This window comes from Brachybacterium sp. SYSU DS0246 (genome assembly GCF_059391765.1).
In genome coordinates, this window is sequence record NZ_JBZXYT010000015.1 from 1 (window position 1) to 56,446 (window position 56,446).

The window sequence follows — 56,446 nt, forward strand, 5'->3', positions numbered from 1 at the left end:
CTCCCTTGACGATGCGGGTCTTGACCTCTTCGATGAGCGCTGCACCGTGGTGCGGGTATACGACAGTTTCGCCAACGGCAAAATTCATGTGGTGGGCCCCTTTCCGCGCATCAGTCTATCACCGGTGTCTCATGCTAAAATTCGCGCCCCCGCGCGAAGGTGCTGTTCAGAGGTGCGACTCAGGGGTGCGACGCGGCAGGGACGCAGCGCGACGGCGAAGGCGGTCCACGGTGGGGGAGCGCGTCATCGGGCACGCCGATCCGGGGGTCGCGGTGGGGTATCGTGGCACTGCTGTCCCCGGAACATCCCGCCGTCCTCCGCGGCACCGAACAGGAGTCCTCCGTGCGCCGTCCCCGCCGTCTCGTGCTCTCCGCAGCCGCCCTGGGCCTCGCCCTCGCCGCCACCGGTTGCACGTACTTCAATCCGGTGCAGACGCACGACTTCTACCAGGCCGGCGACGGCACCAACGCGAACATCGAGCAGTCCGGTCAGCTGGCCGCCGGGATCCGCAACGCGATCGTCGTGGTCGCCGAGGACGGCAGTGCGGCGTTCTCCGCCACCGCTGTGAACTACACCGACCAGGAGCTCGCCGTCGAGCTCGAGGGCATCGGGGACGATGGCAGCACCGTCTTCTCCTCGCAGGTGACCGTGCCCGCCCAGCAGACTCTCGAGCTCGGGCCGGAGGAGGGCCAGCAGCTGGTCGAGATCGGTGACCTGGGCGCACAGCCCGGCAGCGTCATCGATCTGAACATCACCGTCGGCGAGCAGAGCACCGTGATCACGTTGCCCATCATCAGCACGGAGCTCGGCCACTACGGGCTCGAGTCGGCCCCTGCCGAGGGCTGAGACCGCACGATCCCCGGCGCGGCATCCGCGCCTCCGTGACGGCCGGCCGGGTGGATCACCGGCCGGATCTCAGCCGACGGATGACTGCCCGGCGGACTCGAACTTGTAGCCCAGCCCGCGCACCGTCACGAGGTGGACCGGGTTCTTCGGGTCATCCTCGATCTTCGCGCGCAGACGCTTGACGTGGACGTCGAGGGTCTTGGTGTCCCCGACGTAGTTGGCGCCCCACACGCGGTCGATGAGCTGACCCCGGGTCAGCACGCGATCGACATTGCGCAGCAGCATCTCCAGCAGCTCGAACTCCTTGAGGGGGAGCGAGACCTCCTCGCCGTGGACCTGGACCACGTGGCGCTCCACGTCCATCAGGATGTTGCCGGCGCTCAGCGCCGTGTCCTCCTCGGTCTCGGCCGAGTCCTGGCCGCGCCGCAGAACGGCCTTGATGCGGGCCAGCAGCTCTCGCGAGGAGTACGGCTTGGTGACGTAGTCGTCGGCGCCGAGCTCGAGGCCCAGGACCTTGTCGAACTCGTCGTCCTTGGCCGTGAGCATGACGACCGGCACGCTCGAGGTGCGCCGGATCTCGCGGCACACCTCGGTGCCGCTCATCCCCGGCAGCATCAGGTCCAGCAGCACCAGGTCGGCGCCGTGGGCGGAGAAGATCCGCAGCCCGTCGGTGCCGTTGTCGGCGACCGCGACCTCGTACCCCTCCTTGCGCAGCGAGTACGACAGGGGATCGGAGAACGATTCCTCGTCCTCCACGATCAGGATGCGCGTCATGTCAACTTCCCTTTCCCGGCGTGTGGTCCGGTGCAACGGTACGCGAGTCCTCGCCGGAGCCGGATCGCCCCGTGCTGCCCGGGCCCGGTGATGCCTTCTGAGGCGCCGCGTCGTCCTGCGCCGCCTCGTCCTGTGCGGCCGCGCTCTGCGCCGCCTCGTCCGATGTCGTGCTCGGACCCCGCGCCGGGGAGGCACCCTCGACCGGGTTCTCCTCCGGGGAGGCGTCGTCCGACGGCGTCCCGGCTCCGGAGGCCGAGCGCTGGGGGTCCTCCGCGGGCCTCGCGCCGCCGACGGTGATCGTCTCGGTGCGGCCCATCTCCGGGAGGCGGAGCGTGAACGTCGATCCCTGCCCGGGCATCGACCACGCGGTCACCTCGCCGCCGTGATCGGTCGCGATGTGCTTGACGATCGCGAGCCCCAGTCCGGAGCCCCCGGTGTCCCGGGAGCGGGCCTTGTCCACCCGGAAGAACCGCTCGAAGACCCGCTCGAGGTTCTCCTTGGAGATCCCGATGCCCTGATCCTTGACCGACAGCTCGATCATCCCGCCGTCGCGACGCACCGAGACCCCGACCCGCGTATGCGGCTCCGAGTAGGTGATCGCGTTGGAGATCAGGTTGGACAGGGCGGTGGTCAGCATCGAGGCAGATCCGTAGACCCGCAGACCGTTCGTCCCCCCGACGGCCACCTCGATCTTCGACCCCAGCGCGAAGTTGCGGTTCAGGCCGACGGCCTGCTCGACGACCTCGTCGATCTCGACCGGTTCCGCGTTCAGGAGTGCGGAGCTGCCCTGGACCCGCGAGAGCTCGATGATCTCCTGGACCAGGTGCGAGAGGCGGCGCGTCTCGGTCTGCATGTGCTCCGCGAACCGGCGCACCGCGTCGGGATCCTCGGCGGCGTCCTCCATCGTCTCGGCCAGCAGCGTGATCGCGCCGACCGGCGTCTTCAGCTCGTGGGACACGTTGGCCACGAAGTCGCGTCGAGTCTCCTCCACGCGGACCGCACGGGTGAGATCGTCGGCCAGCAGCAGCGCGCCGTGCTCTCCGAGGGCGCCGATGCGCACATCGATGACCGCGTCGGAGTCGCCGCGGCTGGAGCGCCGAAGGGTCAGGCGCTCGTCGCGGAAGCCGCCGTTGCGGCCGACATCGGACGCCAGTTCCATCAGCTCGGCGTTGGCCAGTCGCGGGTAATCACCCTCGGCGGCACGGACGATGCCGTACGAGTAGGCGAGCGGGGAGGCGCGCAGCACATCGCCGCTGGCATCGAGCACGACGTACGCCGAGGACAGGATCGCGAGCACTTCCGCGGCGGAATCCGGCACGACCGGCTGCGGCGCTGACGGGGCCGCCGAGGGCCGACGGTCCGATCGCTTCAGCGCCAGGGTCGCCGCGCAGCCGATCACGAGACCTATCGCTCCGGCGAGCAGGAGAAGGGCTGTCAAGGGCACCCGTACAGCCTAGGCCCGTCGCGGCGTCCGCCTGGCCTTCCGCGGCCGGACGCGAGAGACTGAGGGTCAGGAGTTCACGGGGGAGACGCTCGGAGTTCACTTATCGCCGGTGCGCGTTCATCCGGGGTTGCGACAATCCGTGGCGAAGCCCCCATCAGACAGAGGAGTATTGACCATGCGCGAGGCGTACCAGAGCGACCTTCGGCATATCGTCGACGACCTGCTCGACATGGCCGAACTCGTCGGGACGGCCCTCGAGAGCGCGACGACGGCCCTGCTCGAGGGTGACCTCGGCCTGGCGGAACGCGTGATCGCCGCCGATGCCCATCTCGACGAGCGTCAGGTGGAGCTGGACGGGAAGGCCGTGGAACTGCTCGCCCGGCAGGCCCCGGTCGCCACCGACCTGCGGCTGCTGGTCGCCACCCTGCGCATGAGCTCCTCGCTCGAGCGCATGGGCGACCTCGCTGCGCACGTCGCGCTGGTGGCGCGCCGCACCCACCCGACGCCCGCAGTTCCCGAGCAGCACCGCGACCAGATCGCCCGGATGTCCGAGCTGGCCCTGGCCGCCCTTCAGCGTGCCGCGCAGGTCATCGCCGAGCGGGACCTCGCCCTCGCGGCGCAGGCCGAGAAGGCCGATGACGAGCTCGACGAGCTCATGCTGCAGATCTCCCGCGAGATCTCGCGGGGGGAGGGGTACACGAACTCCGAGATCGTCGATCTCACCCTGCTGATCCGGTTCTACGAGCGCATCGGCGACCACGCGGTCTCGCTCGTGCGCCGCATCGGGTTCCTGGTCACCGGCGACTCGCTGGATACGCTGCACGAGGGCTTCGACGTCAGCGAGTTCTGAGTCCGCGAGTCCGGACAGTCCGCGAGTTCTCAGCGCCGCCCCCGCGTCGCAGCGGCACGGCGCCGCGCTCGTGCCGGAGCGAGTCGTCGGAACGGCCCGCGCTGCACGCGCAGCAGCCCGTCCCGGCACGTAGACGACAGCAGAACCACGCACCGCAGTGATCACGCACTGCGGTGCGTGGTTCTTCTGTCTACGGACGAGGTCTGTTCCCATGTCGGCTGCCCGGCATCGGGACGTTTGTCGTCTCGGCTGTCCAGCAACGGGACGCTCATCGAGGACGTCCTGCGATAGGCCGGGCACACTCGCGTGACGTCCCATCGGTGGTCGGTGGAGCAGCGCGTGCGCGGTGGAGTGGTGCGCCGGACCGTGGCGCGGGGCGCCGGGTAGTGGCGCGTGACCGGCGACGCAGCACGCCCGCCCGCAGGACTCGGTGCGCCCGGCTGCAGGAGACGTAGCGGGCCCGGACTCAGCCTCGGTTCGCGCGCGGCCGGCGCGCCGTGAGTCGCTCCGCGCCGCTCTTGGCACCCCGCTTGGCAGCGATCCGCAGGCCTTGCAGGATGACGCCGGAGACGAGTGCCCACAGCATCACCTTCCAGACCGGCTGGTCCTCCATCGGGTCTTTGATCTGCGAGATCTCAGCCTTCGGGCGACCTTCCTTCTTGGCCTGCTTGCGGCGCTTCTGCGTCTCCTTCTGGGAGTTCTTGGCAGCCTTGACGGTGGGGGCGTCCTCACCGAAGACGGCGCCCCAGCCGGCAGCGGCGGCCTTGTTGCCCACGGCGGCGGCGACGATTCCGGCCACGGGCACGGCGATCTTGACGAGCGGATTGGCCACGGGATTCCTCCAAGCGGTGGGGCGGCTGGGACGTCGGGACCGGCGGGTCAGGTGCCGGCGTTCTGAGCGTAGTAGGTCCCCATGTCGTCGGAGCGCAGAGCCTCCCGCAGGACGTCCATCGACTCCTCGTCGGTGCCGACGACGCTCGCGCCGCCACTGGTCGTCTCCGGGCCGCTGTGGGGGACCGAGAGGAAGTAGAGGTCATCGGTGCGCACGGAGCGCAGCGAGAGCCCGAGCTCGACCATCTTGCCGGAGCTGAGCCCCTCGTCGGTGGTCAGATACGGCGCGATCGCGCCGACGGTGTCCGAGAGCTTGCCGGGACCGCTGAGCGTGTCGGTGCTGATGAGCTTGCTCGCGATCCCCTTGAGGACGGCCTGCTGGTTGCGATTGCGCTGGAAGTCGCCCTCAGCGAACTGCTTGCGCTCTCGCACGAAGACCAGCGCCTCCTCGCCGTCGAGGGTCTGGGTGCCCTCGGTGAACTGGTGGCCGCCGGCCTCGAAGCTCTCGGGGATCTGCACATCGACCCCGCCGAGCGTGTCCACGAGACCTTCGATGCCGTCGAAGTCGATCAGCGCGACATGATCGATGGGCACCCCGGTGTAGTTCTCGACCGTGGTCACCGCCAGGCCCGGCCCGCCGAACGCCAGTGCCGCGTTGATGCGGTTCTTGCCGTGGCCGGGGATGTCGACGTACAGGTCGCGCGGGAACGAGGTGATGTAGACCTGCTGGTTGTCGTCGGTGACGTGCACCAGCATCACCACATCCGACCGCTGGCCGCTGACACCTTCGGAGGCGGCGTCCTCCTCGGAGCGTTTGTCCGAGCCCAGCAGCAGGAAGTTGCGGCCGCTCCCCTCGACCGCCTCGGGGCGCTCGCCGTCGGAGGCGCCGCGGGTGATCTGCACGACCGTGCGCTTCTCGTACTGGTTGCTGAGCCCGTTGAGGTAGTTGGCCACTACCAGTCCCACGCCGAGCACGAGCACGGCGACCAGGCCCAGGGAGATCAGGGCGATACGACGACCGCGACCGCGACGCGGCTCGGACTGGTCGTCGTCCTCCCAGTCGGCGGGCAGTTCGACGTCGTCGGGGACGTTCATTCGGGCTCGCTCTCACGCAGTGTCGCCGGCGGCGACGGAGGGTCCTCGGGGAGTGTCAGGCGTCGGTCGTCCGGTGCCGGGACACACGGACGTACGCAAGATCCCATACTAAGCGGCCCGCGCGCTGTCCTTTGCTCTCGAAGCTCGTCTTCACACGACCCTCGAATCGTGGCGCCCAGCCCGTCGCGGGAAGATCCTCGGGGACGGTGTCGCTGGTCTGCTGACCTGGGGCGGGTCCGTCGGGATACAGGAGTTCGAGCTCGGGGCGCGCATCCAGCAGGCTGCGCATGTGGTGTGCGTACTGTGCCCAGTCCGTGGCGAGACGGAACGTGGCGCCGTCGGCGAGCAGCGGCAGCACCGCGTCCAGGAACGGGGGATTGATCAGGCGTCGCTTGTGGTGGCGGGACTTGGGCCAGGGATCGGGGAAGTAGACCCACAGCTGCGAGATCGCGCCCTCGGGCAGGAGCGCGGGCAGCGCCCTCTGGGCATCGAGCGGCAGCAGCCGGACGTTGCCGGGCTCGCCGGCGCGTTCGATGCGGCGCAGGGTCTGCGCCAGGCCGGGGCGGTACACCTCGACACCCAGGTGGTCGCGTTCGGGATGCTCGGCCGCGGCGGCGGCGAGGTTCTCGCCCAATCCGCTGCCCACCTCGACGACGAGCTCACTGCGGCGCCCGAAGACCTGCTCGAGGTCGAGGTGCGCGTCCGGGCCGGGCAGGGTGTCGCGCTCACCCCGCGGCGGGTCGAGCACGTAGGTCGCGGCCAAGCGGTCCCACGCGTCCTGCCGGCCGGGTGAGAGCCGTTCGCCGCGACGGACGAAGGAGACGACCTCGCGTGGGGCGCGGTCCTCAGCCGGCACGGCGGACGAGACCGTCCTGGACGACCACGGACACTTCCGGCAGGTGCGTGGTGGCCGGTCCCAGCAGGACGTCGCCGGTCTCGGCGTCGAAGCGGGAGCCGTGGCACGGGCAGTCCAGCTCGCCCTCGGTCTCCTGGCGCAGGGCGCATCCGTTGTGGGTGCAGTAGCCGGAGTAGGCGGCCAGGTCGTCGCCGCTGCCGCGCACGAGCAGCACGAAGGGCCGCTGCCCTCCGAAGTTGACCAGGGTGCTGGCGTTCTCCGGGACGTCCTCCAGCGGGACCGCGCCGTCCTCGGCCCGGACCGGCTCCGCGGTCCCGAATCCCTCGTCCTCCGGGGCGCAGGAGGCGAGACCGCCGACGGCCGCGGCGGAGGCGGGCAGCAGGAGGGCACGGCGGCGGGAGAGGCACGGACGTTCCATCCCGCCAGGATAGCCAGTCCGCTGGTCCGAGCGAGAAGCACGGGTCGGCACTGTGACCGTCCAGACGATCCGGGCGGGGCCGACGGGCGACGCGGGCCCTCAGACGTCGGCGGCCTCCAGCTCGCGCGGGTCCCAGGTGAGGATCGACCGTGCCCGCCAGCCGCGATCGCTGATCGCATCGAGTGCCTGCCGACGCCGCGCCGGCGTGAGGCGATCGAGGTACAGGGACCCCTCCAGGTGGTCGACCTCGTGCTGGAGCGCGCGAGCGAGCACCCCGCCCTCGTCCTCGACGACCACGTCGTGGCCCTCGAGGTCGGTGCCGGTGACCCGGGCGCCCCGGTGCCGCGCGGTGGGAAAGCCCTCGCCGGGCACCGAGAGGCAGCCCTCGATGGTCTCCTCGTCGAGCTCGATGCCGCCGAAGCGTTCCAGTCGCGGATTGATCACCACTCCGCGCTGCTCCGTCCCGCCGGCGTCGGCGCAGGAGTAGACGAACAGGCGCCAGCGGGATCCCACCTGAGGGGCGGCCAGGCCGGCCCCGTCGGCGGCGTCGTTGGTCTCGAACATGTCCGCCACCAGTGCACGGATGTCGTCGGTGATCTCCCGGACCCGGCGGGTGCGCTGTTCGAGTGCACGGTGACCGACGATCGTGATCGGGCGGATCGTCATGGGGAATGATCTCCTGTTCTCGGTGTATCGCTGGATCCGGTGGCCCCGGTGGCCCCGGTGGCCCCGGTGGACCCCGGTGGGCTCGTGACGCGGTGACGCTTGGGCGGATTAACGGCCAGCGGGTTGCGGGCGTCGACGACCCAGGGTCCGCGCTCGCGACGCAGCGGCTCGCCGTCGCGGGCGGCCCCCGCGACCGCGCGGCCGATCTGCTCCGCCTCGGCGGCATCGGCGGCCAGGAAGTCCATCGTGTGGGTGGCATGGGAGTCCAGCACGATGTGGTCCCAGGCGTCGAGCCCGCTGGCGATCTGCCGTGCCCGCAGGAACTCCGCGTCCAGCGCCGCGCCGGCCACGATCACGATCGTCGCCACCCACAGCAGCAGGAGGATGGCGATCAGGCCGTTGAGGACGGTCAGCACCTCGGCGATGCGGGTCGCATAGTTCATCAGGCGCCCGGCCAGCAGCGCGGAGCCGAACAGCGTGAGCACCGACAGCACGGAGCCCAGGGTCATCAGCCGGTACCGCGGCAGCCGCACGTTGGGGAAGAGGTAATAGGCCAGGGAGACCCCGATGATCAGGATGACCAGCAGGATCGGCCACTTCACCAGGTTCCAGGCGAGGAAGGCGAAGCGCGGGATCCCGATGAGCTCGCCGATGCGCTGCGAGGCCTCATTGCCCACGATCAGCATGCCGATGGCCAGCAGCACCACGGAGACGATGACCAGGGTCTCCCCGAAGACGATGGTCCGGAACCACAGGAAGGGGCGCCCCTCCCGGGTGTCATAGACCCGGTGCAGCACGCGATGGAAGGCGGCGACGCCGTTGGAGGCGGACAGGACCGAGCCGAAGGTGCCCAGCGCCAGTCCCAGGATGCCGCCACCGGTATCGGAGGCAGCCTGGATGGCCGCCAGGTACGGCTCCGGATCCAGGGTCGGGAACAGCTCGGTGCTCATCCGCCCCAGCGCATCGAGGGTCTCGGAGCCGATCCCGATCAGCGACATCAGCGAGACCACGGCGACCGCCCCCGGGAACAGGGAGAGGACGGCGTAGAACGTCATGGTCCCGGCCACGTCCCAGACCTGGATCTCCAGCAGTCGCATCCGTACCCGGTTCAGGACGTGCAGGACGCTGAGCCGGGGTCGGGGGTATTCGACGGTCGGCTTGGGGCGACGTGGGCGCGTGGCGGTCACCGGTGCACACCAGCGGACGTCGCGCGGAGGATGGCGGTCGCCGCCGCATGGCCGCCGCGGCACGGGGCGGTGGCGATGCTCATGGTGCTCGATGCTCCTCGGGGCAGACAGGTCACGTCGGGGAATGACGCTGGTGGAGCCTATGCCACCGAGAGGTCACATGCCCCGCTCAGCCGGTCTCGATGATGTCGTCGGGATCGGTCGCGACGGGATAATGCCATGGATCCTCGGGGTCCTGCGGCACGTAGGAGGTCACGATGGACCCGTCGGCGCGCTGGTCCCCGAGGCCGACGGGCGTGGCCAGGACCGCGTCGTCGAGCACCGGACCCTGGTCCGCGAGCGGCGCGGCGACCCCCTCGGCGGTGACCGTGACGTCCTGCTCACGCACCGAGACCTCGATCTCGGGGCCCTCCTCGAGCGTGAAGGAGATCTCGTCCCGCACCAGCCGCACCCGGAAGCGCGAGCCTCGCACCGTCAGGGGGAAGCGCAGCTCCGGCCACTCGGCGGGAAGACGGGGATCGAAGCAGATCCGGCCCTCCACCTGCCGCATACCGCCGAACCCGTGGACCAGCGCGTTCCACACGCCCCCGGCCGAGGCGATGTGCACCCCCTGGGAGGTGTTGTGATGCAGATCGGCGATGTCGACGAACAGTCCGGCCCGGAAGTAGTCCAGGGCGGCCTTCTGGTGGCCCACCTCGGCGGCCATGATCGACTGCACCACCGCCGAGAGCGAGGAGTCGCCCGTGGTGATCGGGTCGTAGTACTCGAAATCGGCCCGCTTCTCCTCCGGCGTGAACTCGGCGCCGCGCAGGAACAGCGCGAGCACCACGTCGGCCTGTTTGAGCACCTGGAACCGGTAGATGACCAGCGGGTGGTAGTGCAGCAGCAGCGGGAACGAGTCGGCCGGAGTGTTGGCGATGTCCCACACCTCGCGCTCGAGGAACCGGTCCTCCTGGAGGTGGATCCCGAAAGTCTCGTCCTTGGGGACGTGCATGCCGTCCGCGCAGGCATCCCACTGCTCGAGCTCCATCTCGTCGAACTCGGTCTCGGCGGCCAGGACCTGATAGGCCTCCGGGTCGGCGGCGCGCAGCTCGCGCACCGCCCGTGCGGCCCGGCGCAGGTTGTGGCGGGCCATGACGTTGGTGAACATGTTGTTGTTGACCACGGTGGTGTACTCGTCCGGACCGGTGACGCCGTTGATGTGGAAGCTGGAGCGGCCATTGCCGCTGAACCGCCAGAAGCCGAGGTCGGCCCAGAGGCGGGCGGTCTCGGCCAGCACCCGCACCCCGTCGCGGCGCTGGAAGTCGAGGTCGCCGGTGACGTCCACGTACTGGGAGAACGCAAAAGCGACGTCGGCATTGATGTGGTACTGGGCGGTGCCGGCGGCGTAGTAGGCCGAGGCCTCGTCCCCGTTGATGGTGCGCCAGGGGAACATCGCTCCGCGCTGGTTCAGCTCGCGTGCGCGCTCGCGAGCCTTGGGCAGCAGATTGGCGCGGAACCTCAGCGCGTTGCGCGCCCACGACGGCTCCGTGAAGGTCAGGAACGGGACGACGTAGATCTCGGTGTCCCAGAAGTAGTGGCCCTCGTACCCGGAGCCGGTCAGGCCCTTGGCGGGGATGCCCCACTGGTCGGAACGGGCGGAGGCCTGGGCGAGCTGGAACAGGCACCAGCGTGCGGCCTGCTGCTCGGCGGGCTGTCCGGGCATCTCGACGTCCGAGCGCTCCCAGAAGTCGGCGAGGTAGTCACGCTGATCCTGGTAATGCTTCTGGAACCCCTCGGCGCGGACCCGGTCCAGGGTGCGACGGCACCGATCGAACAGTTCGCGGTGGGGGACCGAGCGCGAACTGTGGTAGGCGACGGCCTTGCGCACGGTCAGGGTGTCACCGGGTCCCAGCTCGGCCCGGCTGACGTGCCGGCCGAGGTCCGGCATGGTGTCGATGAGTTCCTCGACCTCGACGTCGGATTCGACGGTGTGGTCGGCGCCGACGGCGAGCGTCATGCCGGAATCGGCGACCTTGTACCCCAGCAGCATCCGGCGCTGGCTGTGCCAGTCCTGCTGGGGCTCGAGCACGCGGTGCTCGAAGGACGTGGTCTGGCGGGGATCGTCCTTGGTGGCGATCGGCCCGCCGTCGATGCCCTTGCCGTAGTCGTCGGCGATGTCCTGACGGTTGATCAGCTGTGAGGAGATCGCGACCGGGGCGGAGCCGTCGAGCATGGTGACCTGCATGCTCAGCAGGGCCAGATGTCGCTGGGTGAAGGACACCATGCGGTCGGTCGTGACCTTGACCCGCTTGCCGGCCGGGGTGCGCCAGATCAGCTCGCGCCGCATCACGCCCTCGCGGAAGTCGATCCAGCGCTCGTAGGTGTCCAGGTCGGCCATCGACAGCAGCAGCGGCTCGTCGTCGACATACAGCTTCAGCACCGAGCAGTCGGGCACGGAGATCATGGTCTGGCCCGACTTCGCGAAGCCGTACGCGGCCTCGGCGTGGTGGATGCGCCAGGTCTCGTGGAACCCGTTGAGGAAGGTGCCGTGGCTGTGCACGTCACGGCCCTCCGAGGGCGTCCCGCGCATCCCCAGGTACCCGTTGGCGGTGGCGAACAGGGTCTCCATGAGCCCGAGGTCGCCGTTGGGGCGGGACTCGACCAGTCGCCACTCGTCGACGGGGAGGTGGACGCGGTCGACGGGGTCGGTGGGTACGTTGCGCTGACGGTTCATGCGATCTCCTCGAGGTCGGTCACGACGAGGGTGGCGCCGGCGGCGGAGAGGTCATCGAGGCCCGCCCCGCGATCGACCCCGATGACGGCCCCGAAGTCCCCGTCGGCCCCTGCCTTCACGCCGGAGACGGCGTCCTCGTAGACGACGGCGTCTGCCGGGGCCACGCCCAGCAGCCCGGCGGCGTGGACGAAGGTATCGGGCCGCGGCTTGCCGGGCAGCCCCTCCCGCGCGGAGACGTTGCCGTCCACGACGTGCTCGAAGCGCTCGAGCAGTCCGGCGGCGCGCAGGACCTCCTCGGCGTTGCGGGAGGAGGAGACGATCGCCAGCCGTGCGCTCCGGGGCAGGGAGTCGAGATAGGTGACGGTGCCGGGGTAGGGCTTCACGCCCTCGGCGCGCAGCAGCTCCAGCACGAGATCGTTCTTGCGGTTGCCGAGGCCGCGCACGGTCTCCTGGCCGGACGGCTGGTCGGCGGGGTCGTCGTCGGCCCCCTCGGGCAGTTCGATGCCGCGGGAGGCGAGGAAGGTCCGCACCCCGTCGTAGCGGGGCCGGCCGTCGACGTGGGTGAAGTAGTCCAGATCGGTGTAGGGCTCCTCGACGCCGCGGGCGGCGAGGAACCCGTCGAACATGCGGGCCCAGGCGCGCATGTGCACCTCGGCCGTGGGCGTGATGACGCCGTCGAGGTCGAAGAGGTGGGCGGTGAAGTCGGACGGTCTGAAGTCTGCCTCGTAATCCACGGCCGCCATGCTACGGGCCGGGCGCTCGCAGGCGCCGGGGAAGGGGACCGGTGGCCATCTTGTGACCGGTGGCCGTCCTGTGGCCCCGGGCCGTCCAGTGGCCCCGGGCCGTCCTGTGCTCGCCCGCGGGAGCCGCCCGTGGGCGACCCCGCCGGTGCCCCGTTCGCTCACAGCGCGCTGCGCACCCATGGCACGGTGCGCTCCCGTGGGCTAATCTTCGATCGTCCGTGCCCGCGCACAGTCGCCGGTGCGGAGCGGTTCGACCCTCCGAGGAGAAGATGACTGTCACGGAGTCGCTGCCCGTGATCGATGCGGTGCGACGCGAACTCGAGATCGATGAGCAGCTGCATGAGGGGCGTGCCCTGGTGCGCACCGTGCTCAGCCTGACCACCAATATCACCCGGGCCCCAGCGCAGCTGTGGCCGCTGCTGACACGCCCGGATCAGCTCGCCCGCTGGTTCGGCCCGGTGGCCGGGGACCTGCGCGAGGGCGGTCGGTTCGAGGCGCCGGAAGGTGCGGTCGGCCGGATCCTCCATGTGGAGGCGCCGCACAAGATCTCCTTGACCTGGGACCGCGGCGGCGCGGAGGACCCGCTGCTGATCCGGCTGGACCCGGAGGACGACGGCACCACAGAGCTGCGCGTGCGCCATACGACCCTGATCGAGCGCGATGAGTTCGACCGCGTCGGCCCCGGACTGGCCGCGGTCGACTGGGAGATCGCGCTGCTCGCGCTCGCCGCCCTGACCGACGGCTGGCGCGCGAGCTGCCTGCTCGATGTGCCGACGCCGACGCCCGCCTGGCTGGACAGCGCCGAGGGCGCCGAGCACGTGCGCGCCTGGTCCGTGCGCTGGGCGGCAGAGGCGATCGCAGCCGGCGTCGACGAGACCACCGCCCGGCGTGGGGAGGCGGCGACGGCCAGCGCCTACGGCGCCTGACGGCTCGCGCCGAGAAGGACGACCGCGGAGTGCGCGGCTCCGGACCTGCCGTGCGTCCGCGTCGTGGAAGTATTTGCCCAGGCTCAGTACCCGGTGGCAGAATCTGCCCGTGACACCGCCCGCGCAGATCTCCCCGACGGGGCGGTCGCACAGCCCGCGCCAGGTGATGTGGGCGCTGACCCCGTCGGTGTACGCGCCGAGCCTGCTGGAGTTCTCCGGTCTGGCCGCCCTGATGCCGGTGGTCCCGCTGCTCGCGCTCGACCTCGGTTTCAGCGTGCCGCAGTCGGCGGCGCTGACCACCATCTTCGGGCTCGCCTCGTTCCTGGGCCCGATCCCCGCCGGGCGGCTGATCTCGCGGTTCGGGGCGAGAGGCTCGCTCGTGGCCACCGGGTGCCTGCTGGTGGTCGCCAACCTCATCGCGTTCTTCGTGATCACCCCGGCCCTGTCCGGTGCGCCCCGTCTCGCCCACCAGGTCACGCTCGTGGTGCTGCTGACGGTGATGGCGACCAGTACGCAGGTGTGGCAGCTGGGCCGGCAGGCCTATCTGGGGACCGTGCTGCCCCCGTCGATGCGGGCCCGCGGGATGACGCTGTTCGGCGGCGTGATCCGTATCGGCCAGGTGATCGGGCCGCTGCTCGGGGCGATCGTGATGGCGCTCGGCCCCGACACCGGCGTCTTCGTGCTGTTCGCGGTCACCTCGGCGGCGGCGACGACGATGGTCGCGGTGTTCCTGCCGCCGGGGGAGAGGCCGGATGTCACGCCCCGGCCGCGACGCGGGAGGGGCTCGCGCACCGAGGCTCGTACTCGGCTGAACCGTGCCGTGGTGGCCCGCATGGTCGTGGTGGGGCTGGGGATCGCACCGGTGATGATGGCCCGAGTGAACCGTCCCGTGATCATCCCGCTGCTGGGAGCGGCACTCGGCCTGGGCTCGGTGTGGGTCTCCATCGTCTTCGGCGTCAGCGCCGTGATCGAGATCCTGCTGGTGATCCCCGCCGGGACGATCATGGACCGCTACGGCCGCGTCGCGGTCGCCGTCCCGTGCGCGGTGATGATGGGGGCCGGGTTCGTGCTGCTCGCCGTGCTGGGCGAGGCGCTGGCCGGACGCGGCGTCGCGGCCGCGCTGGTCGCTCTGCTGGTCCCGACCCTCCTGATCGCGCTCGGCAACGGGCTGGGCTCGGGCATCGTCATGACCCTGGGGATCGACGTGTCCCCGGTGCACGGCCGCACCGGATACCTGGCGTGGTGGAACACCATGCTGGGCGCGGGGCGGCTGGCGGCACCGCTGATCGTCACCGGCATCACCCTGATCGCCCCGGTCGCGGCGGCCGGGGCCGCCACCGGCGGACTGTGCATCGCGGGCGGACTCTGGCTGATGCGGGTGCTTCCTCGCCTCACGCCGTCGGGCAGCACCCGGGTGCGCTGAACGGGAGCGTCGGTCGAGGAGCGTCGGCCGAACCGGGCCGCGCGATGAGCCGGACCGGCGCAGCGGCCCGGCTCGTGCAGCCCCTCAGGCCGCCGAGTCCCCGTGGCCGGCGGCTCCGCCGGCCTGAACGGCCTGCTCAGCGGTATCGACCAGCAGCTGATGGGCGTCATCACGCGGGATGTCGCGGGCGATGGCGATCTCGGTGGCCAGCGGCGCGATCGCCTGCTTCAGCAGTGTGCGCTCGGCGAGGCTCGACGGTGTGCCTCCCGAGTCACCCAGGATGCCGCGGATGACCTCGATGCGGTCCGTGAGCCGACCGGTCTGCAGCTGCATGGTCAGCGCCTTGATCCGGTGCGCCCAGGACGCCTTCTTCTCCGGAGGCTCGATCGGTTCGCCGAGCTGCTCGATCAGCTCGGAGATCTCCTTCTCCTCGAGCAGCGGGCGCAGCCCGATGACGTCATTGCTGTCGGCCGGGACGGAGATCCGCATCTCGTCCCCGACGACTTCGAGGTCGACGTAGTCCCGGTCGGTCCCGCGGACGGAGCGGGTGCAGGTGGCCAGGATGCGAACCGGGCCGTGGACCGGGTGGGTCAGCAGATCGCCGGGTTTCGGCGGGGTGGTGCTGACGGGTGCGGTGGCAGCGGACAAGGGGGACCTCCTCGTTGGACCTGTGCGTCGCCGGTACCGGGAACCGGAACGGTTCACGGCGGCCGTGCGCGACGTCTCGCGACGACCCGGGCGGGGAACGGGGACGGCGAGTGCGCGCACAGCAGCTCGGGTGCCGTCCGACCTGCAGAAACAGGGTGCCGGCACCTACGGCGGCGCCCCACCAGGATCTCACGGGGCGGAGACGATATCCAGTGGCGGACCGCCCGGGATCTCTCACACCCGATCGCGCGGCCCCGGCCGGGCGGCCTCCGGGGTGGGCGCCGCTGGCAGTGCCGGCTCGACCCTCGTCATCGCGACCACGACCGATGGCGGATGCCCGACCGCTCCGCGATGAGGTCTCATGGGGCCATGAGTCGCACTCCCCGGCGCAGCGCCGCGAGCCCGTCGCCCGTTCCGGTCCGGTTCGAGGGCGTCGGCGTCGTCGCCGACGAGAACGTGCTGCTGGCCGAGGCCACCGGGAGGGTCCGGTCGGGGGAGATCCTCGCTGTCACCGGTGCCAACGGGTCCGGGAAGACGACGCTGCTGCGCGTGCTGGCGGGCGTCATGGCACCCACGGCGGGCAGTGTCCGCATCGCCGGTCGCGTGCCCGACGATCGGGACCGCACCTTCCGTGCCGCGCTCGCCGCGCTCATCGGGCCGCCGCAGACGGCGCGGGACCTCACGATCGCCGAGCACCTGCAGTTCATCGGGGCCACCTGGGGAACGGCCACCGGAGCAGCGCGCAGGCGCGCCGACGAACTTCTGGAGGAGCTGGCGATCGCCCCACTGGGACGACGCTTCCCGCACGAGCTCTCCAGCGGGCAGTCGCAGCTGGTCGCGCTCGCCCTGACCTTCGCCCGTCCGTGCAGCGTGCTCGTGCTCGACGAGCCCGAGCAGCGGCTGGATGCCGAGCGCCTCGGCCTGGTGATCGACGCCATCCGGGCCCGGGCCGAGGCCGGCGCGGCCGTCGTGCTGGCCAGCCATAGCCCGCGTCTGCTGGACGAGCTCGCCGGCGCGCGCCTGGGCCTGGAGGAGCAGGCGTGAGCAACCAGCTGGCCGCGGTCCGGGAGGTCTGGGCCCAGCGCGACCAGGCCCGAACCCGCGGCGATGTCCTCTATCTCGTCTACGTCGCGGCCCTCAGCGTGCTCGTGTTCGGCTCGTCGGCACTGCAGGCGGCCGGCAGCGCCCTGGCCCGGCCGGACGTGCTTCCCGTCCTGACCACGACGGCCGCCCCGCAGGTCAGCACCGCGGTGACGCTCGCCGCGGGCGCTGCGCTGGTCCTGCTCGGTGCGGTGCGCGGTCCCGCACTGCTCGCCCCGTTCTTCATCGAGACGCTCGCCTGGAGCGGGATCCGCCGCCGCGCGGTGCTGTGGCGTCCTTTCCTCCGCGCCCTGATGGTGCCGCTGTTCGCCGCGGTCGTCCTCGCGGCGCTGATCGCGGTCACGCTGCTGACGGCCGGGCACACCACGGCGGCGGGGCCGATGTGGTTCGTCGTGGCCGCGGTGGGCACCGGACTGCTCCTGGCCGCCTCGTGGCTGGCGGGCCAGCTGCTGGACCCGGCGGGGCGACGTCTGCTGGCCGGGGCGCTCGCGGTGGGCGCGGTGCTGACCGCCTTCGCGCCGTTGACCGTGGGCCTCGGCGGTGCCTACCCGGTCGGTGCCGGGGCGGCCGGCGCCTGGGCGCTCGGCCTGCTCGTGACGGGGATCCTGCTGACCGCGGCGGGAGTCCCGCTTCTGGATCGGCTGCGCGGGCGGGTGCTGCAGGAGCAGGCGCAGCGATGGCAGTCCGCCGTGACGGTCGCGACCAGCGGCGATCTTGCCGCCGCGGCCGGCACGTTCCGCCTGCCGCCTTCGACGGGCAGGCGCCTCGGCGCCATCGGGCCCGGGCCGCTGATGCTGGTGTACGCGCGACGGGATGCCGTGGCCTGGCTGCGGTCGCCCGAGAGCGTCACCACCGGTGCGCTGGTGACGGTGCTGGCGGCCGCGACCCTCGCCGGATCGACCACGATGACCGGGCCGCTGGCCTGGTTCGCCGTCCTCGTCGGCTCCATGGGCCTGTGGGCCGCGAGCGGGCCCTTCGTCGACGGGATCCGCCACGCCGTCCACACCCTCGGGGCGCCCGGCCTGTTCGGGCAGAGCGCCGAGGTCCAGGCGCTGCTGCACACCGTGGCCCCGGCCCTGCTGCTCGCCGGCCTGGCGAGCGTCGGCGGCGCCGGATACTGGCTCATCGGGGCCGGGGGCCCGGGCGCGCTGCAGGCCGTGCTCCTGCCCCTCGCGCTGACGCCGGTGATGATCACGGGTCGCGTGCGCGACGCCGCGAAGGGGCCGATGCCGCTGCGGCTGATCACCCCGATGCCGACGCCGCAGGGCGATGCGTCCGTGATCCCGATGCTCGCCTGGCAGTCGGACGCGGTCCTGCTCGCCGTGGCAGCCGGGGCGCTCACGGCCGCGCTCGGCCTGCTGGGACCGCTCTGGATCCTTGTCGCCGCGGCCGGCCTGACAGGGGTCACAGGGCTGATGGCACGCGCTCGCCTGCGCGCCCTGCGCACCTGAGTCATCCGGACGGACGAGGAGAGGAACGACCATGGACATCCGCACCACCGAGAACCCGGTGATCCGCTGGGCGGGCCGCGGGCTGAAGCGCCTCAACGACCGGCATCCGTGGAACCACAACCACCACTTCCACCCCTGGATCCTGCGCTCCCTGCCCGCCGCCAGCGGCCGGGTGCTCGACGTGGGCTGCGGGAGGGGTGATCTCGTGGCCGCCCTGTGCGCTCACGCCGGGCGCATCGACGGGATCGACCCGGACCAGGCCATGGCCTATGCCTCGGCCACCCGCTTCCACGAGAATCCCCGGGTACGCATCTGGCGCCGCACGCTGGCCGAGCACGCCGAGCACTCCGAGCATGCCGAGCACTCTGGCCTGCTCGGCACCTACGACGCCGTGACCATGGTCGCGTCGTTGCACCACATGGATCTCGACGAGGCCCTGCTGCAGGCCCGGGATCTGCTGTGCCCCGGCGGCCGCCTGCTCGTGGTCACGCTGGTTCGCCCGGCCGGCGTGCTGGATCAGCTGTGGGATGTCGGCAACGCTCTGGCCAATCCGCTGATCGGGATGCTGAAGCACCCGCGACCTGCACCGGAGCCCTCGCGACCCGCGTCGAGGGAGCCCGGGATCGTCGTGCAGGAGCCGCGCGAGATCTCCCCACCGGTCAGCGAGGCGGCCTGGTCCCTCGCCACACTGCGCGAGCGTGCTGACCTGATCGTTCCGGGTGCCGTCCTCCGGCGCCGCGAAGGATTCCGGGTGACGCTGCGCTGGCAGAAACCGCGCGAGCTCACGGCGTAGCGCGGCCGACGACGGGCCACGGCGACGGCGTCCGGCTACCGACGGCGGGCGGCGCGGCCACGCATCAGGACGTACAGCGCTCCGAGCACGACGCCGAGCAGGACCAGTCCGGGCGCCACCCACGGTGTCTCCGTCCAGAACCAGCGGAGACCGGTCCGGTCGACGGAGAACCCGAAGGACAGGCAGATGCTGATGATGGCGGCGACGAGCAGGAGGCCACCTGGCCGGCTCTCCCGGTGGTTCTGCGTGGCATGCATGACGACCCTCCCCGGAGCCCTCAGCCCGCTGATCCACGTGTGAGTGCTGTCACAGACCACCGTGCGCCGTCCGGCGCCGCGCCTCAACGACGGCGCGTCTCAGTTCCGCCCGTGGCGCGCGATGACCTCGCCGAGCCGAGTGATCGCCTGCTCGATGACGGCGGGGGAGTGCGTGACGAAGCTCAGTCGCATCGTCGAGCGGTCCGGGTTCTCGGCGAAGAACGACCAGCCGGGCAGGTAGGCGACGCCGGCCTCGACGGCGTCCATGAGCATCGTCTGCGCGTCATAGCCGTCGCCGAGCGCGGTCCACAGGAACATGCCGCCATCGGGATGAGTGACGTGGGCTCCCGCGGGCAGCACCGGCGCGATCGCCTGCGCCATCGCATCGCGCCGCTCGCGGTAGACGGCGGCGACCCGGGTCACGTGCGCATCCAGGTCCGTCGTCTCGAGATACCGGGCCACGGTCAATTGATCCACCACGGAGGACTGCATCGAGATCGCGGCCTTGGCGACCGCCAGCGTGTCCAGGACCGGGCCCTCGGCGCGGATCCAGCCGATCCGCAGGCCCGGGCTCATCAGCTTGCTCATCGAGTTCAGCAGCAGGGTGCGCTCGCCCATCCCGGGCAGGGAGGCGATCGGGGCCCAGGTGCTGCCGGTGAAGCTGAGCTCCCCGTACGGGTCGTCCTCGATCAGCGGCACGTCGTTGCGCTGGAGCACGTCGGCCACGGCCTGCCGGCGGGCCACGGGCATGGTGCGCCCGGTGGGATTCTGGAAGGTGGGGATCAGATAGACCATCCGCGGGTGATGGGTGCGGATCGCCTCCTCGAGCGCTTCGGGCACCACGCCGTCATCGTCGGTCTCGACGCCGACCATGCGCGCGCCGTGGACGGAGAAGGCCTGCACCGCCGCGAGGTATGTCGGCGACTCCACGAGCACCACGTCACCGGGCTCCAGCAGGGCCTCAGCGACGACGAACAATCCCTCCTGCGACCCCGAGGTGATGCGGATCTGGGAGGCGGCGGTGGGCAGGGAGCGGGACAGGCGCGCAGCGGCCTGCTCGCGCAGCTCCACCTCGCCCTCGCTGACGCCGTACTGAAGAGCGCGATGACCCTGGTGGGTGAGGACCCAGTCATAGGCGGCGGCCACGTCCTCGAGCGCGAACAGGTCCGGGTCCGGGATCCCGCCGGCGAAGGAGACGACGTCCTCGCGGGCGGCGAGGGTGAAGATGTCCTTCAGCGGCGAGGACTCCATGCCCGCGTAGCGGGCGGCGACGGGGAAGTGGAACGGGTGCTGCACGGGTCGGGACATAGCCGACATCGTGTCACGCGGGCAGGGCCCCCTCGAGGACCAGCAGTGCCTGTTTCGTCTCTGTTCCGCCCGCGTACCCGGTGATCGCGCCGCTGATTCCCAGCACGCGATGGCAGGGCACCACGATGGAGATCGGGTTGGAGCCGACGGCGGCGCCGACGGCCTGCGCGGCGCGGGGACGGCCGAGGTCGTGGGCGATCCGTCCGTAGGTGGTGGTCGACCCGCGAGGGATCTCCCGGAGCCGGTCCCAGACGGCGTGCTGGAACGGTGTCCCGCGCGGGGCCAGCGGCAGGGCGAAGTCCTCGCGCTCGCCGCCCAAGTAGGCGAGCAGCTGCTCCTCGGCGCGGGTGAGCAGCAGGTCATCGGGCGATGCGGGTCTCCCGAGCCGCTCCGGCCTGGGATAGTGGCTCTGCCGCGCGCGCCAGAGCCCGGTGATGCCCTCGCCCTCCGCGGCGATCACGTACTCACCGAGCGCAGTGGCCACGCGGCGGTGGCGCGGTGCGTTCGGCGACGTGGTCGCCGGTGCGCTGCGGGCCGGGCTGCCGGCGACCGGCCCACTGGGTGCTGCGCGGCGGAGAGCCGATGTGTCGGCGGCCGACGGACCGAAGGGGTGCGGCTGAGTCATGGGAGATGTCCTTCCGAGAGGTCGCGGACCGGTGCGTCCCGGTCCGTCCGGGACCGGCCGCGGCCGGCGGGCTGTTCAGGAGCGCGCAGCTGGGCCTGGTGGTGCCAGAGCTGCATCGCGGCGTAGGAGCGCCACGGAGAGGCGGCGGCGAGTGCGGCCTCGAGCGAGGCGTGGTCCTGGGCGATCCCGAGGTCGCGGGCAGCGGCCAGCAGCGCGACGTCTCGTGCCGGCGCAACATCGACGGCCCTGACGGCACGCAGCAGGACGTAGTCGGCGCTCCAGGGACCTATCCCGCGCAGTGCGAGCAGTCGGGTCCGCAGCTCGTCGAGGGGCAGCGAGGCGTCGATCCCGGCGTCCGGGTCGGTGGCGGCGCGGACAGCGGTCTGCAGGGTCTCGCGGCGGGTGCCGGGTCCACGGAACCATTCCTCGGCGTGGGCGGCCGCGATGCCTGGGTCCGCCGGCAACCGGCTGACGCCGTCGACGTGCAGGCTCGCCGGCAGCGGCGTCCCGAGGAGATCCGTGGCCCGGGTGATCTGATCCCGGGCCTGAGCGGTGGTGATCTGCTGGCCGGTGATTGACCACAGCAGGGCCTCCGCGATGCTCGGAAGGCCCGGCAGGCGCACTCCGGGGCGGTGGTCGACCAGGTCCCCCAGTGCGGGAAGTGCAGTGGCCAGCCCGGCGTCGATCCCGGCTGGGTCCGCGTCCAGGTCCAGCAGCCGACGGGCCAGGGAGATCGCCACGGCGTGATCGCGCAGATCGGCCAGATGCACCCTCAGGGGCAGCGGTCCCTCGGCCCCCAGGTCAACCTGCAGCACCGCAGGCCCGTGCTGAAGGCGGAGCGCCCGCGTCCACCGCAGGCCCCTCACCTCCTCCACGCCGGGCACCGCCCGATGCGCGAACCATGCGGCGAGCCCGGCTCCGTCGAAAGGGCGGCGCACAGCCAGCTGGGCGGTGACGATGGCGGCGTCACCGGTCGGGCCGGCCGCGTCACCGGCCCGCCCCCGTGCTGCGCCGCCCTGTCGGCCCCGAGCCTCCGGGCCACCCCGCGCACGTTCGCGGACCACCGAGGGCGCATGGCCGAAGATGCGGGTGAACGTCTCGTGGAACTGCCGTTCACTGCCAAACCCGGCCGCGTGCGCGATCTGCGCCAGCGGCAGAGAGGACCCGACGACGAGCTCATGGGCGCGGCGCGCGCGGCGCAGTCGGGCATGGGCGAGGGCACCGGCCCCGGTGGCGGCCAGCAGTGCCCGGTGCAGCGTCCGCTCGGAGACCGCCAGCCGCCGGGCCAGGCCGGGAACCGTGCCCCCGTCGTCCAGCGCCCCGGCGTCGATCAGCCGCAGCGCCCGCCCGGCGAGCGAACCCGTCGGGTCGTCATCCGGGCTGCCGGGAGGGGCCATCGGACCGCAGCGCTTGCAGGCCCGGTACCCGGCGGCCACCGCAGCAGCGGCCGACGGGACGAACTCCACGCCGGTCCGTCGCGGGGTGCGGGCCGGGCACGAGGGGCGGCAGAAGATGCCCGTGGAGCGCACGCAGGTGAAGAACATCCCGTCGAAGCGGGTGTCCCGGGCGCGGATCGCGGCGTAGCGCTCGTCGTCGGTCATCACGGTCATGTGCCCAGTGAACCGCGCTGCGGCCAGCGGCACCAGCGGGATTCGGTCATGGCGGTGCGCGCGGGGGCCCTCGAGGGGCGAGAATGCCGGTCATGGGACCCGATCCGCTGGTGGCGCGGCTGCGCCGTGCCGGCTGTGTCTTCGCCGAGGACGAGGCGCGGCTCCTGCGCGCCGCCGCCGAGAGCGAGGACGAGCTGGAGAGGATGACAGCTCGCCGCGTAGCGGGGGAGTTCCTCGAGCACGTGATCGGCGCCGTCGAGATCGCGGGGGAGAGGCTCCGCGTCGGGCCAGGGGTGTTCGTCCCCCGCCAGCGCACCGAGCTGCTGATCGAGGAGGCCGCCGCCGCTGCCCACCGGCGCCCACGAGCCGTCGTGCTGGAGCCCTACTGCGGCATCGCCCCGATCGCCGCGATCGTCGGCCGCCGGGTCCCCGGGGTGCGGCTGCACGTGAGCGACCAGGACCAGCAGGCGCTGCGCCACGCCCGGCGCAACCTCCCGCCGGGCTCCGGCGTGCACCACGGCGCCGCTCTGGCGGGCTTCCCGGGCGAGCTCATGGGCACGGCCGACGTGATCGCGGCGGTCCCGCCCTACGTTCCCGCTCCCGCGCTGGCCACGATGCCGCGCGAGGCGCGTGAGCACGAGCCGGTCGCTGCGCTGGTGGCCGGGGACGACGGCCTGACGGAGATCCGTCGCCTGCTCGATCAGGCACCGCACTGGCTCGCCCCGCAAGGCATGCTGCTGATGGAGATGCACCGCGACCAGGCACCCTCGGCGCTGGCCGCGGCGAGAGCGAACGGCGCGCTCGGACACGGGGACACCGTGGTGGCGGAGGACGGGGAGACCGTCGTCGTGCGGATCCCGGCAGGGCGGCCCCGGCCCGTCGTCCCGACGGCGGACCTGGTGGCGCTGCGACGGGCGCGAGACCGCATGGACCGCGATCACGCCCAGGCCCTCGACGTCGACTCACTCGCCCGCTCGGTGCACATGTCCGCCGGGCACTTCAGCCGCCGCTTCCGCGAGGAGTACGGGGAATCGCCGTACTCGTACCTCATGACGCGGCGGATCGAACGGGCCATGACCCTGCTGCGGCAGACGGACCGATCCGTCACGGACATCTGCATGGAGGTGGGCTTCACGTCGCTCGGCACCTTCAGCACGCGGTTCCGAGAGCTCGTGGGCGTCCCGCCCTCCGTCTACCGTGAGCGCGGCGCCGACGTTCTGGACTCCATGCCGCCGTGCATCGCGCGCCGCGTCACCAGACCGGTCAGGAATCGAGAAGCGTCGGCTCCGGAACCCCTCTAACGTCTCAGGCATGACCACGAACGCCGAGACGCCCCCCGCCCTGACCATCCACTCCAGCTTCCTGCCCCACACCGATGCGGAGGCCTCGCTCGCCTTCTACCGTGACGTCCTCGGCTTCGAGGTGCGCCTCGACGTCGGCGGCGGCCAGATGCGGTGGATCACCGTCGGGCCCGCCGGTCAGCGGGACACCGCGATCGTGCTGCACCCCCTGTTCGAGGGCAACGGGGTCACGGCCGAGGAGAACGCGACCCTGCAGGCGATCATCGCCAAGGGCTCCTACTTCGGCGTCAACCTCGCCGCGACAGACCTCGAGGCGACGTTCGCTGCGCTCGAGGCCGCCGGGGCGGACATCGTCCAGGAGCCGATCGACCAGGACTACGGCCTGCGGGACTGCGCTGTGCGCGACCCCGCCGGGAACATGATCCGCATCCAGCAGAGTCCGGCCTGAACCATGCCATCGCCGAGTGCCGAGCGAGAGGACGAGAGATGACCACATCCGAGACCCCGACCGGTGGGGCCTTCACCGAGACCGAGAAGGAGGCGATGCGAGCGCGCGCCGAGGAGGTGCGGGCACAGAAGGCAGCCGGCAAGGGAGCGCGCCGTCGCGCCGCCGACGAGAAGAAGCTGCTCGAGGCGATCGCAGCCATGCCCGAGGCGGACCGGCGCATCGCCCAGCGCGTGCACGAGATCATCTCCACGGTCGCTCCCGAGCTGGATCCCCGCACCCACTACGGGATGCCCGCGTGGGCGCAGGACGGGAAGGTGCTGTGCTTCCTCCAGGTGCCCTCGAAATACGATTCGCGCTACGCGACCCTGGGATTCGAGGACCCCGCCCGGCTCGACGAGGGACCCTTCTGGCCCACGGCCTTCGCGATCACCGCCATCGATGACGAGGTCGCCGGGCGGATCGCGGAGCTGGTGCGCCGCGCCACCGGCTGATCCCGGCCGGGAACCGCGTCGCCGCCGTCAGTCCCAGCGGAATAGCCAGGCGGAGATCCCGACCCCGAGGACGAGGGTCACGGTCAGCGAGAGCACGGAGGTGCCGGCGACCGGTTCACCGGCCCATGCCGCGGAGAGTCCCTCGACCGCGGCCCCGAAGGGCAGGTGGGAGCCGAGCTCGGCGACCGGCTCCGGCAGGGCCTCGGGTCCCCCGAACATGCCTCCGCTGGCGCCCAGGAGCAGGAACGCGACCAGACCGATGGCGACGGCGGAGTTCGGGGTCGGCGCCACCGCCGCGACGATCATCCCGGTGGCGTACAGAGCGGCCGCGGCCAGAGCCAGCACCCCCAGCGCCGGGAGCACGTCCACGGGAGGGTTCGCCCCGAACAGCGCCACCGCGAGGGCTCCCGCCAGGCCGATGCCCAGCGCCGATTGCAGAATGCTGGTGATGACCTGGGCGAGCATCACCATCAGCGGCGAAGCGGGCGTCACCCTCAGCCGACGCAGGACCCCGGTGCGGCGGTAGGTGGCCAGGAAGCTCGGCATGTTCAGCACCCCCACCATCGTCAGCACCATCACGATGATCAGCGGCAGCACGAACAGGTCCAGTGCCGTGCGCCCGCGGACGATCTCCTGCTCGCCCGCCGACCCGGCGCTGGTGAGCAGGATCAGCAGCGGCAGGCCGAGCGGAACCAGCAGGCCAGCCGTGTCGCGCACGACCATCCGGATCTCGCAGCGGACCAGCACCAGCAGGGACCGCAGGCCCGGCGACCGGGCGGGGATCGCAGCGGGGACGTGTGCGTCGGTGGCATTCATTCGGAGACCTCCGGGTCATGGCCGGTGAGCTGGAGAAATGCTTCGTCGAGGGTTGCGGTGCCGCTGCGTGCGAGCAGCTCGGCAGGTGCGGCCGCGGCGATCACCCGCCCGGCCTCGAGCAGGACGAGGCGGTCGCACAGCCGCTCGACCTCCTCCATCGTGTGGGAGACCAGGAGGATGGTCACGCCCTCGGCGCGAAGGGTCTCGATGGTGCGCCACATGCGGCGCCGGGCCGCCGGATCCAGTCCCGTCGTGAGTTCGTCGAGGATCAGGACCCGCGGCCTGCCGGCCAGGGCGAGAGCGATGGAGAGCCGTTGCCGGCGACCCCCGGAGAGCTTCTCGAAGCGGACGTCGCGCTCCGCGGTCAGCTCGACGAGCTCGAGGAGCTCGGCCTGGGACCGCGGGCGCGGGTAGAAGCTGCGGTACAGCTCGATGAGTTCCGAGACCGTCAGGGAGGGGTGCAGCTGCGCCTCCTGCAGCTGCATCCCGAGAACCTGGGTGAGCTGTGCGCGATCGCGGCGGGGGTCGAGCCCGAGGACGCTGATGCGCCCGTGATCCGGGGCGCGGAGCCCGGCGATCATCTCGACGGTGGTGGTCTTCCCCGCTCCGTTGACGCCGAGCATCCCCACCGTCTCGCCCTCGCGCACCTGCAGCGAGACGTCCGCGACGGCGACCGCGCCGCGGTAGCTCTTGGCGACGTGCTCGACCTCGATCACGGCTGGTGCAGGGGTGTTCGTCATATCTCGACGGTAGGCAGCGGCGGTTCGCCGCCGCGCGTGCCGACGGTCACCACCACGACCCATGACCATCGGCACGGGTGCCCGCGGGTGGCGCCGCTCTACGATGAGCGCATGCGACGACTGGGCACCGAGGGCTGGGCGGGGCTGGCGATGCTGGTCATCGCGGTCGCGGTGGCCATGCCGTCGCTGCTCGGGGTGATCGAGCCGCGGATCGCGCGACCGCTGTGGGCGCTGCTGCTGGTGGTGTTCCTCGCCGCCGTGTTCGGCACGGGCGCACTGACCAGGCGCCGCGGGGCGGCGATCGCGTCCCTGTGCTGTGCACTCGTGAGCGCATGGGCACTGATCCTCACGGTGCCCGCGACCGGCGTGCTGCACATCGTCGTCGTGCTGACGACCGCACTCAGCGTGTACGTGGTGCCGCTCCCGGTGACCGTGGCCATCGCCGTGGTCAACACCGCCGCGGTCCTGGGCGCGAGCCTGCTCGCCTCCAGCGGCCGCTCCGAGGCGCTGGTGCTCGCCGGGTTCTACCTGATGATCCAGATCGCCTCGGCCCTCAGCACCGCCGCCCTGCTGCGGGAGAAGCGCCTGCGTACCGAGCTCGCGAGGGCGCACGTCGACGGGCGGGCCGCGAGCGTGATGCTCGCCGAATCCACTCGGACCGCGGAGCGGCTGCGGATCTCGCGCGAGCTGCACGACCTGATCGGCCATCAGCTCACCGTGCTGACGCTGAACCTCGAGGCTGCCCGGCACCTCGACCCGGAGCGGGCCGGGACCCATGTCGAGAAGGCCGACGAGGTGGCCCGGGCACTCCTGCGCGACGTGCGCTCGACCGTCGGCGAGCTGCGCGCGGAGCCGGTCGATCTCGCCGGGGCGCTGCGGGGCATCGTCGAGGGGATCCCCGGGCTCGAGGTCGAGGTCCGGGTGGACCCTGACGTGCCGCTGACCGAGGACCAGGCCCTCGCCTTCCTCCGGCTGGCCCAGGAGGCCGTGACCAATGCGATCCGGCACTCGGATGCGGAACGACTCGTCATCGAGCTCAGCCGTGACGGCGCCGACGCCGTGCTGGAGGCGCGCGACGACGGGGCCGGGGCGGGGGCGCCGCAGCTCGGCAACGGACTGCGAGGCATGCGCGAACGGTTCGAGGCCCTCGGTGGGGCCCTCACCATCGACGGCCGTGGCGGATTCCGCGTCAGCGGACGATTGGAGGCGCCATGAGCCGCGTCGTGCTCGCGGACGACCAGACGCTGGTCCGGGAAGGGATCCGCACCCTGCTGGAGGTGGCCGGGATCGAGGTGGTCGCCGAGGCGGAGAACGGAGTGACGGCGCTGGAGCAGATCGAGAGGCATCTGCCGGATGTGGCGATGCTGGATCTGCGGATGCCGCGACGCGACGGGATCTGGACCCTCGAGCAGCTCCGCGCGCGGGGATGCAGCATCCCGGTACTCGTGCTGACCACCTTCGATGACGACGAGCTCGTGCTGCGGGCTCTGCGCGCCGGCGCCCGCGGCTACCTGCTCAAGGACGTCACCGTCGACCAGCTCGCCCGCGCTGTGGACACGCTCGCCGACGGCGGCACCCTGATCTCGCCGTCCATCACCGAGAGCCTGCTCCGGGCCATTCGCGCGGGCTCGTCGATATCGGGTGACGGGGCGCCGATCCAGCAGCTGACCGGGCGGGAGCTGGACGTGCTGCGGCTGATCGCCGAGGGGTACAGCAACCGCGAGATCGCGGGGCTGCTCCACCTGGCCGAAGGGACCGTCAAGAACCATGCCTCGACGATCCTGGCGAAGATGGGGGCACGCGACAGGACCAACGCCGTGCTGCGAGCCCTGCGCGAAGGAGTGCTGGGATGAGCGAGCGCGCCGAAGCGTGGGCGCGACCGACGGCCTGGAGGGCCCGAGGACGGCGCGAGCCGCGGCCCGATGGACGGTGCCGCGGCTCGCGCGCTGGAGCGGATGACGGGAATCGAACCCGCGTAATCAGTTTGGAAGACTGAGGCTCTACCATTGAGCTACATCCGCGTGGACCACTATTGAACCAGATCACCGGCGCAGGTGGCACACCCTCCAGCGGGTGTGGCGGGATGCATCTCCTCACAGCCCGAGACGGCGAGTCGAGCGCCATGCAGGGCGAGACGGTAATATCCCTCGGGTTGCCCTCCGGGGTGTAGCTCAGCTTGGTAGAGCACCCGCTTTGGGAGCGGGAAGTCGCAGGTTCAAATCCTGTCACCCCGACTCCGCCGACGGGTCGCCATGTGCGAGCTCCGAGGCGCTCGTGAGAACAGACCATAGACATCCATGTACAGGGAGACCTGACCAGTGAAGACCGAGTCCGAGAAGCTCAACCCGACCCGGGTGAAGCTCACCGTCGAGGTGCCCTTCGACGAGCTTAAGCCGGCCGTCGAGGCCGCCACGAAGAAGATCGCCGACCAGGTGCAGATCCCCGGCTTCCGCAAGGGCAAGGTTCCCTCCCGTCTCGTCGAGCAGCGCTTCGGTCGCCCCGCGATCATGCAGGAAGCCGTCAACGACGCGATGCCGGACCTCTACCAGAAGGCTGCCGCCGAGGCCGAGATCAAGCCCGTCGGGCGCCCCGAGGTCGAGGTCAACGAGATCCCCGGCCTGGACGGCTCCGAGGAGGGCAACCTCGTCTTCGTCGTCGAGCAGGACGTGCGTCCCGAGATCGACCTGCCCGACTTCTCCGCCCTCGAGGTGGAGATCGAGGAGCCGACGGTCGACGACGACGCCGTCGAGGTGCGCCTGACCGAGCTGCGCGAGCGCTTCGGCACCCTGGTGGGCGTCGACCGTCCCGCCGAGAACGGTGACTTCGTCTCCCTCGACCTCGTCGCGACCATCGACGACGAGGAGATCGAGACCGTCGAGGGCGTCTCGTACCAGATCGGCGAGGGCAACATGCTCGAGGGCCTGGACGAGGCCCTCACCGGCCTCTCCGCCGAGGAGACCACCACCTTCACCTCGAAGCTCGCCGGCGGCGAGCACGCCGGGGAAGAGGCGCAGATCAAGGTCAACCCGCAGTCCGTGAAGGTGCGCGAGCTGCCCGAGGCCGACGACGAGTTCGCCGAGATGGCCTCCGAGTTCGACACCATCGACGAGCTCAAGGAGGACCTGCGCAAGCAGGCCGCCACCGACGCCGAGGGCAACCGCGTGGCACTGGCCCGCAACGCCCTGCTCGAGAAGCTCCTCGACGAGCTCGAGATCCCGGTGCCCGATCAGCTCGTCCAGGACGAGATCAACACCCACCTCGAGAACGAGGGCAAGGAAGAGGGCGACCCGCACGGCGAGGAGATCCGCGAGGACACCGCCCGCGCCGTTCGCGCCCAGTTCCTGCTGGACGAGATCAACGCGACCCGCGAGGTCAACGTCGACCAGAACGACCTCATGAACTACATGAGCCAGCTCTCCCAGCAGTACGGCGTCGAGCCGAACCAGCTGATGCAGATGCTCGCGCAGTCCGGTCAGCTGGAGCAGATCTTCGCCGAGGTCCAGCGCTCCAAGGCCCTGGACGTCGTCCTGGCCGACATCACCGTCAAGAACACCGACGGCGAGGTGCTCGACCTGGGACTCGACGCCCCGGCCGATGAGGAGTCCGACGAGGACGAGTCCGCTGAGGACGAGCCCGCTGCCGAGGCGAGCGACGACGAGGCCGGCGACGAGAGCGCCGCCGAGGAGTCCGAGGACTCCGCGGCGAAGTGACCGCCGGCTGCGGGCGCTGAGCTCGCAGCCACCATCGAGACGGGCCGTCGTCCCCACCCGGGGGCGGCGGCCCGTTCGCATGCCCGCACTGCGCCGGGCCATCGAGCTCGCCCGGGCCCGACGGGTGCGCTCGCAGGTCCCGAGCACGCCGCGAGTATCGTGGGCCGGAGCACATCAGGCGCCGGCGAGCAGCGGGGAGTGGTCATGGGCAAGGTCACCTGGGGGTTCACCGCGTCGCTCGACGGCTTCATCGCCGGGCCCGGGCACGACATGAGCTGGCTGGAGGACCTGGCGGCTCGCGAGCACGAGGCGCACAGCACAGAGGGCGCGGGACTCGAGGACGGGGTCGTCGAGGCACTGGCCGGTGAGGTGGGAGCGATCATCTCCGGCCGCGCAGGGTACGACGCCGCCCTCGCGCAGCGGGACCAGCGCGGCGAGCTCACCTCCGAGGCCTACGGCGGCGCCTTCAGCGGCACGGAGTTCATCCTGACCCACCGCCCCGAGGAGCTCGCCGAGGATCCCACGGTCGTCCCGCTGGACTGCCACGTCACCGAGGCGGTGCGTCGCGCTCGCGAGGCAGCCGGCGCGAAGGACGTCCAGATCATCAGCGCCGACATCGCCCGGCAGGCCCTCGAGCACGATCTCATCGACGAGATGCAGGTCTTCGTCGCGCCCGTCTTCCTCGGCGACGGCACCCGGATCTTCGAGGTGCCCGGTGGGCGCCGCGTGGACTGGGAGCTGGTGGGTGCGATCCCGGGAGCGGCACGTTCGCTCGGACGCATCTACCGGCCGCGGCGCTGAGCGGCCCCGTGTCGCGACACTGCTGCGTGTCCGGCTATGCCGCGCCGGATACCCGACGGCCTCACGACGTACGAGGGCCCGGCCTCCATGCGGAGACCGGGCCCTCGGTGAGGAGCTGAGCGGATCAGCGGTAGGTGACGAACCCGATCGGGTTGCCCCAGATGCCGCGCTCGACGACCTGCTGCTTGGAGCCGGAGGCGTCGATGATCTGGCCGTCGCCGGCGTAGATCGCGACGTGGCCGGAGTAGGCCACGATGTCGCCCGGCTGTGCCTCGGACTGCGAGATCATGCGGCCGCCATCGGTGATGGCGCCGCTCGTGCGCGGCACGTCGATGCCGGCTGCCTGGTAGGCGTACTGGACCAGGCCGGAGCAGTCGAAGCCCTCGCTGGGGGAGTTGCCGGCCCAGCTGTAGTGGGTGCCGATCACGGAGCGGGCGGCGTCCACGATGGAGCTGCTGCTGGAGCTGGAGGAGCTGGTCGGGACCGAGGCGCCGCCACCGGAGGGCACGCCGGACTCGCCGTTGAGCGAGCCGCGGGTCTCGGGGCCGACGACGCCGTCCACCTGCAGGCCGTTGCTGGACTGGTAGTCCTTCACAGCGGCGTGGGTCTTGGGGCCGAAGATGCCGTCTTCGGCGAGGCTCGCGCCGTGGTCGTTCAGCGCGGACTGGAGGTCCTCCACGTTGCCGCCCTCGGAGCCCCAGCGGAGCTTCTCGGTGGAGTCGAGGACCGCGGTCGGCGCCGCCTCGGCCGGAGCCGCAGGCGCGGACTGCACGGAGGGGGCTGCCGGAGCGGAGGGCGCGCTGGGCGCGGCCTGCGCGGCGCCGCCGCCGGAGAAGGCGGACCCGACCACGACGGTGCCGAGGACGGCGGCTCCGCCGAGTCCACGGGCGGCGTTCTGGGCGTTGAGGACGGGAGAGTGGGCGCGACCGGGGGTGCGGTGCGTGTTGTGCTTCGCCATGATGTGCGGATCGTTCCTTCCGGCTCCGACCTGTTGGGTCGGGATGTCTTACGGGACTATGTGACCACCGGCTTGTGGGCGATCTTGTGGGTGATGCGTCCACCGTAGGAGCGCTCGGGCCAGGAACCGAGGGGCTTGAAACAGCCCGGCAGGGGACTTGGGGGGACCTTTACGTCATCCCGACCATTCGGGACCGGACCCCGCCGCGACTTGACTCTCGCGGGAGTCGTGGACCACAGGCTGCCTGCGTGCCATGACCGTGGGACGAGGCGGTTGCTCGGGAGCGGACGGCGGGGCCCGGGTGCCGCGATCCGGCCTGACCGCTGAGCCTTGGGCGAACAGCGCACCCCGGCGCGGTCGCCAGCGCTTAGAGTCGTCTCATCGCCAATCCCGCCACGAAGGAGACACTGTGACCTCCCAGAGCACCGACAGCCCCCGGCCGAGCATGGCGGCCGGGGACAACCCCATGGGCATGGGCCTCGACGACAACGTCTACCAGCGCCTGCTGCGCGACCGCATCGTGTGGCTCGGCTCCGAGGTGCGCGATGACAACGCCAACGCGATCTGCGCGAAGATCCTGCTGCTGGCGGCCGAGGATCCGGACAAGGACATCTACCTCTACATCAACAGCCCCGGGGGTTCGATCACCGCGGGCATGGCCATCTACGACACGATGCAGTACGTCCAGCCGGACGTGGTGACGATCGGCATGGGCATGGCGGCGTCGATGGGCCAGTTCCTGCTCTCCTCGGGTGCCAAGGGCAAGCGCTACGCGACCGCCCACACGCGCGTGCTCATGCACCAGCCGCTCGGTGGCCTCGGCGGCACCGCCACGGACATCAAGATCCAGGCCGATCTCATCCTGTCCATGAAGCGTCAGCTCGCCGAGCTGATCGCCGAGCAGACCGGCAAGACGGTCGAGCAGATCACCGAGGACTCGGACCGCGACCACTGGTTCACGGCCACCGAGGCTCTCGAGTACGGCTTCATCGACAAGATCGTCACCGGTTCGGGTGACGTCACGGGCGGCGGCGGCACCGACGACTGACCGCCCCTCCGTCACCATCAGACCCGCTTCCAGCAAGGAGAACCCGTGACCTTCGATCCCCGCACCATCGGCTCGCTGCCGACCGCCCAGGCCGGCGGCTACGGCCAGGCCGCTCCCATGCCGACGTCCCGCTACGTGCTGCCGCAGTACGAGGAGCGCACGGCCTACGGCCTCAAGCGCCAGGACCCCTACACCAAGCTGTTCGAGGACCGCATCATCTTCCTCGGCGTCCAGGTCGACGACGCCTCGGCCGATGACGTCATGGCCCAGCTGCTGGTCCTGGAGTCCCAGGACCCCGACCGCGACATCACGCTGTACATCAACAGCCCCGGCGGCTCGTTCACCGCACTGACCGCCATCTACGACACGATGCAGTACATCAAGCCGGACATCACCACGGTGTGCCTCGGCCAGGCGGCCTCGGCCGCCGCGGTGCTGCTGGCCGCAGGGTCCCCGGGCAAGCGCCTGGCGCTGCCCAACGCCCGCATCCTCATCCACCAGCCCGCCATGGGCGGCGAGGGCGGCGGCGGCCAGGCCTCCGACCTGGAGATCCAGGCCAACGAGATCATGCGCATGCGCGTCTGGCTCGAGGAGACGCTGGCCCACCACACGGGCCGCACCACGGAACAGATCAGCACCGACATCGAGCGCGACAAGATCCTCACTGCCGCCGGCGCGCTGGACTACGGCCTGGTCGACCAGGTCCTGGAGTCCCGCAAGGAGCTCCGCCAGCAGGTCTCCTCCTGAGTGCTCGCCGGGGGGGGGGGGGGGGGGGGGGGGGGGGGGGGGGGGGGGGGGGGGGGGGGGGGGGGGGGGGGGGGGGGGGGGGGGCGGGGGGGGGGGGGGGGGGGGGGGGGGGGCGGTCATCGCCCGGCCGCGGCGTCGCACCGGCGGCGACGGGTCCGTCGGCCGCTTCCCGCCTCCCGGTGCGCCGGGGCACGGGGAGCAGTCGCCGGGCCCGCTTCCGCACCCGGCACCCCGAGGACTAGCCTCCCGTATCGCGGGGGACCGACGCGGTACCGTGGTCGGGTGCGCGAGATCCCGGGTCGGGATCCCGCGCACCGCGATGACCGCATGGACGACGGCCTGACGAAAGGACACGGAGATGGCGCGCACGAGCGATGGGGCCGACGTGTTCAAATGCTCCTTCTGCGGCAAGTCGCAGAAACAGGTCGAACGGCTGATCTCCGGGCCGGGCGTGTACATCTGCGAAGAGTGCATCGAGCTGTGCAACGAGATCATCGCCGAGGAGATCCAGGCCGCGCAGCCCGCCGCCGAGGAGCAGGCACCGCTGCCCACCCCGCAGGAGATCTTCGGCTTCCTCGAGGAGTACGTCGTCGGCCAGATCCCGGCCAAGCGTGCCCTCGCCGTCGCCGTCTACAACCACTACAAGCGCGTGCGCGCGCAGGAGAACGGGGAGACCGCGCCCGCGGCGAAGTCCGCCGCCGCCGCGCTGGCCGAGGAGGCCGGCGGGGAGAAGGACGAGATCGAGGTCGCCAAGTCCAACGTGATGCTCGTCGGCCCCACCGGCTGCGGCAAGACCTACCTCGCCCAGACGCTCGCGCGACTGCTGGACGTCCCGTTCGCGATGGCCGACGCCACGGCGCTGACGGAGGCCGGGTACGTCGGCGAGGATGTCGAGAACATCCTGCTCAAGCTCCTCCAGGCCGCCGACTACGACGTCAAGAAGGCCGAGCGCGGCATTATCTACATCGACGAGGTCGACAAGATCGGCCGTAAGTCGGAGAACCCGTCGATCACCCGGGACGTCTCCGGCGAGGGCGTGCAGCAGGCCCTGCTGAAGATCATCGAGGGAACGGTCGCGGCCGTTCCGCCTCAGGGTGGGCGCAAGCACCCCCATCAGGAATTCATCCAGATCGACACCACGAACGTCCTGTTCATCGTGGCGGGCGCCTTCGCAGGCATCGAGGACATCATCACCTCCCGCATCGGCCGGCGCGGCATCGGCTTCGGGGCCGAGCTGCACACCGCGCTCGAGCAGGAGGCCGTCTACTCCGAGCTGGTGCCCGAGGACCTGCTGAAGTTCGGCCTGATCCCCGAGTTCATCGGCCGCCTGCCGGTGATCACCTCCGTCTCCAATCTCGACCGCGAGGCGCTGATCCAGATCCTCACCGAGCCCCGCAATGCCCTGGTGCGGCAGTTCCAGAAGATGTTCGAGCTCGACGGCGTCGAACTCGACTTCGAGCGCAGCGCCCTGGAGGCCATCGCCGACCGAGCCATCGAGCGCGGCACCGGCGCGCGCGGATTGCGGGCGATCCTCGAGGAGTCCCTGCAGTCGGTCATGTTCGAGGTCCCCTCGCGCCACGACGTCGTGAAGGTGGTCATCACCGAAGGCGTCGTCACCGAGGGCCGCGCCCCGCTGATGGTCACCGGCAAGGACAGCGACCGGGCGGTCGAGGACTCGCGGCAGGATCGCTCGGCCTGATGTCCGACTCCTCATCCGCCGCGGCAGCCGACGACGCCGACCGTGCGAAGGAGCTGCTGCGCCAGGAGCGCCGCAGCATCGACAACATCGACGCCGCCCTCGTGCACCTGCTCGCGGAGCGCTTCGCCCACACCCAGCGGGTGGGTGTTCTCAAGGCCACCCACGGCCTCCCTCCCGCCGACCCCTCCCGCGAGCGCGAGCAGATCCAGCGCCTGCGTTCCCTCGCCGACACGGCCGGCCTCGACCCGGTGTTCGCCGAGGCGTTCCTTCGCTTCATCGTCACCGAGGTGATCCGCCATCACGAGCGCCTGCGCGACGAGGGCTCCGAGACGGCCTGACCGCCCGGCAGGTCGATGGCGGGATCCGGGGCCGCGCTGGTAACGTCGCTCACATGGCTCGCCCCCAGTTCCTCGAGTGGCCGGTGATCCGGCAGCTGCGCGGCAAGGATCCGATGGGCCGGGGATCTGCGGTCACCTCGCAGGCCACCCGGGACAAGGCTCCACGCACCGCAGAGGCGGACACCGTCGTCCAGAGCGTCTGCCCGTACTGCGCCGTTGGCTGCGGCCAGAAGATCTACGCCAAGGACAACAAGGTCATCCAGATCGAGGGTGACCCGGATTCCCCGATCTCCCGCGGCCGCCTGTGCCCCAAGGGCGCCGCCAGCGAGCAGCTGGCCAACTCCCCGCGCCGTGTCACGACGGTCCGTTACCGCCGGCCCTACGCCAGCGACTGGGAGGACCTCGACCTCGACACCGCGCTGGACATGATCGCGGACCGCTTCCTGGAGGCGCGACGCCACCACTGGGAGGACGAGGACGAGCAGGGGCGGCCGCTGCGCCGTGCGATGGGCATCGCCTCCCTCGGCGGGGCGACCATCGACAACGAGGAGAACTACCTCGCCAAGAAGCTCTTCACGGCGGCCGGCGCCATCCAGATGGAGAACCAGGCGCGCATTTGACACTCTGCCACGGTCCCCGGTCTGGGGACCTCGTTCGGGCGTGGCGGCGCCACGCAGTACCTGCAGGACATGGCCAACGCCGACTGCATCGTCATCCAGGGCTCCAACATGGCCGAAGCCCATCCCGTCGGTTATCAGTGGGTCATGGAGGCGCGGGCGAAGGGCGCCAGGGTCATCCACGTCGACCCGCGCTTCTCCCGCACCAGCGCCAATGCGGACAAGCACATCCCGTTGCGCGCCGGGACGGACATCGTGCTGCTGGGCGCGGTCATCAACTACGTCCTGACCCATGACCTCTGGTTCGAGGACTACGTCCGGGCGTTCACCAATGCCTCGTCCCTGATCGACGAGGACTACGTCGACGCCGAGGACGCCGACGGGCTGTTCTCCGGCTTCGACCCGGACCAGGGCTCGTACGACATGGCCTCCTGGCAGTACGACGACTCCTCGGCCGACGGGGACAACGACTCGCAGCTGTACGCCTCCCACGAGCGTTCCGGGCGCTCCAGCGGCGAGACCGCAGAGGACGGCGAGGCGCAGGGGGAGTCGCACGGCTCCGGCGGGCCGCCCCTACAGCGCGGCGCCCCGGCGCGCGACGAGACGCTGCAGGATCCCCGCACCGTCTTCCAGATCCTCAGGCGCCACTACGCCCGCTACACCCCGGAGCTGGTCGAGGAGACCTGCGGCATCTCCCGGGAGGACTTCGAGTACCTCGCCCGTTCCATGGCGGAGAACTCGGGACCGGAGCGCACCACCTGCTTCGCCTACGCGGTGGGCTGGACCCAGCACATCGGCGGGGCCCAGTTCATCCGCGCCGCCGGGGTGCTGCAGCTGCTGCTGGGCAACATGGGTCGTCCCGGCGGCGGGATCATGGCGCTGCGCGGCCACGCCACGATCCAGGGCTCCACAGACATCCCGACCCTGTTCAACCTGCTGCCCGGATACCTGCCGATGCCCAAGGTCGGCTCGCACAGCAGCTTTCGCGAGTACGTCGACTCCATCGGCAGCAAGAGCCAGAAGGGATTCTGGGCGAACTCCGAGGCCTATGCGGTCAACCTGCTCAAGGCGTGGTGGGGAGACGCCGCGACCGCGGAGAACGACTGGGCGTTCGACTACCTGCCCCGCCTCAGCGGCCCCCACGGGACGTACCAGACCACGATGCGGATGCTCGAGGACGGGCTCGACGGATTCTTCCTGCTGGGCCAGAACCCCGCTGTGGGCTCCGCCAACGGGCGCATGCAGCGGCTGGGGATGTCCCACCTGAAATGGCTGGTGGTGCGCGACTTCAACATGATCGAGTCCGCGACCTGGTGGAAGGAGGGGCCGGAGATCGAGTCCGGGGAGCTGCGGAGCGAGGACATCGGCACCGAGGTGTTCTTCCTGCCCGCCGCGAACCACACCGAGAAATCGGGCTCCTTCACCCAGACCCAGCGCCTCGTGCAGTGGCGGGACCAGGCCGTGACGCCTCCCGGCGACTGCATGAGCGAGCTGCAGTTCATGTACGAGCTGGGCACACGGATCCGGGATCGGCTGGCAGGCTCCGAGGATCCGCGGGATCGTCCGCTGCTGGACCTGACCTGGGACTACCCGCTGACGGAGCACGGGGAGCCCGACCCCGAGTCGGTGCTCAAGGAGATCAACGGCTACTACGTCGGCGGGGAGAGGGACGGCGAGGCCCTGTCCTCCTACACGGAGATGACTGCTGACGGCACCACCGCCGGCGGCTGCTGGATCTACACCGGCGTCTACGCCGAGGGCATCAACCAGGCGGCGCGCCGCAGGCCCGGCAGCGAACAGGACATCACTGCCGCGGAGTGGGCCTGGGCGTGGCCGGCGAACCGCCGGATCCTCTACAACCGTGCCTCGGCCGATCTCGACGGGAAGCCGTGGAGCGAGCGCAAGAAGTACATCTGGTGGGACGAGGACCAGCAGCGCTGGACCGGCAAGGACGTCCCGGATTTCCCGGTGGAGAAGTCCCCGCACGACGTCGGGGACGCCGATCTGGGAGGCGCCGAGGCGCTCGCCGGCAATGACGCGTTCATCATGCAGGCCGACGGCCGCGGCTGGCTGTTCGCCCCCTCGGGCATGGTCGACGGGCCGTTGCCCACCCACTACGAGGCGGTCGAGTCCATCATCGCCAATCCGCTGTACCGCCAGCAGGCCAACCCCACCCGGGTGGCGTTCTCGGACCCCGACAACCTCAACGGGCCCGGCATCACCGGCACCGCGGGGGAGGTGTACCCCTACGTGTTCACCACGTACCGGCTGACCGAGCACCACACCGCCGGTGGTATGAGCCGCTTCCTGCCCTACCTCTCCGAGCTGCAGCCCGAGCTGTTCTGCGAGGTCTCCCCGGAGCTGGCCGAGGAGGTGGGCCTGGAGCCGTACGGCTGGGCCACGCTGATCTCCCCGCGCTCGGCGATCGAGGCGAAGGTGGTCGTCACCCGGCGGATGACGCCGCTGCAGATCGCCGGGCGCACCGTGCACCAGATCGGCATGCCGTACCACTGGGCGCAGGGCTCCTCGGCGATCGTCGAGGGTGACAGCGTCAACGATCTGATCGGCATCAACCTCGATGCCAATACCCAGATCCAGAACTCCAAGGTGATCGCCTGCACGGTGCGTCCCGGGCGGCGCCCCCGCGGAGCGGCGCTGCGCGACCTGGTCACCGAGCATCAGCACCGCGCCGGCATCGACATCCACACCGGCGTGGAGAGGATCATCGCCCCCGAGCGTCACCGGGGCGAGGCCCCGGACCCCACCGGCACCACGCGAGAGGAGCAGTGATGGGATCGCTGACGGAATCGGCAGGAGACCCGGCGGCGGATACGGGCTGGGAGCACACCCATCCCCGCAAGGGCTTCTTCACCGACACCTCCATCTGCATCGGGTGCAAGGCCTGCGAGGTCGCCTGCAAGGAGTGGAACAACAACCCGGCCGACGGCGAGTTCGAGCTGCTGGGATCCTCGTTCGACAACACCGGGCAGCTGGGGGCGAACACCTGGCGTCACGTGGCCTTCGTCGAACAGGACTCCGAGCGGATCGACGAGGCCAGGGAATCCGGCCGCAAGCTGGTCAGCCTGGGAATGCCGACCGTCGGTCCCCGCAAAAACGCGCCTGCACCGGGCGTCGGCACCACTGCGACCGACACCACGATGCCGGACACCCCGGAGTTCCGCTGGTTGATGTCCTCGGACGTCTGCAAGCACTGCACCAACGCGGGCTGCCTGGACGTGTGTCCCACGGGGGCGCTGTACCGCACCGAGTTCGGCAGCGTCGTCGTCCAGTCGGATGTCTGCAACGGCTGCGGGACCTGCGTGGGCGGGTGCCCCTTCGGGGTGATCGAGCGCCGCGACGACGGCACCGTGGCCCCGAGGTCCTCCTCGAAGGAGATCGAGCAGGACGTCCCCCACCGCGGCACCGCGAACAAGTGCACGCTCTGCCACGACCGCCTCGTCGACGGGCAGACGCCCGCCTGTGCGCAGACCTGCCCGACCGAGTCGATCAAGTTCGGTGACCGCGAGGATCTGGTCGAGGCCGCCGAGGAGCGCGTCCAGCAGCTCCACGGGCAGGGCATGACGGAGGCGCGCCTGTACGGCGCCAATTCCCAGGACGGCGTCGGCGGCATCGGCTCGGTCTTCCTCCTGCTCGACGAACCCGAGGTGTACGGGCTGCCCCCCGATCCGCAGGTGCCCACGAAGGAGCTGCCGCAGATGTACCGCACGGCCGGGGCGGCCGCGCTCGGGATGATCGCCGCCACCGCCCTCGCTTTCCTGGGAGCGCGCCGGTGACCGACTCCGCTGACTCCGGCCGCGCCGTCACCTCCGAGTTCGACGACTACCGGCCGCCCGAGCCCGCCCGACGCGGCCGCCGGCGCCGGGACGGGCCGCCGCGCGAACCTGACCAGATAGATCGGGCGAACCCCGCGAACCAGTCGAACTCCGGGGGCGGGGCGGGGTCGAACGAGCCGCCGAGCAGCACGACGGACGGCGAGTTCGACTCGTACTACGGCCGCCCCGTCGTCAAGGCGCCGCCGTGGGAGTGGCCGATCGGGCTGTACTTCTTCGTCGGCGGCCTCGCGGGCGGCTCCGCCCTGCTGGGTGCCGGCGCCGCCGTGACGGGTCGGCCCCGACTGCGGCGCAACTCGCGCTTGACCGCCCTCGGCGCGGTCAGCATCGGTCTGCCTGCTCTGGTGTACGACCTGGGCCGCCCGGAACGATTCCTGTACATGCTGCGCGTGTTCAAGCCCAGCTCCCCGATGAGCATGGGCACCTGGCTGCTGACAGCCTTCGGCACTGCCGCCGGCTTCGCCGCGGCGGGCGAGCTGGATCGGATGTCGGGGGAGCGGCTGCCGCTGGGACGGCTGCGGCCGCTGCTGCGGGTCGCCGAGTGCGCCGGCGGGACGACGTCCGCGGTGCTCGGCGGTCCTCTGGCCGCCTACACGGCGACCCTGCTGGGCGACACGGCGGTTCCCACCTGGGCCGCCTCCCGGAAGTCGCTGGCCTACGTGTTCGTCTCCTCGGCTTCCCTCGCCGCGGGCGGCACCGCCCTGGTCACCACGCCTGTCCGGGAGACCGGGCCGGCGCGCGCCCTGGCGGTGGCCGGGGTGGTCGGGGACCTGGTCGCGACGCGCCGGATGCGGGGGCAGATGCATCCTCTCGAGGCCGAGCCGCTGGAGAGCGGGAGCGCCGGGTGGAAGCTGAAGCTCTCCGAGGGCCTGGCGATCGCCGGCGGTCTCGGTGCCCTGCTGGCCGGTCGCAGCCGGCCGATCGCGGCGGCGAGCGGCCTGGCCCTGGCTGCCGCCTCGGCCCTGACCCGATTCGGTGTGCTGGAGGCCGGGCTGGAGTCGGTCAAGGATCCCCGGCGCACGATCGAGCCCCAGCGCGAACGCCTCGAACGGCGTCGCGCGGAAGGCGTGGTCGACGACTCGATCACCACAGGTCCGCGGCGGACCGGCGGGCAGCAGGACGGGCCGACATCCTCAGGGCAACCAGCGCAGCCGGAGTAGCCCCAGCACGCGGCTCGGCCGGGCGAGTGCGAGTCCCGGCCTCACCGCACCTCGATACCCGTGCCCTCCACGATCTCGCCGATGATCGGGTAGCCCGGCACCTCGCCGACGACCAGCAGGCCGCCGGAGGTCTGCGCGTCCGCGAGCAGCAGCAGGTCCTCCTCGGTGATCCCGTCGGCCGCCCGCAGGTGCTCACGCACCCAGTCGAGATTCCGGCGGGTCCCGCCCGAGACGTAGCCGTCCCGCAGCGCCTCGGCCGCCCCTTCGACCAGCGGCACGGCAGAGCGATCGAGGACTGCCCCCGCCCCGGAGGCGCGCACCATCTTGAACAGGTGCCCCAGCAGGCCGAAGCCCGTCACGTCGGTCGCCGCCACCGCGCCGGCGGTCAGGGCGGCCTGCGCGGCGTCCCGGTTCAGCTCGGTCATCGTCGCCACGGCCGCCTCGGACACCTCGCCGGTGGCCTTGTGGCGGTTGTTCAGCAGCCCCACCCCGATGGGCTTGGTCAGCGTGAGCGGCCGGCCCGGCCGGGCGGCGTCGTTGCGCAGGAGCCGGTCGGGGCGGGCGATGCCCGTGACGGCCATGCCGTACTTGGGTTCGGGGTCGTCGACGCTGTGCCCGCCGATGAGGGGGACTCCGGCCTCCTGGGTGACCGCCAGGCCGCCCCGCAGCACCTCGCGCAGCAGCTCCATGGGCAGCACGTCCCGCGGCCAGCCCACCAGGTTGATGGCCACCACCGGGTCGCCGCCCATCGCGTAGATGTCCGAGAGGGCGTTGGCGGCGGCGATCCGGCCCCAGTCGTAGGGATCATCGACCACGGGGGTGAAGAAATCCGCGGTCGAGAGCACCGCGGTGTCCCCATCGATCCGCACGGCGGCGGCGTCGTCCCCGTCGTCGAGCCCCACGATCACGCTCTCGTCGACCTGCCCGGCAAGCGCCGAGACGGCCTCCTCCAACTCGCCGGGCGGGATCTTGCAGGCGCACCCGCCGCCGTGGGCCATCGTCGTCAGGCGGATACCGGGGCTCGCGGCGCCGGTCGGAGTCGCGGTGCTCGGGGCTGCGTCGGCCGTCATGGCACCGAGTCTACGGACGAGGTGCTCGGCACGTCAGCAGGTGCCCGCCATCCCGCGACAGGTGACGGTCGGGTGCCGATTCGCCCGTCCGATCGGTCGCGCCGGCGCATGGTGCCCAGCTCACGCCCGATACGCTGAGCAGGACCGTTCCGGCTGACCCGGCCGGAACGACTGGGAGGCGTCCGTGTCCTGGTGGTCACCCCGGTCTTCAAAACCGGTGAGGGCGAGCATCTCGCCCTGGCGGGTTCGATTCCCGTCCGCCTCCGCTCCCGTCGGCCGAGAAGGAGGGGACCGTGCGCGAGGACCAGCGTGAGACCGCCGAGGACCCGCGCCGCCGCATCCCCCGCACCGACCGGCTGCTCGCCCTGCCCGAGGTGGAACGAGCCCGCGCTGCGCTCGGCGAGCACGTCGTCCGCGGCGTGGTCCGCGCCGTGCAGGACCGCGCCCGCGGTGGCCACATCGCCCCCGAGGACGTGCCGGCCGAGGTGCTGCGCGCCCTCGGGGACCGGCCGTCGGCCTCCCTGCGGCCGGTGCTGAACGCCACCGGCGTCATCGTCCACACCAACCTCGGCCGCGCCCCGCTGTCCGAGCCCGCCCGGCAGGCCCTGCTCGAGGCCGCCGGGTACACCGACGTCGAATTCGACCTCGCCCAGGGCACCCGCTCCCGCCGCGGCGCCGGGGTGCGCACCGCGCTGCTCGAGGCATGCCCCGACGCGGAGGACGCCCTCGTGGTCAACAACGGCGCCGCCGCCCTGGCCCTGGCCGCCACCGCCCTGGCCGCCGGGCCCGAGCGGGACGAGGTCATCGTCAGCCGCGGGGAGCTCATCGAGATCGGCGCCGGCTTCCGCCTGCCCGACCTCATCACGTCGACCGGCCCCACGCTGCGCGAGGTCGGCACCACGAACCGCACCCACGTGGCCGACTACACCGACGCGATCGGCCCCGCCACCGCCTGCGTGCTGCGCATCCACACCAGCAACTACCGCATCAGCGGCTTCACCAGCGCGGTCCCGATCGCCGAGCTCGCCCCGATCTGCCGGGACGCCGGCATCCCCCTGATCGCCGATCTCGGCAGCGGACTGCTCACCCCTGAGCCCCTCGTTCCCGACGAGCCCGATATCGCGACCGCCCTCCGTGACGGCGCCGACCTGGTCATCGCCAGCGGCGACAAGCTCCTCGGCGGCCCCCAGGCCGGGATCCTGCTGGGACGGGCCGACGTCATCGCGCGCCTCGCCCGGCATCCCCTGGCCCGCGCCGTCCGCGCCGACAAGCTCGCGCTCGCCGCTCTCGAGGCCACGCTCACAGGGCCCATCGCACCGGTGCTCGAGGCGCTGCGCACCGATCCCGAGGCGCTTCGGGAGCGCACCGCTCGCCTCGCCGAACGGGTCGACGGGCGGCTCGTCCCGCACGATGGCCGCGTCGGCGGCGGGGGAGGCGCCGAGGTGCCGCTGCCCGGCTGGGCCGTCGCGCTCGAGCCCGAGCTCGCCGCCCCGCTGCGCACGGGCGATCCTGCCGTCGTCCCGACGGTGCGCGAGGGGGAGTGCCTGCTCGATCTGCGCTGCGTGCCGGAGGTCGACGACGACTCGCTGGTCGAGGCGGTCCGGGCGGCCCGGGACGCGCTCGCCGGGCGCGAGGAGCGCCCCTCGCGATGAGGCAGGTCATCGCCACCGCTGGACACGTCGACCACGGCAAGTCCACCCTGATCCGGGCGCTGACCGGCACCGACCCCGACCGGCTGGCCGACGAGAAGCGCCGCGGGCTGACCATTGATCTCGGCTTCGCCTGGACCACTCTGCCCTCGGGCCGCGAGGTCTCCTTCGTCGATGTGCCCGGCCACGAACGATTCCTGGGCAACATGCTGGCCGGCATCGGCCCCGCGCCCATCGTCTGCTTCGTGGTCGCGGCCGACGAGGGCTGGCGGGACCAGTCCGCCGACCACCGCGACGCCATCGCCGCCCTCGGCATCGATCAGGGCATCCTGGTCATCACCCGCGCCGATCTGGCCCCGGACCGCGTGGAGGAGGTGATCGCCCAGGCGCGCGTCGAGCTCGCCGGCACCGGCCTCGGGCAGGCCCCGGCGCTCGCCGTCTCCGCCGTGACCGGGGACGGGCTCGACGAACTGCGGGAGGCGCTCGATGCCGCGGTGACCGGCGCCCGGCAGCCCTCCCCGCACGAGCGCGTGAGACTGTGGGTGGACCGCTCCTTCACCATCTCCGGGGCCGGCACGGTGGTCACCGGAACCCTCGCTGCCGGCACCCTCGCTCGGGAGGACCGATTCGAGCTGTGCGGCGCCGAGCGTGGGGGAGAGGTCGTGGTGCGCGGCCTGCAGAGCCGCGGCGGCCCGGTGGACCACCTCGGCCCCGTCAACCGCGCGGCAGTGAACCTGCGAGGTACTGCCCCGGAGGAGATCGGCCGCGGGGACGCCCTGGTCACTCCCGGGGCATGGGAGGTCACCGGAAGCATCGACGTGCGACGGGTGACCGGCGCGAGCTTCGCCGATGCGCCCACCGAGCTCGTGGTGCACGTGGGGACCGCCGCCGTTCCCGCGCGCGTCCGCCCCTTCGGGGACGACCATGCCCGTCTCACTCTCACGCGCAGCCTGCCGTTGAGCGTCGGGGACCGCATGGTGCTGCGCGGCGGCGGCAGCCGCCGGGTCCGCACCGGGGTGAGCGTGCTGGACGTGGATCCGCCGGCACTGGCCCGCCGGGGCGAGGGGACCCGGCGCCGCGAGACGCTCGAGGCCATGCCGCTGGCCGGTGATGCCGCCGCCGAGGTCGCACGGCGAGGTGCGGTGCGTGCCGAGATCCTGGCCCGCTTCGGGATCCCCCTCCCGTCGGGCCGCCTTCCCGGCGTGGAGCGTCACGGGGACTGGCTGGTGGATACGGACTCGATGGAGAGGTGGACGACCCGGCTGCGCGAGGCGGTGGCCGCCGACCGGGCCGGCGATGCTCTCTCGGCAGGCCTCCCGCGCAAGGCCGCGGCCGACGCCGTCGATCTGCCCGACCCCGGGCTGCTGGACGCGGTGGTGGCCGCCGCCGGCCTGAGCCAGGCCGACGGCCGGGTGCGGGACGCCGCTTCCGACGATGGGCTCGGGGCGGCGGAGGAGTCCCTGCGATCGCTCGAGACGCGCCTGGCTGCCGAACCGTTCAGTGCGCCGGAAGCCGATGACCTCCGCGGGCTGGGACTGGGCCCCCGCGAACTCGCCGCCGCCGCGCGCCAGGGACGGCTGCTGCGGCTGCCGGGCGAGGTGATCCTGCTGCCGACCGCGCCGGCCCTCGCGATGCGGGAGCTCGCAGCCCTGTCGCAGCCCTTCACCGCCTCCCAGGCGCGCCAGGCGCTCGGCACCACGCGCCGGGTCGCGATTCCGCTGCTCGAGCACCTGGACTCGCGCGGATGGACGCGCCGGCTCGATTCCGGATACCGGGAGGTCGTGCGCTGACTCGGACGAGCAGCACGACGGCTGTGCCGAGGATGAGGCCGGGACCGAAGGGCACGCGGCCGGTCAGCCCCCGGCGCCTGTGCCGGCTGTGGCCCTGCTGCCTCCTCCGTCACGGACGGAGACGCTGGTCTTGATCGTCCCCCTCCGCCCATGCGGGGCTCGAGGCCAGCCGGATGCCGGTCGCCGCGCTGACGGTGATCAGCCCGCGAAATACTCGTCGCACGTCGTTCCCTCGTCGTAATAAGCCTGTTCTTCGATTATCCAGGGATCAGAGTCGGATTCTTTCACCAGCGTGAAGCGGCCGACGCTTTCCTCCCGCTGGTTGGTGATCTCCACGGGCTCACCGTCCTTAGTGGCTTCCAACGCGCCGGAGTCCTGACAGAACTCCACGACCGCGGTCGTGTCTGTCTCTTCGACGACTTCCCAACTGGAGAGCTTCGTTTCCCCTGTGACCACGGCGCCTGATTCCGCTCGTTCCTGGTCGTCGGCTCGCTGCTTCTCCGCCAATTCGGGCACGAAGAAATCGTCGATGTAGCTGGTGTCCTTCCAGCCCTCGGCCGCGGCTGCATCCGAGGCTTCGAACGATGCCGCGATGCGTTCCTGTGGCGTCGCGTCCGCGGGATCCGCAGTGGGAGGGGCCTCGTGCGTCGTGGTCGGGGTGGTCGGGTCCTCGTCCCCGTTGCTGGTCGTGCAGGCGGCCAGGGGGAGGAGGGAGAGGCCGGCTGCGGTGATCGCGATGGTGGCGAGGGGCCGGTGTCGTGTGCGCAAGGGGTGGGTTCCTGAGATCGCGAGTCGGCGGGGCGTAGGGAGGCCCAGAGAGCGGTGTCGGGTCACGACCGGGTCGAAAGCCACTCCCGGTGCGCTGCGATGAGCGCATCCCGGGCTGCAGAATGGTCCGAGGCCCCCAGCAGCGCGGACGGTGAGGTCGGAGAGTCCCACAGCGCCCGGACCTCGACGGAGGAGCCGTCGCGCAGCTCGGCAATCGCCACGACACGTGAGGCCCCCGGCGGGGGAGGGAGGAGCCGGTGCAGCGTGTCCCAGCGCACCGCATGCTGCCGTCCCACGAATCCCGCCCACGTGAACCCGGTCTCGTCGATCAGCAGCCGGGACCGTCGGGCGCCCCACAGCACGAACGCGCCCCCGCCGACCGCGAGCGCAGCGGGAACGAAGAGCACGAGGAACGGCAGAGCCTCCAGGGCGATGGCGAGAACGATCGCCGCGATGCCCGCAGCGACGCCGATCAGCATCACCATCGGACCGATGACGTGATTGACGCGCGAGCCCGCGCTGCGCAGTGTCGTGGACATGAGATGCCTTCCGAGGACGTGGATGGCGAGGATCGGCCCCGCGTGCGGCCACACCCTATGGGTAGTCCTCCCCATCGCGCGCGGCGGACGGCACGTCTAGTGTCGTGAGCACGTCAGGGACGAGTGCGAGGAAAAGGGGTCGGTGGGCGCGATGGCGGGATTCTACGGAGCGGACACGGAACAGCTGCGCTCGCAGGCGAGCGCCTTCGGGCAGGGCGCCCAGCGCATCGCCGATCTCGCGGACACGGCCACAGCCCTGATCGATTCGGTCGAATGGGTCGGGCCCGACGCCACCGCGTTCCGTGAGCACTGGCACGGCACGGTGAGGCCCCGGATGCTGGCGAGCGAGCACGACATCCGCGGTTCGCAGCGGGAACTGGAGCAGCACGCGACCGAACAGGACCAGGCCTCCAGCGGCGGGATGCTGTACCTGCCCTCCCTCCCCGACTTCGGCCCCTTCCCGTTCCCGTACCCCATGCCGTTTCCGATGCCGCTGCCCGGCGGTCCGTTGGACCCCGGCATCCTCCGCCGTGGGCTCGAGAATGCGTTCAGCGACTGGTTCACCGGCGGTGGGGGCAGCGGTCCGCAGGGGTTCTACGGCGGCCCGGGCTACGGAGTGGGCAATGCGGCGTCCGACGGGCGCCCCGTAGGGCAGTACTCGAGCGGCGGCTCGCACTGGGACGGTCGCGAGATCGACAACGAACTCGGGTACGCCGATGGCTACGCGAACACGCGGGCCAGTGCCGGACACAGCACCACCGTGGACGCCTATGGCAACACGACCCATACAGCCGGTGCTCGCGCCGGGGCGGAGATCGGGTTCGACGAGAAGCTGAACCTGCCCGGGGGCGCGAGCTACCAGACCGATGGCCGCGTGGGGGCGGAGGCGTACGGTGAGGCCGGAGTCACGTACGGTCCGGACGGAGCCAGCGCCGGTGCCGCTGCCGGAGCAGGCGCGTACGGCGACATCCACGGCACCCTGGCCGGACCGCACGGAGCCAGTGCCACCGTGGGCGCGACCGGCTACGCGGGCGCCGAAGCTCATGCGAACGCATATGCGCACGCGACACGCAATGACGAGGGCAATGTCAACGGCTTCACCTTCGGTGCGGACGCGGGGGCGTTCGCAGGGGCCAAAGCGGATGCCGATATCGCCGGGACATCGCCAGGCGGCTGGCTCTCCTCGTCCGCGTCGTTCGGCGTCGAGGCCGGCGCCGGTCTCGGCGGAAGCGTGGGCGGCACCGTGTCGACCGACGAAGTCGGCATTGCGGTCGGCGGGGATGTCGCCGCCGCTCTCGGCGTCAAGGCGGATCTCGCCGTGTCCATCCACCCCAATGAGATCGTCAACGACATCACGCCCGGCGACTACAACCTCGACGACGCCATCGGGGACGCAAAGGGCGCGTTCGACGGCGCCACCGAGGTGGCCGGCGACGTGGTCGGCGCCATCAACCCGTTCGACTGACACCGCCAACGCAGCCGCTGCTCAACGCCGCGGCTGCTGGACGTTCCAGGCGTGGTGCGCCCGCTGCACTGCGGCACCTGCACGGAGGTACCACGGCAAGAGGCCGGTACTGTCGTCGGCGCCCTGTGTCTTGCGCAGCGGGGAGACGGGCAGCACCCGACCGTCGTGCAGCTGCAGGGCGACCGCATCACCGTGATCGCCGCGTCCCGGCACGAGCACTCGGGCGACCTGGTCCCACCCGACCGTGGTGCGCGCGCCGAGCCCCGCGGGCCACGAGATCGACCGGGGCCCGACCCATGCACAGGTCCTGGCCCCGATCACGAGCACGACGATTCCCACCACGGCGATGACTCCGCCGAGGGCGAGGACCGCCAGCCCGGCGAGCACGGAGCCGCGTACGAGGTGCACCAGGCCGTAGAGCCCGCTGAACAACCCGAGAACGACCATCAGCGCGCCGAACCACTTCAGACGCGTGCTGGTGGTGGACCGTACCGTGCTCATCAGACCCGCGGGGCCTCGGCCGCTCAGCTCTGCTTCTGCTTGACCGGCGGCTCTCCGAGCTCGACGTCCTCGGTGGTGATCTCTTCGACGTCCCGGGCCTCCAGCTCGAGTGCCTCGATCCGCCCCAGCGCCGTGAGGTCCGCCGAAGCGGCCTCGAGGTGCGCCGACGCGGCCTGCGGGGCGACCAGCCGCACCCGAAGGATCGGCGTCTTCTGCGAGACCTTCGCATCGGACTTCAGGCGGCGCAGCGAGATCGCGGCCTGGGCCACCGTCTCCAGCAGCGCGGCATCCTGCCCGGCGGAGGCCTCCCGCAGCGGAGCCGCCTCGGGCCAGGGCTGGGTGTGCACGCTGCCGTCGCGCCACCACGACCAGACCTCCTCGGTCGCGAACACGATCACCGGAGCGAAGAGGCGCAGCAGCACGTCCAGGGCGATCGCCAGCGCCGCGCGCGCCGAGGCGGCACCGGCCTCACCCGTCGGCCCGTTGCCGTGTGCGCGCTCCTTGACCAGCTCGATGTAGTCGTCGCAGAAGGCCCAGAAGAAGGGCTCCACGGCCTCGAGGCTGCGGGCGTAGTCCATGTCCTCGAACGCCGCGGTGGCCTGCTCCACGACCTGGGCGAGGTTCGCCAGCAGCGCCTTGTCCAGCGGATCGGTGAGGGCCGACGGGTCCGCCGCCAGGCGGCCGGCGGGATCGGCCGGAGCGGCGCCGAATCCCAGGGCGAACTTGGAGGCGTTGAGGATCTTGATCGCCAGCCGTCGGCCGATCTTCATCTGACCCTCGTCGAACGCGGTGTCCACGCCCTGGCGGGCCCGGCCTGCCCAGTAGCGCACCCCGTCGGTGCCGTGCTGGTGCAGCAGCCCGATGGGGGTGACCACGTTGCCCTTGGACTTGGACATCTTCTTGCGGTCGGGGTCCAGGATCCAGCCGTTGATCGAGGCGTGCTTCCAGGGCAGCGCGTCCTGCTGCAGATGGGAGCGGACGACGGTGGAGAACAGCCAGGTGCGGATGATGTCGTGGCCCTGCGGGCGCAGGTCCATCGGGTACACCTTCGAGAACAGCTCTGGATCGGTGTTCCAGCCGCCGGCGAGCTGCGGGGTGAGCGATGAGGTGGCCCAGGTGTCGAGCACATCGGGGTCGGCGACGAAGCCGCCGGGCTGGTTCCGCTGGTCCTCGCTGTAGCCCTCGGGCACATCGATCGTGGGATCGATCGGCAGGGCATCGACGGGCGGGGTCAGCACGGTCTCGTAGTCGGTCGTGCCGTCGGCGCCGACGGCGTACCAGATGGGGAAGGGCACGCCGAAGAAGCGCTGGCGGGAGATCAGCCAGTCCCCGGTGAGGCCCTCGACCCAGTTGCGGTAGCGCGACTCCATGTACGGCGGGTGCCACGTCAGCTCGGTTCCGCGCTCGATGAGGGCGTGGCGCAGCCCGCCTCCGGACTGGTCGCGGCCACCGTTGGCGAGGTACCACTGGCGGGAGGTCACGTACTCCAGCGGCTTGTCGCCGTTCTCGTAGAACTTCACGGGGTGGGAGATCTTCTTCGGCTCGCCGACCAGGTCACCGGTCTCGGTGACCATCTCGACGACCTTCTTCTGGGCGCTGAAGACGGTCAGGCCCGCCAGCTCGGCGTAGCGCGCCCGGCCCTCGTCGGTGGTGATCCACGGGGCCTCGGCCACGAAGCGGCCGTCGCGGCCGATCACGCTGCGGGTGGGCAGTTCGAGCTCGCGCCACCAGGTGACGTCGTTGGCGTCGCCGAAGGTGCAGATCATGGCGATGCCCGCGCCCTTGTCCATCTGGGCGAGGGGATGGGCCATCACGGGGACCTCGACGCCGAACAGGGGAGAGGTGACGGTGGTGCCCAGCAGCTCCTGGTAGCGCTCGTCGTCGGGGTGGGCGACCAGGGCGACGCACGCCGGCAGCAGTTCGGGGCGCGTGGTCTCGATATAGACGGTGGAGTCTGCCTTCCCGGCCGCGTTCGTGCGGGTGAAGCCGATGCGGTGGTAGGCGCCGTCGCGGTCGCGGTCCTCCTGCTCGGCCTGGGCCACGGCGGTGCGGTAGGTGACGTCCCACATGGTGGGGGCCTCCGCCTGGTACGCCTGGCCCTTCTCGAGGTTCTCGAGGAAGGCGCGCTGACTGGTGGCGCGGGAGCGGGCGTCGATCGTCTGGTAGCTGTGGTTCCAGTCCACCGACAGGCCGAGTGTGCGGAAGACCTCCTCGAAGGACTTCTCATCGACCTCGGTGAGGCGCTCGCACAGCTCGATGAAGTTGCGGCGCGAGATCGGCAGCTGGTTCGCGGCCTTGGAAGACTTGTTGTCGCCGCCCTCCTGCGGAGGCGTGAAGTCCGGGTCGTAGGGCAGCGAGGGGTCGCAGCGCACCCCGAAGTAGTTCTGCACCCGGCGCTCGGTGGGCAGGCCGTTGTCGTCCCAACCCAGCGGGTAGAACACGTTCTTGCCGCGCATGCGCTGGTAGCGCACGATCATGTCGGCCTGCGAGTAGCCGAACACGTGGCCGATGTGCAGCGAGCCCGACGCGGTCGGCGGCGGGGTGTCGACGCTGAAGACCTGCTCGCGGGTGGTGTCGGGCTCAAACGCGTACAGCTCCTGCTCACTCCATACGCCGTCCCACTTCTCCTCGAGGCCCTCGAGCGAGGGACGATCGGGAAGGGCAGGGTTCTGGCGCGGAGCGATATCGGTCATGGGCTCATTGTTCCAGGTCTGCCGGCCAGTGCAACGCGAGAGCGTGTGGCGTCCGCGGCCCGTCGGCGGCGTCACGGCACGCGGTGGGTCCACTCCTCGGTGCCGAACTTCGTGGCCACCAGGTCTCGGGCCTTGCCGAGCTCGTCCTCGGTGTAGGCCGACTCGCGGGTGTCGTAGCGGGAGCGGAAGTGCTCGAGGAAGCCCTCGATGATCTGCTCGCGGGCCATGCCCGTCTGCGAGCGGATCGGGTCCACGCGCTTGTTCGCGCTGCGGGTGCCCTTGTCGGACATCTTCTCCCGGCCGATCCGGAGCACCTCGCCCATCTTGTCGGCGTCGATGTCGTAGGACATCGTCACGTGGTGCAGCAGCACCCCGCCGGCGAAGCGGCGCTGGGCGGCCCCGCCGATCTTGCCCTGCTCGGACGCGATGTCGTTCAGCGGCACGTAGTGCGCCCGCACGCCGATCTCGGCGAGTGCCCCCATCACCCAGTCGTCGAGGTAGGCGTAGGCCTGCTCGAAGCTCAGCCCCTCGACCAGCGAGGTGGGCACGACCAGGGAATAGGTGATGCAATTGCCCTGCTCCATGAACATCGCGCCGCCGCCGGTGATGCGCCGCACCACGCCGATGCCGTGGCGGGCGGCGCCCTCAGGGTCGATCTCGTTGCGCACCGACTGGTACGAGCCGATGACCACCAGGGGCGAGTCCCAGTCCCAGATCCGCAGCAGCGGGCCGCGCCGGCCGGCGGCCACCTCGAGCGGCAGCACCTCGTCGAGGGCGACGTGCATCACCGGAGCCATCGCCACCGGGCCGATCACGTCGAAGGTGAGGTCGTCCCAGCTGGAGGCGTGCCCGAGCGCCCGGCGCACGGCGATGGCCACGGCCTCGGTGCTGAAGCCGATCATCTCCACCCCGTCGAGACGCGCATCGAGCGCAGCGGTGAGCTCAGCGGCGGAGGCGTCGGTCTCCATGCCGACCAGCGCCGCGTTCATGTCCTCGAGCGCGTCGTCCGGCTCGAGGAAGAAGTCGCCGAACACGTGGGCCGTGGCGATGCGGCCCTCCCGCTCCGTGACCTCGGCGGAGACCAGCTTGCCGCCACGAACCTTGTACTGACCGTGCATCACAGGGGCATCCATGCCCTCATCTTCGCGCATGCGGGCGCGTCAGGCGATGGTCAGGGAGCGCAGCGCACGGTGGACCTCCCACACGAAGTCCGCGGTGGAGTGGCTCTTGCGCGGGGCGACTGCGTACGTCTCGGTGGGCCGGTCCGGGCTCTCCTCCCGGGTGACGCGAGGAATGAGGCTGTCCCACTCGCGGCTGCCGCCCACCCAGATCCGATAGGTGGCACCGGAGTCGTCCCCGCGGTACAGCAGGCGCAGCCCCATGGTGGTCGCGCTCAACGCCGGCTGCCGACGGGCCGGGGCGAGGTCGAACCCGCGGTCGCGCAGCAGCATGGGGTTGAAGATGGCCCACAGCAGCAGCCGCGCGCTCTCCACCTCGGGGGAGGCGGCGGCGCCGATCAGCTCACCCGGGGCGGGCAGGTCGCCGGTCTCGCTGCGCCAGGCCGTGCGGCGCTGGATGGTCCCCAGCCGCTCCTTCGCGGCCGCACGGTCGGCGTCGGTCTCGAGCCGGCCGATGCCGAGAGGGACTGATGTGGAGCCGGTGCGGGCGAAGCGGACCGGGCTGCCCTGCTCCACCGCGCCGAACTCCAGGCCTGTCCGCAGGCGGCTCACCCCGGCCTGCAGGTGGGCGTCGGTCTGACCTCGCCGGGTGGAGAAGTGCGGACTCGTGCCGAGCAGGGTCCGGCTGGCCTGGTGGAACACGTCGAGGTGGGCGCGGAACTCCTGCGCTGTCCGCGACTTGGTGAGCAGCCGCTTGGGATCGATCGGGTACTGCTCGACCGGTCGCCCCGCGTTCTGCCCGATCTCGCCGATGGTCTCCCACAGATGCCCGTGGCCCGAATCGGCCTTGGGCAGGTCCGTGCCCAGCTGTTCCCAGGTGGTGAGCACGACGCCCTCGGGCACGTCCTCCTCCGTGTGCCGGGCGATGGCCACGAGGAGGTGGAGGGGAGAGGAGCCGAGGGTTCGGCGCAGATCCCGCAGCTCCTTGGCGCTGAAGCCGCCGCCCACGCGCAGCGCGACGGCCAGGCGCGCGCCGTCGTCGGACTTCGTGGAGCTGGGCAGCAGTTCGGCCACCAGATCCGGGGCCTTCTTGCGGAGGCGGGGAGGGGCGGCGATGCTGCCGGTGGTGTGCTCGGTGCGTGCGACTGTGCCCAGAAACGCCTCGCGGCTCTTCGGCGACATGAGGACGAACTCGAGCATGTGGCGCAGGATGGCCTCGGCCCGCGTGTTCGCGTCGTACCAGGCCTCCTGATCCGGGGCGGGCACGGACCGATCGACGGCATAGGTCAGCATCTGTCCGACAGTGGCGTACGAGCGGGCCATGTTCCTCCCTTACCTGCGGTTCCCCGGTGCGCGATGGTGGGACAGTATCGCCCGCCCACAGTCTGCATCAGTGCAGGGAGAGAGGACAGGCGTGTCGACCTGCCCGGACTCGACCGGCTCAGAACGGTGGGAGGTCGGCAGGTGCATCCCCGGCGGGCGGTTCGGGATCCGAGCGCCGGCTGCTGCCATGGACTCGCCGCTCGAGATCCTCCCGGCGGCGCTGATGGGCCTGCCAGGCGACATCCAGCGCGGCGACGAGATGCGGGGTGGCGAGGTCGGTGTCCTCGCAGGTGCGGGTGCGGATCACCGAGTCGATCTCCCAGTCCGTCGTGATCGGCCCCGGGGGAGCGGTGCCGGGGTCAGGATCGCGCTGCGGGTCGATACGGCCTGCCGTCTTGAGCTGGTGGTGGCGCCAGCAGAGCCGGTGGAGGTTCACGAGCGTGGTCTGCCCGCCCCCTGCGGGATGCCCGTGGTCGAACTCGACGATGTGATCGTCCTCGGCCGCGAGCGCCGTGGGCCGGTGGCAGCCGGGGGCGGCGCAGACGGGATGGCGCAGGCGGAGCTGTTCGCGCATCTGAGCACTGGGCTTGTAGGTCGTCGCCGCGGCCGGGAGATAGGCGCCGGTCGCGGGATCGGTGAGGATCCGGTGCCAGGTGCTGCCGGTCTCACCGGCCAGAGCCCGAGCCTGATCGGCGGGGATCGGAGTCGTGCCGTCGAGCATGCCGGGCGCGTCCGTCGCTCCGAGCAGGGTGAGGGCCGGCACGGTGACGTTGATCGTGACGGGCTGGGCCGTCTCCTCGACCGGGTCGATGTCCAGCACGGAACGGGTGAGGATCGCGTACCGCAGCGCGCTGCGGGGCAGAGCTCTGCCCCGGTCGCGGACGTCGTCGTCGAGATCGAACGGGACCGGGGTCTCGCCGTCCTCCTGCAGCGCGTGGCGCTGGGTCTGCTGCACGGTGCGGGCGGAGGAGTCCAGCCGCCTCGCGAGCGCCGCGATCTCCGGGATCGGGCCGGTGATCGACATCGTCGCGGTGCCGCACTGCGGGTCGTCGACCTCGACGGTGACGTTCCGCTGCGCCTGTGGGGGAGGCGTGGGCATATCGGCCGTGATCAGGGCGATGAGGTGGGAGAGGTGACGGTCGAACTGGGAGCGGGAGATCGAGGGGAGATCCCATGTCGCGACGTGGTGGTCGGTCAGACGGATCTGCTCCTCGTCCAGGCGCCGGACCTTCCGCAGCAGGTGGTGGTGCCACTCCTCCGGAAGGTCGCCCTCACCCAGTCGGGAGAAGGTCTCGGGCATGATCTCGACCGCCAGGTGCGCGTCACGGATCATGCCCTGTGCTCTGCGGGTGGAGCAGCGCATGGCGGTGGCGATCTTCAGTGCGGCGACATCGGCGTCGTCCATGCGCCCGGCGGTATCGGGATCCTCGGTGAAGAACTCGCTCATCGTCTCGAGCTGGGCGGCGTACGCGCGGGTGCGGTACTGCATGCGCCGGTGGAGGTGCAGCACTCGATCAGCCTGGTCGGTGTCGGGCTCGGCGTCAGCTGCGGCGATGATCCGCTCGTCGGTGAGCGGTTTGCGCGCCCTCACGGACCACACCGGGATGGGCCGGTCCGGGTCCGCTGCAGGAGGCTCGAGGGCGTCGAGCAGTGCCGGCGCCGGGTCCTGCAGCTCGCCGCCCATGTCAGCTCCTCTCCGATCGTGGCCATGCCGTGAATGCGTGTCGCTTGCGCACCGAATGAGTTTCACAATGCTCTGCCGCGCCCTCGTCGAATGCCTGGGAGAGTGTGTAACGACTTTCGTGTCGGTGTAGGTTCTAGTCTACCTGTTGTGACCGTTGCGCGAAAGGGTTCTCGGGGATGTGTGGAGATTTGTGGACGAGTGGTCGGTGGGGAGGGCCGGAGTGATTTTCGCTCCGTCTGCGCGCCTGTCACATCACGGTCTGCTCGCGAATTCGTGCTTCTCTCCCGCGACCCGTGCCGTGAGGATTCACCAGGAATGTCGCGACAGCCCGCGGGCGCGGGAAATGCAGGAAAATATACGGATCGCATCTCGGTGTCAGCTTCCGGGATTCGCGTCCCGTGCGTCGGCCATGCGGTTTCTAGCCGACCCCGCCACGCGCATAGATCTGCCGCACCAGATCCTCGATGGCCGGCTCGGTCAGGGAGAGGTCACGCACCTCGGCCTGGGCATTGATCGCGGACAGCAGGGCCGGGACCGTCAGCTCCGTGCCGGA

52 protein-coding genes and 3 tRNA genes (1 of these 55 cut by a window edge) are annotated in these 56,446 nt (G+C 71.2%); 26 read left to right on the forward strand and 29 right to left on the reverse strand.

The window, feature by feature from the left end:
• On the reverse strand, positions 1–88 hold an 88-nt coding region (locus AC5020_RS09095; RefSeq protein WP_464988107.1), incomplete at its 3' end, for a CarD family transcriptional regulator.
• Between the two features lie 194 nt (positions 89–282).
• On the opposite strand from AC5020_RS09095, the gene AC5020_RS09100 reads away from it, so the two are divergent.
• Positions 283–846 (forward strand): hypothetical protein, encoded by a 564-nt coding sequence (locus AC5020_RS09100; RefSeq protein ID WP_377020272.1) that lies wholly within the window; start codon positions 283–285, stop codon positions 844–846.
• Positions 847–915: 69 nt separating this feature from the next.
• Here the strand turns inward: AC5020_RS09100 and AC5020_RS09105 are convergent, their stop codons facing one another.
• Both AC5020_RS09105 and AC5020_RS09110 read right to left on the reverse strand, forming a co-directional pair.
• Positions 916–1,620, reverse strand: a complete 705-nt coding sequence (locus AC5020_RS09105; protein ID WP_377020273.1) for a response regulator — start codon at positions 1,618–1,620, stop codon at positions 916–918.
• Position 1,621: 1 nt separating this feature from the next.
• The gene (locus AC5020_RS09110; protein WP_377020274.1) at positions 1,622–3,064 is read right to left on the reverse strand and encodes a sensor histidine kinase; all 1,443 of its coding nucleotides are present in this window, start codon (positions 3,062–3,064) and stop codon (positions 1,622–1,624) included.
• Positions 3,065–3,239: 175 nt separating this feature from the next.
• Between AC5020_RS09110 and phoU the strand changes: the two genes are divergently transcribed.
• A complete protein-coding gene (phoU, locus tag AC5020_RS09115; protein ID WP_377020275.1) occupies positions 3,240–3,914 on the forward strand; it encodes a phosphate signaling complex protein PhoU in 675 nt (224 codons plus the stop codon).
• Between the two features lie 466 nt (positions 3,915–4,380).
• On the opposite strand, the gene AC5020_RS09120 is transcribed toward phoU, so the two are convergent.
• From AC5020_RS09120 to AC5020_RS09155, 8 genes are all read right to left on the reverse strand, one after another.
• Positions 4,381–4,746, reverse strand: coding sequence for a DUF4235 domain-containing protein (locus AC5020_RS09120; protein ID WP_377794200.1), 366 nt, complete (start codon positions 4,744–4,746; stop codon positions 4,381–4,383).
• Positions 4,747–4,793: 47 nt separating this feature from the next.
• Positions 4,794–5,840: an LCP family protein gene (locus tag AC5020_RS09125; protein WP_464988051.1), complete on the reverse strand. Its 1,047-nt coding sequence runs from the start codon at positions 5,838–5,840 to the stop codon at positions 4,794–4,796.
• Positions 5,841–5,895: 55 nt separating this feature from the next.
• Positions 5,896–6,696, reverse strand: a complete 801-nt coding sequence (trmB, locus tag AC5020_RS09130) for a tRNA (guanosine(46)-N7)-methyltransferase TrmB (RefSeq protein WP_464988052.1) — start codon at positions 6,694–6,696, stop codon at positions 5,896–5,898.
• Positions 6,686–7,114, reverse strand: coding sequence for a QcrA and Rieske domain-containing protein (locus AC5020_RS09135; protein WP_377020279.1), 429 nt, complete (start codon positions 7,112–7,114; stop codon positions 6,686–6,688). The genes trmB and AC5020_RS09135 overlap by 11 nt, the downstream gene beginning before the upstream one ends.
• 99 nt (positions 7,115–7,213) lie before the next feature.
• Complete coding sequence (def, locus tag AC5020_RS09140) at positions 7,214–7,780, reverse strand: peptide deformylase (protein WP_377020280.1); 567 nt, start codon at positions 7,778–7,780, stop codon at positions 7,214–7,216.
• Positions 7,777–8,967 carry a YihY/virulence factor BrkB family protein gene (locus AC5020_RS09145; protein WP_464988053.1) on the reverse strand — a complete coding sequence of 397 codons (1,191 nt, stop codon included), beginning with the start codon at positions 8,965–8,967 and terminating at the stop codon, positions 7,777–7,779. Before AC5020_RS09145 ends, def begins: the two co-directional genes overlap by 4 nt.
• Before the next feature lie 169 nt (positions 8,968–9,136).
• Positions 9,137–11,683, reverse strand: a complete 2,547-nt coding sequence (locus tag AC5020_RS09150; protein ID WP_464988054.1) for a glycoside hydrolase family 65 protein — start codon at positions 11,681–11,683, stop codon at positions 9,137–9,139.
• Positions 11,680–12,426, reverse strand: a complete 747-nt coding sequence (locus AC5020_RS09155; protein ID WP_377020283.1) for an HAD family hydrolase — start codon at positions 12,424–12,426, stop codon at positions 11,680–11,682. Before AC5020_RS09155 ends, AC5020_RS09150 begins: the two co-directional genes overlap by 4 nt.
• A gap of 269 nt (positions 12,427–12,695) precedes the next feature.
• Between AC5020_RS09155 and AC5020_RS09160 the strand changes: the two genes are divergently transcribed.
• A complete protein-coding gene (locus AC5020_RS09160) occupies positions 12,696–13,352 on the forward strand; it encodes an SRPBCC domain-containing protein (RefSeq protein WP_464988056.1) in 657 nt (218 codons plus the stop codon).
• A 109-nt stretch (positions 13,353–13,461) separates the two neighbouring features.
• A complete protein-coding gene (locus AC5020_RS09165) occupies positions 13,462–14,775 on the forward strand; it encodes an MFS transporter (RefSeq protein ID WP_464988057.1) in 1,314 nt (437 codons plus the stop codon).
• Positions 14,776–14,859: 84 nt separating this feature from the next.
• Here AC5020_RS09165 and AC5020_RS09170 read toward each other — a convergent pair whose 3' ends face one another.
• Entirely contained in the window at positions 14,860–15,423 is a 564-nt protein-coding gene (locus tag AC5020_RS09170) for a CarD family transcriptional regulator (protein WP_377020286.1), read from the reverse strand.
• A gap of 369 nt (positions 15,424–15,792) precedes the next feature.
• Here AC5020_RS09170 and AC5020_RS09175 point away from each other — a divergent pair, with 369 nt between their 5' ends.
• From AC5020_RS09175 to AC5020_RS09185, 3 genes are read left to right on the forward strand one after another with little or no spacing between them, the layout of a single operon-like run.
• The gene (locus AC5020_RS09175) at positions 15,793–16,467 is read left to right on the forward strand and encodes an ABC transporter ATP-binding protein (protein ID WP_464988058.1); all 675 of its coding nucleotides are present in this window, start codon (positions 15,793–15,795) and stop codon (positions 16,465–16,467) included.
• Positions 16,464–17,975 (forward strand): hypothetical protein, encoded by a 1,512-nt coding sequence (locus tag AC5020_RS09180; RefSeq protein ID WP_464988059.1) that lies wholly within the window; start codon positions 16,464–16,466, stop codon positions 17,973–17,975. Before AC5020_RS09175 ends, AC5020_RS09180 begins: the two co-directional genes overlap by 4 nt.
• Before the next feature lie 31 nt (positions 17,976–18,006).
• Positions 18,007–18,768, forward strand: a complete 762-nt coding sequence (locus AC5020_RS09185; RefSeq protein ID WP_464988060.1) for a class I SAM-dependent methyltransferase — start codon at positions 18,007–18,009, stop codon at positions 18,766–18,768.
• A gap of 35 nt (positions 18,769–18,803) precedes the next feature.
• On the opposite strand, the gene AC5020_RS09190 is transcribed toward AC5020_RS09185, so the two are convergent.
• The 4 genes from AC5020_RS09190 to AC5020_RS09205 all read right to left on the reverse strand — a co-directional run bounded on the left by AC5020_RS09190 (position 18,804) and on the right by AC5020_RS09205 (position 22,568).
• On the reverse strand, positions 18,804–19,025 hold the full coding sequence (locus AC5020_RS09190; RefSeq protein WP_464988061.1) for a hypothetical protein: 222 nt from the start codon (positions 19,023–19,025) through the stop codon (positions 18,804–18,806).
• 99 nt (positions 19,026–19,124) lie between these two features.
• Positions 19,125–20,333, reverse strand: a complete 1,209-nt coding sequence (locus tag AC5020_RS09195) for an aminotransferase-like domain-containing protein (protein WP_464988062.1) — start codon at positions 20,331–20,333, stop codon at positions 19,125–19,127.
• A gap of 13 nt (positions 20,334–20,346) precedes the next feature.
• Positions 20,347–20,958 carry a methylated-DNA--[protein]-cysteine S-methyltransferase gene (locus tag AC5020_RS09200; protein WP_464988063.1) on the reverse strand — a complete coding sequence of 204 codons (612 nt, stop codon included), beginning with the start codon at positions 20,956–20,958 and terminating at the stop codon, positions 20,347–20,349.
• Positions 20,955–22,568: a DNA-3-methyladenine glycosylase 2 gene (locus AC5020_RS09205; RefSeq protein WP_464988064.1), complete on the reverse strand. Its 1,614-nt coding sequence runs from the start codon at positions 22,566–22,568 to the stop codon at positions 20,955–20,957. Before AC5020_RS09205 ends, AC5020_RS09200 begins: the two co-directional genes overlap by 4 nt.
• Before the next feature lie 854 nt (positions 22,569–23,422).
• Between AC5020_RS09205 and AC5020_RS09210 the strand changes: the two genes are divergently transcribed.
• Genes AC5020_RS09210 through AC5020_RS09220 form a run of 3 tightly spaced genes read left to right on the forward strand, consistent with a single transcriptional unit; the run spans position 23,423 to position 24,808 of the window.
• On the forward strand, positions 23,423–23,869 hold the full coding sequence (locus AC5020_RS09210; RefSeq protein WP_377794213.1) for a helix-turn-helix transcriptional regulator: 447 nt from the start codon (positions 23,423–23,425) through the stop codon (positions 23,867–23,869).
• 10 nt (positions 23,870–23,879) lie between these two features.
• Entirely contained in the window at positions 23,880–24,317 is a 438-nt protein-coding gene (locus tag AC5020_RS09215; RefSeq protein ID WP_464988066.1) for a VOC family protein, read from the forward strand.
• A gap of 38 nt (positions 24,318–24,355) precedes the next feature.
• Positions 24,356–24,808 carry an iron chaperone gene (locus tag AC5020_RS09220; RefSeq protein WP_464988067.1) on the forward strand — a complete coding sequence of 151 codons (453 nt, stop codon included), beginning with the start codon at positions 24,356–24,358 and terminating at the stop codon, positions 24,806–24,808.
• Positions 24,809–24,835: 27 nt separating this feature from the next.
• Here AC5020_RS09220 and AC5020_RS09225 read toward each other — a convergent pair whose 3' ends face one another.
• Positions 24,836–25,624 carry an ABC transporter permease gene (locus tag AC5020_RS09225; protein WP_464988068.1) on the reverse strand — a complete coding sequence of 263 codons (789 nt, stop codon included), beginning with the start codon at positions 25,622–25,624 and terminating at the stop codon, positions 24,836–24,838.
• Positions 25,621–26,364, reverse strand: a complete 744-nt coding sequence (locus AC5020_RS09230; protein ID WP_377020297.1) for an ABC transporter ATP-binding protein — start codon at positions 26,362–26,364, stop codon at positions 25,621–25,623. Before AC5020_RS09230 ends, AC5020_RS09225 begins: the two co-directional genes overlap by 4 nt.
• 111 nt (positions 26,365–26,475) lie before the next feature.
• On the opposite strand from AC5020_RS09230, the gene AC5020_RS09235 reads away from it, so the two are divergent.
• Both AC5020_RS09235 and AC5020_RS09240 read left to right on the forward strand, forming a co-directional pair.
• Positions 26,476–27,579 carry a sensor histidine kinase gene (locus tag AC5020_RS09235; RefSeq protein ID WP_464988069.1) on the forward strand — a complete coding sequence of 368 codons (1,104 nt, stop codon included), beginning with the start codon at positions 26,476–26,478 and terminating at the stop codon, positions 27,577–27,579.
• A complete protein-coding gene (locus tag AC5020_RS09240) occupies positions 27,576–28,217 on the forward strand; it encodes a response regulator (RefSeq protein ID WP_377020299.1) in 642 nt (213 codons plus the stop codon). The genes AC5020_RS09235 and AC5020_RS09240 overlap by 4 nt, the downstream gene beginning before the upstream one ends.
• A gap of 94 nt (positions 28,218–28,311) precedes the next feature.
• On the opposite strand, the gene AC5020_RS09245 is transcribed toward AC5020_RS09240, so the two are convergent.
• A tRNA-Gly gene (locus tag AC5020_RS09245) sits at positions 28,312–28,385 on the reverse strand.
• Between the two features lie 139 nt (positions 28,386–28,524).
• Between AC5020_RS09245 and AC5020_RS09250 the strand changes: the two genes are divergently transcribed.
• The 3 genes from AC5020_RS09250 (at position 28,525) to AC5020_RS09260 (ending at position 30,875) form a co-directional block, all read left to right on the forward strand.
• Positions 28,525–28,598, forward strand: a tRNA-Pro gene (locus AC5020_RS09250).
• Positions 28,599–28,682: 84 nt separating this feature from the next.
• The gene (tig, locus tag AC5020_RS09255) at positions 28,683–30,074 is read left to right on the forward strand and encodes a trigger factor (RefSeq protein ID WP_464988070.1); all 1,392 of its coding nucleotides are present in this window, start codon (positions 28,683–28,685) and stop codon (positions 30,072–30,074) included.
• Positions 30,075–30,278: 204 nt separating this feature from the next.
• Entirely contained in the window at positions 30,279–30,875 is a 597-nt protein-coding gene (locus tag AC5020_RS09260; RefSeq protein WP_464988071.1) for a dihydrofolate reductase family protein, read from the forward strand.
• 124 nt (positions 30,876–30,999) lie between these two features.
• Here AC5020_RS09260 and AC5020_RS09265 read toward each other — a convergent pair whose 3' ends face one another.
• Positions 31,000–31,833, reverse strand: a complete 834-nt coding sequence (locus AC5020_RS09265; RefSeq protein ID WP_464988072.1) for a C40 family peptidase — start codon at positions 31,831–31,833, stop codon at positions 31,000–31,002.
• A 445-nt stretch (positions 31,834–32,278) separates the two neighbouring features.
• Here AC5020_RS09265 and AC5020_RS09270 point away from each other — a divergent pair, with 445 nt between their 5' ends.
• The 7 genes from AC5020_RS09270 to nrfD all read left to right on the forward strand — a co-directional run bounded on the left by AC5020_RS09270 (position 32,279) and on the right by nrfD (position 41,293).
• Positions 32,279–32,881: an ATP-dependent Clp protease proteolytic subunit gene (locus AC5020_RS09270; protein WP_377020417.1), complete on the forward strand. Its 603-nt coding sequence runs from the start codon at positions 32,279–32,281 to the stop codon at positions 32,879–32,881.
• Between the two features lie 117 nt (positions 32,882–32,998).
• On the forward strand, positions 32,999–33,628 hold the full coding sequence (locus AC5020_RS09275; protein ID WP_377020418.1) for an ATP-dependent Clp protease proteolytic subunit: 630 nt from the start codon (positions 32,999–33,001) through the stop codon (positions 33,626–33,628).
• A 358-nt stretch (positions 33,629–33,986) separates the two neighbouring features.
• Positions 33,987–35,327 (forward strand): ATP-dependent Clp protease ATP-binding subunit ClpX, encoded by a 1,341-nt coding sequence (clpX, locus tag AC5020_RS09280; RefSeq protein WP_377020303.1) that lies wholly within the window; start codon positions 33,987–33,989, stop codon positions 35,325–35,327.
• Positions 35,327–35,665 (forward strand): chorismate mutase, encoded by a 339-nt coding sequence (locus AC5020_RS09285; protein WP_377020304.1) that lies wholly within the window; start codon positions 35,327–35,329, stop codon positions 35,663–35,665. Before clpX ends, AC5020_RS09285 begins: the two co-directional genes overlap by 1 nt.
• A gap of 53 nt (positions 35,666–35,718) precedes the next feature.
• Entirely contained in the window at positions 35,719–39,072 is a 3,354-nt protein-coding gene (fdh, locus tag AC5020_RS09290; protein ID WP_494564413.1) for a formate dehydrogenase, read from the forward strand.
• Positions 39,072–40,076, forward strand: a complete 1,005-nt coding sequence (locus tag AC5020_RS09295; protein ID WP_377020306.1) for a 4Fe-4S dicluster domain-containing protein — start codon at positions 39,072–39,074, stop codon at positions 40,074–40,076. The genes fdh and AC5020_RS09295 overlap by 1 nt, the downstream gene beginning before the upstream one ends.
• The gene (gene nrfD, locus AC5020_RS09300) at positions 40,073–41,293 is read left to right on the forward strand and encodes an NrfD/PsrC family molybdoenzyme membrane anchor subunit (protein WP_464988074.1); all 1,221 of its coding nucleotides are present in this window, start codon (positions 40,073–40,075) and stop codon (positions 41,291–41,293) included. The genes AC5020_RS09295 and nrfD overlap by 4 nt, the downstream gene beginning before the upstream one ends.
• 41 nt (positions 41,294–41,334) lie before the next feature.
• Here the strand turns inward: nrfD and selD are convergent, their stop codons facing one another.
• Positions 41,335–42,363 carry a selenide, water dikinase SelD gene (gene selD, locus AC5020_RS09305; protein WP_377803358.1) on the reverse strand — a complete coding sequence of 343 codons (1,029 nt, stop codon included), beginning with the start codon at positions 42,361–42,363 and terminating at the stop codon, positions 41,335–41,337.
• A gap of 174 nt (positions 42,364–42,537) precedes the next feature.
• Here selD and AC5020_RS09310 point away from each other — a divergent pair.
• The 3 genes from AC5020_RS09310 to selB all read left to right on the forward strand — a co-directional run bounded on the left by AC5020_RS09310 (position 42,538) and on the right by selB (position 45,802).
• Positions 42,538–42,629, forward strand: a tRNA-Sec gene (locus tag AC5020_RS09310).
• A gap of 27 nt (positions 42,630–42,656) precedes the next feature.
• On the forward strand, positions 42,657–44,015 hold the full coding sequence (gene selA, locus AC5020_RS09315; protein ID WP_464988075.1) for an L-seryl-tRNA(Sec) selenium transferase: 1,359 nt from the start codon (positions 42,657–42,659) through the stop codon (positions 44,013–44,015).
• On the forward strand, positions 44,012–45,802 hold the full coding sequence (gene selB / locus AC5020_RS09320) for a selenocysteine-specific translation elongation factor (protein ID WP_464988076.1): 1,791 nt from the start codon (positions 44,012–44,014) through the stop codon (positions 45,800–45,802). Before selA ends, selB begins: the two co-directional genes overlap by 4 nt.
• A gap of 198 nt (positions 45,803–46,000) precedes the next feature.
• Here the strand turns inward: selB and AC5020_RS09325 are convergent, their stop codons facing one another.
• Together AC5020_RS09325 and AC5020_RS09330 are read right to left on the reverse strand one after the other, a co-directional pair.
• Positions 46,001–46,570, reverse strand: a complete 570-nt coding sequence (locus tag AC5020_RS09325) for a hypothetical protein (protein WP_464988077.1) — start codon at positions 46,568–46,570, stop codon at positions 46,001–46,003.
• 62 nt (positions 46,571–46,632) lie between these two features.
• On the reverse strand, positions 46,633–47,109 hold the full coding sequence (locus tag AC5020_RS09330) for a hypothetical protein (RefSeq protein WP_377020312.1): 477 nt from the start codon (positions 47,107–47,109) through the stop codon (positions 46,633–46,635).
• A gap of 151 nt (positions 47,110–47,260) precedes the next feature.
• On the opposite strand from AC5020_RS09330, the gene AC5020_RS09335 reads away from it, so the two are divergent.
• Entirely contained in the window at positions 47,261–48,574 is a 1,314-nt protein-coding gene (locus tag AC5020_RS09335) for a WXG100 family type VII secretion target (protein ID WP_464988078.1), read from the forward strand.
• Positions 48,575–48,595: 21 nt separating this feature from the next.
• On the opposite strand, the gene AC5020_RS09340 is transcribed toward AC5020_RS09335, so the two are convergent.
• The 6 genes from AC5020_RS09340 to AC5020_RS09365 all read right to left on the reverse strand — a co-directional run.
• Positions 48,596–49,075 carry a hypothetical protein gene (locus AC5020_RS09340; RefSeq protein WP_464988079.1) on the reverse strand — a complete coding sequence of 160 codons (480 nt, stop codon included), beginning with the start codon at positions 49,073–49,075 and terminating at the stop codon, positions 48,596–48,598.
• A 23-nt stretch (positions 49,076–49,098) separates the two neighbouring features.
• Positions 49,099–51,768 carry a valine--tRNA ligase gene (valS, locus tag AC5020_RS09345; RefSeq protein WP_464988080.1) on the reverse strand — a complete coding sequence of 890 codons (2,670 nt, stop codon included), beginning with the start codon at positions 51,766–51,768 and terminating at the stop codon, positions 49,099–49,101.
• Positions 51,769–51,839: 71 nt separating this feature from the next.
• On the reverse strand, positions 51,840–52,886 hold the full coding sequence (gene lplAB / locus AC5020_RS09350) for a lipoate-protein ligase LplAB (protein WP_377020419.1): 1,047 nt from the start codon (positions 52,884–52,886) through the stop codon (positions 51,840–51,842).
• Positions 52,887–52,928: 42 nt separating this feature from the next.
• Entirely contained in the window at positions 52,929–54,209 is a 1,281-nt protein-coding gene (locus tag AC5020_RS09355; protein ID WP_377794496.1) for a hypothetical protein, read from the reverse strand.
• A 118-nt stretch (positions 54,210–54,327) separates the two neighbouring features.
• Positions 54,328–55,893 (reverse strand): HNH endonuclease signature motif containing protein, encoded by a 1,566-nt coding sequence (locus tag AC5020_RS09360; protein ID WP_464988082.1) that lies wholly within the window; start codon positions 55,891–55,893, stop codon positions 54,328–54,330.
• Between the two features lie 418 nt (positions 55,894–56,311).
• A protein-coding gene (locus tag AC5020_RS09365) for an ABC transporter ATP-binding protein (RefSeq protein ID WP_464988083.1) crosses the window boundary here: on the reverse strand, positions 56,312–56,446 show its 3' portion. 900 nt of this gene lie beyond the right edge of the window; the window shows 135 of its 1,035 coding nt (coding positions 901–1,035); the start codon falls outside the window, past its right edge — the gene reads right to left on this strand; its stop codon occupies positions 56,312–56,314.

Bases quoted from the DNA above. Each gene is read 5' to 3' on its own strand.
- AC5020_RS09105 (WP_377020273.1), bottom strand. From the start codon at position 1,620: ATGACGCGCATCCTGATCGTGGAGGACGAGGAATCGTTCTCCGATCCC.
- phoU (WP_377020275.1), top strand. From the start codon at position 3,240: ATGCGCGAGGCGTACCAGAGCGACCTTCGGCATATCGTCGACGACCTG.
- AC5020_RS09125 (WP_464988051.1), bottom strand. From the start codon at position 5,840: ATGAACGTCCCCGACGACGTCGAACTGCCCGCCGACTGGGAGGACGAC.
- AC5020_RS09135 (WP_377020279.1), bottom strand. From the start codon at position 7,114: ATGGAACGTCCGTGCCTCTCCCGCCGCCGTGCCCTCCTGCTGCCCGCC.
- def (WP_377020280.1), bottom strand. From the start codon at position 7,780: ATGACGATCCGCCCGATCACGATCGTCGGTCACCGTGCACTCGAACAG.
- AC5020_RS09150 (WP_464988054.1), bottom strand. From the start codon at position 11,683: ATGAACCGTCAGCGCAACGTACCCACCGACCCCGTCGACCGCGTCCAC.
- AC5020_RS09155 (WP_377020283.1), bottom strand. From the start codon at position 12,426: ATGGCGGCCGTGGATTACGAGGCAGACTTCAGACCGTCCGACTTCACC.
- AC5020_RS09160 (WP_464988056.1), top strand. From the start codon at position 12,696: ATGACTGTCACGGAGTCGCTGCCCGTGATCGATGCGGTGCGACGCGAA.
- AC5020_RS09175 (WP_464988058.1), top strand. From the start codon at position 15,793: ATGAGTCGCACTCCCCGGCGCAGCGCCGCGAGCCCGTCGCCCGTTCCG.
- AC5020_RS09185 (WP_464988060.1), top strand. From the start codon at position 18,007: ATGGACATCCGCACCACCGAGAACCCGGTGATCCGCTGGGCGGGCCGC.
- AC5020_RS09190 (WP_464988061.1), bottom strand. From the start codon at position 19,025: ATGCATGCCACGCAGAACCACCGGGAGAGCCGGCCAGGTGGCCTCCTG.
- AC5020_RS09195 (WP_464988062.1), bottom strand. From the start codon at position 20,333: ATGTCCCGACCCGTGCAGCACCCGTTCCACTTCCCCGTCGCCGCCCGC.
- AC5020_RS09200 (WP_464988063.1), bottom strand. From the start codon at position 20,958: ATGACTCAGCCGCACCCCTTCGGTCCGTCGGCCGCCGACACATCGGCT.
- AC5020_RS09205 (WP_464988064.1), bottom strand. From the start codon at position 22,568: ATGACCGTGATGACCGACGACGAGCGCTACGCCGCGATCCGCGCCCGG.
- AC5020_RS09215 (WP_464988066.1), top strand. From the start codon at position 23,880: ATGACCACGAACGCCGAGACGCCCCCCGCCCTGACCATCCACTCCAGC.
- AC5020_RS09220 (WP_464988067.1), top strand. From the start codon at position 24,356: ATGACCACATCCGAGACCCCGACCGGTGGGGCCTTCACCGAGACCGAG.
- AC5020_RS09225 (WP_464988068.1), bottom strand. From the start codon at position 25,624: ATGAATGCCACCGACGCACACGTCCCCGCTGCGATCCCCGCCCGGTCG.
- AC5020_RS09230 (WP_377020297.1), bottom strand. From the start codon at position 26,364: ATGACGAACACCCCTGCACCAGCCGTGATCGAGGTCGAGCACGTCGCC.
- AC5020_RS09235 (WP_464988069.1), top strand. From the start codon at position 26,476: ATGCGACGACTGGGCACCGAGGGCTGGGCGGGGCTGGCGATGCTGGTC.
- AC5020_RS09240 (WP_377020299.1), top strand. From the start codon at position 27,576: ATGAGCCGCGTCGTGCTCGCGGACGACCAGACGCTGGTCCGGGAAGGG.
- AC5020_RS09260 (WP_464988071.1), top strand. From the start codon at position 30,279: ATGGGCAAGGTCACCTGGGGGTTCACCGCGTCGCTCGACGGCTTCATC.
- AC5020_RS09265 (WP_464988072.1), bottom strand. From the start codon at position 31,833: ATGGCGAAGCACAACACGCACCGCACCCCCGGTCGCGCCCACTCTCCC.
- AC5020_RS09270 (WP_377020417.1), top strand. From the start codon at position 32,279: ATGGCGGCCGGGGACAACCCCATGGGCATGGGCCTCGACGACAACGTC.
- AC5020_RS09275 (WP_377020418.1), top strand. From the start codon at position 32,999: ATGCCGACGTCCCGCTACGTGCTGCCGCAGTACGAGGAGCGCACGGCC.
- clpX (WP_377020303.1), top strand. From the start codon at position 33,987: ATGGCGCGCACGAGCGATGGGGCCGACGTGTTCAAATGCTCCTTCTGC.
- AC5020_RS09285 (WP_377020304.1), top strand. From the start codon at position 35,327: ATGTCCGACTCCTCATCCGCCGCGGCAGCCGACGACGCCGACCGTGCG.
- AC5020_RS09295 (WP_377020306.1), top strand. From the start codon at position 39,072: ATGGGATCGCTGACGGAATCGGCAGGAGACCCGGCGGCGGATACGGGC.
- selD (WP_377803358.1), bottom strand. From the start codon at position 42,363: ATGACGGCCGACGCAGCCCCGAGCACCGCGACTCCGACCGGCGCCGCG.
- selB (WP_464988076.1), top strand. From the start codon at position 44,012: ATGAGGCAGGTCATCGCCACCGCTGGACACGTCGACCACGGCAAGTCC.
- AC5020_RS09330 (WP_377020312.1), bottom strand. From the start codon at position 47,109: ATGTCCACGACACTGCGCAGCGCGGGCTCGCGCGTCAATCACGTCATC.
- AC5020_RS09335 (WP_464988078.1), top strand. From the start codon at position 47,261: ATGGCGGGATTCTACGGAGCGGACACGGAACAGCTGCGCTCGCAGGCG.
- AC5020_RS09340 (WP_464988079.1), bottom strand. From the start codon at position 49,075: ATGAGCACGGTACGGTCCACCACCAGCACGCGTCTGAAGTGGTTCGGC.
- valS (WP_464988080.1), bottom strand. From the start codon at position 51,768: ATGACCGATATCGCTCCGCGCCAGAACCCTGCCCTTCCCGATCGTCCC.
- lplAB (WP_377020419.1), bottom strand. From the start codon at position 52,886: ATGCACGGTCAGTACAAGGTTCGTGGCGGCAAGCTGGTCTCCGCCGAG.
- AC5020_RS09355 (WP_377794496.1), bottom strand. From the start codon at position 54,209: ATGGCCCGCTCGTACGCCACTGTCGGACAGATGCTGACCTATGCCGTC.
- AC5020_RS09360 (WP_464988082.1), bottom strand. From the start codon at position 55,893: ATGGGCGGCGAGCTGCAGGACCCGGCGCCGGCACTGCTCGACGCCCTC.